51 protein-coding genes (2 of these 51 only partly in view) are annotated in these 57,671 nt (G+C 38.2%); 41 read left to right on the top strand and 10 right to left on the bottom strand.

The features are described from left to right. The 7 genes from ACXAE4_RS19940 to ACXAE4_RS19910 form a co-directional block, all read left to right on the top strand. Nucleotides 1–37, top strand: the end of a protein-coding gene (locus ACXAE4_RS19940) for a glycine C-acetyltransferase (RefSeq protein WP_289578846.1). It extends 1,154 nt beyond the left edge of the window; 37 of the gene's 1,191 nt are visible here — the last part of the coding sequence; the start codon falls outside the window, past its left edge; it ends in the stop codon at nucleotides 35–37. A gap of 37 nt (nucleotides 38–74) precedes the next feature. Next, nucleotides 75–1,034, top strand: coding sequence for an L-threonine 3-dehydrogenase (locus tag ACXAE4_RS19935; RefSeq protein ID WP_154989206.1), 960 nt, complete (start codon nucleotides 75–77; stop codon nucleotides 1,032–1,034). Nucleotides 1,035–1,241: 207 nt separating this feature from the next. Continuing rightward, nucleotides 1,242–1,706, top strand: coding sequence for a hut operon transcriptional regulator HutP (gene hutP, locus ACXAE4_RS19930; protein WP_028413950.1), 465 nt, complete (start codon nucleotides 1,242–1,244; stop codon nucleotides 1,704–1,706). A 354-nt stretch (nucleotides 1,707–2,060) separates the two neighbouring features. Beyond that, nucleotides 2,061–3,281 (top strand): MFS transporter, encoded by a 1,221-nt coding sequence (locus tag ACXAE4_RS19925; protein WP_049163753.1) that lies wholly within the window; start codon nucleotides 2,061–2,063, stop codon nucleotides 3,279–3,281. 267 nt (nucleotides 3,282–3,548) lie between these two features. Further along, a complete protein-coding gene (locus ACXAE4_RS19920) occupies nucleotides 3,549–4,214 on the top strand; it encodes a type 1 glutamine amidotransferase domain-containing protein (protein ID WP_028413948.1) in 666 nt (221 codons plus the stop codon). A 199-nt stretch (nucleotides 4,215–4,413) separates the two neighbouring features. Then, nucleotides 4,414–4,704 carry a putative quinol monooxygenase gene (locus tag ACXAE4_RS19915; RefSeq protein WP_033578504.1) on the top strand — a complete coding sequence of 97 codons (291 nt, stop codon included), beginning with the start codon at nucleotides 4,414–4,416 and terminating at the stop codon, nucleotides 4,702–4,704. A gap of 471 nt (nucleotides 4,705–5,175) precedes the next feature. Then, nucleotides 5,176–6,615: an aldehyde dehydrogenase family protein gene (locus ACXAE4_RS19910; protein ID WP_154989203.1), complete on the top strand. Its 1,440-nt coding sequence runs from the start codon at nucleotides 5,176–5,178 to the stop codon at nucleotides 6,613–6,615. Nucleotides 6,616–6,757: 142 nt separating this feature from the next. On the opposite strand, the gene ACXAE4_RS19905 is transcribed toward ACXAE4_RS19910, so the two are convergent. After that, nucleotides 6,758–6,994, bottom strand: coding sequence for a hypothetical protein (locus ACXAE4_RS19905; RefSeq protein ID WP_154989201.1), 237 nt, complete (start codon nucleotides 6,992–6,994; stop codon nucleotides 6,758–6,760). Nucleotides 6,995–7,164: 170 nt separating this feature from the next. On the opposite strand from ACXAE4_RS19905, the gene ACXAE4_RS19900 reads away from it, so the two are divergent. The 3 genes from ACXAE4_RS19900 (at nucleotide 7,165) to ACXAE4_RS19890 (ending at nucleotide 9,461) form a co-directional block, all read left to right on the top strand. Beyond that, the gene (locus ACXAE4_RS19900; RefSeq protein WP_154989199.1) at nucleotides 7,165–7,788 is read left to right on the top strand and encodes a LysE family transporter; all 624 of its coding nucleotides are present in this window, start codon (nucleotides 7,165–7,167) and stop codon (nucleotides 7,786–7,788) included. A gap of 119 nt (nucleotides 7,789–7,907) precedes the next feature. Continuing rightward, nucleotides 7,908–9,251, top strand: a complete 1,344-nt coding sequence (locus ACXAE4_RS19895) for an amino acid permease (RefSeq protein WP_028413943.1) — start codon at nucleotides 7,908–7,910, stop codon at nucleotides 9,249–9,251. A gap of 69 nt (nucleotides 9,252–9,320) precedes the next feature. Further along, entirely contained in the window at nucleotides 9,321–9,461 is a 141-nt protein-coding gene (locus ACXAE4_RS19890; protein WP_013082476.1) for a hypothetical protein, read from the top strand. Between the two features lie 44 nt (nucleotides 9,462–9,505). Here the strand turns inward: ACXAE4_RS19890 and ACXAE4_RS19885 are convergent, their stop codons facing one another. Continuing rightward, nucleotides 9,506–9,658: a YpzG family protein gene (locus tag ACXAE4_RS19885; RefSeq protein ID WP_014460817.1), complete on the bottom strand. Its 153-nt coding sequence runs from the start codon at nucleotides 9,656–9,658 to the stop codon at nucleotides 9,506–9,508. 227 nt (nucleotides 9,659–9,885) lie between these two features. Beyond that, on the bottom strand, nucleotides 9,886–11,559 hold the full coding sequence (locus ACXAE4_RS19880) for a ribonuclease J (protein WP_154989197.1): 1,674 nt from the start codon (nucleotides 11,557–11,559) through the stop codon (nucleotides 9,886–9,888). A 216-nt stretch (nucleotides 11,560–11,775) separates the two neighbouring features. Here ACXAE4_RS19880 and ACXAE4_RS19875 point away from each other — a divergent pair, with 216 nt between their 5' ends. From ACXAE4_RS19875 to ACXAE4_RS19860, 4 genes are all read left to right on the top strand, one after another. Further along, nucleotides 11,776–11,919, top strand: a complete 144-nt coding sequence (locus ACXAE4_RS19875) for a hypothetical protein (protein ID WP_165635728.1) — start codon at nucleotides 11,776–11,778, stop codon at nucleotides 11,917–11,919. 68 nt (nucleotides 11,920–11,987) lie between these two features. Beyond that, nucleotides 11,988–12,134 (top strand): hypothetical protein, encoded by a 147-nt coding sequence (locus ACXAE4_RS19870; RefSeq protein ID WP_155017158.1) that lies wholly within the window; start codon nucleotides 11,988–11,990, stop codon nucleotides 12,132–12,134. 181 nt (nucleotides 12,135–12,315) lie between these two features. After that, nucleotides 12,316–13,902, top strand: a complete 1,587-nt coding sequence (locus ACXAE4_RS19865) for a type 1 glutamine amidotransferase family protein (RefSeq protein WP_154989195.1) — start codon at nucleotides 12,316–12,318, stop codon at nucleotides 13,900–13,902. A gap of 147 nt (nucleotides 13,903–14,049) precedes the next feature. Further along, nucleotides 14,050–14,274, top strand: a complete 225-nt coding sequence (locus tag ACXAE4_RS19860; protein ID WP_099000036.1) for a transcriptional regulator — start codon at nucleotides 14,050–14,052, stop codon at nucleotides 14,272–14,274. 96 nt (nucleotides 14,275–14,370) lie between these two features. Here ACXAE4_RS19860 and ACXAE4_RS19855 read toward each other — a convergent pair whose 3' ends face one another. Beyond that, nucleotides 14,371–15,102, bottom strand: a complete 732-nt coding sequence (locus ACXAE4_RS19855) for a ZIP family metal transporter (protein WP_048018558.1) — start codon at nucleotides 15,100–15,102, stop codon at nucleotides 14,371–14,373. A gap of 465 nt (nucleotides 15,103–15,567) precedes the next feature. On the opposite strand from ACXAE4_RS19855, the gene ACXAE4_RS19850 reads away from it, so the two are divergent. Together ACXAE4_RS19850 and ACXAE4_RS19845 are read left to right on the top strand one after the other, a co-directional pair. Then, complete coding sequence (locus tag ACXAE4_RS19850) at nucleotides 15,568–16,953, top strand: amino acid permease (protein ID WP_289578848.1); 1,386 nt, start codon at nucleotides 15,568–15,570, stop codon at nucleotides 16,951–16,953. A 369-nt stretch (nucleotides 16,954–17,322) separates the two neighbouring features. Further along, a complete protein-coding gene (locus ACXAE4_RS19845) occupies nucleotides 17,323–17,523 on the top strand; it encodes a hypothetical protein (protein WP_028413937.1) in 201 nt (66 codons plus the stop codon). 89 nt (nucleotides 17,524–17,612) lie between these two features. Here ACXAE4_RS19845 and ACXAE4_RS19840 read toward each other — a convergent pair whose 3' ends face one another. Both ACXAE4_RS19840 and ACXAE4_RS19835 read right to left on the bottom strand, forming a co-directional pair. Next, complete coding sequence (locus ACXAE4_RS19840) at nucleotides 17,613–17,822, bottom strand: alpha/beta-type small acid-soluble spore protein (RefSeq protein WP_013058452.1); 210 nt, start codon at nucleotides 17,820–17,822, stop codon at nucleotides 17,613–17,615. 90 nt (nucleotides 17,823–17,912) lie between these two features. Next, on the bottom strand, nucleotides 17,913–18,896 hold the full coding sequence (locus tag ACXAE4_RS19835; RefSeq protein WP_154989192.1) for a LacI family DNA-binding transcriptional regulator: 984 nt from the start codon (nucleotides 18,894–18,896) through the stop codon (nucleotides 17,913–17,915). A 326-nt stretch (nucleotides 18,897–19,222) separates the two neighbouring features. Between ACXAE4_RS19835 and ACXAE4_RS19830 the strand changes: the two genes are divergently transcribed. The 12 genes from ACXAE4_RS19830 to ACXAE4_RS19775 all read left to right on the top strand — a co-directional run bounded on the left by ACXAE4_RS19830 (nucleotide 19,223) and on the right by ACXAE4_RS19775 (nucleotide 36,893). Then, on the top strand, nucleotides 19,223–20,464 hold the full coding sequence (locus ACXAE4_RS19830) for an MFS transporter (protein ID WP_028413935.1): 1,242 nt from the start codon (nucleotides 19,223–19,225) through the stop codon (nucleotides 20,462–20,464). 21 nt (nucleotides 20,465–20,485) lie between these two features. Beyond that, nucleotides 20,486–21,943, top strand: coding sequence for a glycoside hydrolase family 32 protein (locus ACXAE4_RS19825; protein ID WP_033579492.1), 1,458 nt, complete (start codon nucleotides 20,486–20,488; stop codon nucleotides 21,941–21,943). Nucleotides 21,944–22,216: 273 nt separating this feature from the next. Further along, a complete protein-coding gene (locus ACXAE4_RS19820; protein ID WP_034266670.1) occupies nucleotides 22,217–23,677 on the top strand; it encodes a protein adenylyltransferase SelO in 1,461 nt (486 codons plus the stop codon). A gap of 590 nt (nucleotides 23,678–24,267) precedes the next feature. Further along, nucleotides 24,268–25,719: a glycoside hydrolase family 68 protein gene (locus ACXAE4_RS19815; RefSeq protein ID WP_098113417.1), complete on the top strand. Its 1,452-nt coding sequence runs from the start codon at nucleotides 24,268–24,270 to the stop codon at nucleotides 25,717–25,719. 356 nt (nucleotides 25,720–26,075) lie between these two features. Further along, on the top strand, nucleotides 26,076–28,862 hold the full coding sequence (locus ACXAE4_RS19810; RefSeq protein ID WP_098113416.1) for a sigma-54-dependent transcriptional regulator: 2,787 nt from the start codon (nucleotides 26,076–26,078) through the stop codon (nucleotides 28,860–28,862). A 254-nt stretch (nucleotides 28,863–29,116) separates the two neighbouring features. Then, a complete protein-coding gene (locus ACXAE4_RS19805) occupies nucleotides 29,117–29,557 on the top strand; it encodes a mannose/fructose/sorbose PTS transporter subunit IIA (RefSeq protein WP_028413930.1) in 441 nt (146 codons plus the stop codon). Then, complete coding sequence (locus ACXAE4_RS19800; protein ID WP_028413929.1) at nucleotides 29,554–30,048, top strand: PTS sugar transporter subunit IIB; 495 nt, start codon at nucleotides 29,554–29,556, stop codon at nucleotides 30,046–30,048. The genes ACXAE4_RS19805 and ACXAE4_RS19800 overlap by 4 nt, the downstream gene beginning before the upstream one ends. 12 nt (nucleotides 30,049–30,060) lie before the next feature. After that, complete coding sequence (locus ACXAE4_RS19795; protein ID WP_060747546.1) at nucleotides 30,061–30,864, top strand: PTS mannose/fructose/sorbose transporter subunit IIC; 804 nt, start codon at nucleotides 30,061–30,063, stop codon at nucleotides 30,862–30,864. A gap of 26 nt (nucleotides 30,865–30,890) precedes the next feature. Further along, complete coding sequence (locus ACXAE4_RS19790) at nucleotides 30,891–31,718, top strand: mannose/fructose/sorbose PTS transporter subunit IID (RefSeq protein ID WP_013056298.1); 828 nt, start codon at nucleotides 30,891–30,893, stop codon at nucleotides 31,716–31,718. A gap of 87 nt (nucleotides 31,719–31,805) precedes the next feature. Further along, a complete protein-coding gene (locus ACXAE4_RS19785; RefSeq protein ID WP_154989190.1) occupies nucleotides 31,806–35,384 on the top strand; it encodes a glycoside hydrolase family 32 protein in 3,579 nt (1,192 codons plus the stop codon). A 243-nt stretch (nucleotides 35,385–35,627) separates the two neighbouring features. Continuing rightward, on the top strand, nucleotides 35,628–36,374 hold the full coding sequence (gene map / locus ACXAE4_RS19780; RefSeq protein WP_014460782.1) for a type I methionyl aminopeptidase: 747 nt from the start codon (nucleotides 35,628–35,630) through the stop codon (nucleotides 36,372–36,374). A gap of 210 nt (nucleotides 36,375–36,584) precedes the next feature. Beyond that, nucleotides 36,585–36,893, top strand: coding sequence for a DUF5634 family protein (locus ACXAE4_RS19775; protein WP_028413927.1), 309 nt, complete (start codon nucleotides 36,585–36,587; stop codon nucleotides 36,891–36,893). A gap of 867 nt (nucleotides 36,894–37,760) precedes the next feature. On the opposite strand, the gene ACXAE4_RS19770 is transcribed toward ACXAE4_RS19775, so the two are convergent. Continuing rightward, nucleotides 37,761–38,234 carry a YbaK/EbsC family protein gene (locus ACXAE4_RS19770; protein ID WP_034267780.1) on the bottom strand — a complete coding sequence of 158 codons (474 nt, stop codon included), beginning with the start codon at nucleotides 38,232–38,234 and terminating at the stop codon, nucleotides 37,761–37,763. A 315-nt stretch (nucleotides 38,235–38,549) separates the two neighbouring features. Here ACXAE4_RS19770 and ACXAE4_RS19765 point away from each other — a divergent pair, with 315 nt between their 5' ends. From ACXAE4_RS19765 to ACXAE4_RS19730, 8 genes are all read left to right on the top strand, one after another. Continuing rightward, nucleotides 38,550–38,741, top strand: a complete 192-nt coding sequence (locus tag ACXAE4_RS19765; RefSeq protein WP_033578521.1) for a hypothetical protein — start codon at nucleotides 38,550–38,552, stop codon at nucleotides 38,739–38,741. Between the two features lie 37 nt (nucleotides 38,742–38,778). Continuing rightward, nucleotides 38,779–39,603 carry an aldo/keto reductase gene (locus ACXAE4_RS19760; protein WP_028413925.1) on the top strand — a complete coding sequence of 275 codons (825 nt, stop codon included), beginning with the start codon at nucleotides 38,779–38,781 and terminating at the stop codon, nucleotides 39,601–39,603. 354 nt (nucleotides 39,604–39,957) lie between these two features. Continuing rightward, nucleotides 39,958–41,469: a histidine ammonia-lyase gene (gene hutH / locus ACXAE4_RS19755; RefSeq protein ID WP_028413924.1), complete on the top strand. Its 1,512-nt coding sequence runs from the start codon at nucleotides 39,958–39,960 to the stop codon at nucleotides 41,467–41,469. Between the two features lie 49 nt (nucleotides 41,470–41,518). Continuing rightward, nucleotides 41,519–43,180: a urocanate hydratase gene (gene hutU / locus ACXAE4_RS19750; RefSeq protein ID WP_099330789.1), complete on the top strand. Its 1,662-nt coding sequence runs from the start codon at nucleotides 41,519–41,521 to the stop codon at nucleotides 43,178–43,180. 16 nt (nucleotides 43,181–43,196) lie between these two features. After that, a complete protein-coding gene (gene hutI, locus ACXAE4_RS19745) occupies nucleotides 43,197–44,486 on the top strand; it encodes an imidazolonepropionase (protein WP_154989188.1) in 1,290 nt (429 codons plus the stop codon). Continuing rightward, complete coding sequence (hutG, locus tag ACXAE4_RS19740; RefSeq protein WP_033578525.1) at nucleotides 44,461–45,444, top strand: formimidoylglutamase; 984 nt, start codon at nucleotides 44,461–44,463, stop codon at nucleotides 45,442–45,444. Before hutI ends, hutG begins: the two co-directional genes overlap by 26 nt. A 197-nt stretch (nucleotides 45,445–45,641) precedes the next feature. Next, entirely contained in the window at nucleotides 45,642–46,073 is a 432-nt protein-coding gene (locus ACXAE4_RS19735; protein WP_033578526.1) for a MarR family winged helix-turn-helix transcriptional regulator, read from the top strand. Between the two features lie 3 nt (nucleotides 46,074–46,076). After that, complete coding sequence (locus ACXAE4_RS19730; protein WP_167387313.1) at nucleotides 46,077–46,241, top strand: hypothetical protein; 165 nt, start codon at nucleotides 46,077–46,079, stop codon at nucleotides 46,239–46,241. 85 nt (nucleotides 46,242–46,326) lie between these two features. Here the strand turns inward: ACXAE4_RS19730 and ACXAE4_RS19725 are convergent, their stop codons facing one another. Further along, the gene (locus ACXAE4_RS19725) at nucleotides 46,327–47,265 is read right to left on the bottom strand and encodes a nucleoside hydrolase (protein ID WP_028413920.1); all 939 of its coding nucleotides are present in this window, start codon (nucleotides 47,263–47,265) and stop codon (nucleotides 46,327–46,329) included. Nucleotides 47,266–47,298: 33 nt separating this feature from the next. After that, a complete protein-coding gene (locus ACXAE4_RS19720; RefSeq protein ID WP_255219827.1) occupies nucleotides 47,299–47,433 on the bottom strand; it encodes a hypothetical protein in 135 nt (44 codons plus the stop codon). A 389-nt stretch (nucleotides 47,434–47,822) separates the two neighbouring features. On the opposite strand from ACXAE4_RS19720, the gene ACXAE4_RS19715 reads away from it, so the two are divergent. The 4 genes from ACXAE4_RS19715 (at nucleotide 47,823) to ACXAE4_RS19700 (ending at nucleotide 55,371) form a co-directional block, all read left to right on the top strand. Continuing rightward, on the top strand, nucleotides 47,823–49,244 hold the full coding sequence (locus ACXAE4_RS19715; protein ID WP_028413919.1) for a YfcC family protein: 1,422 nt from the start codon (nucleotides 47,823–47,825) through the stop codon (nucleotides 49,242–49,244). Between the two features lie 50 nt (nucleotides 49,245–49,294). Further along, nucleotides 49,295–50,467 carry a beta-aspartyl-peptidase gene (gene iadA, locus ACXAE4_RS19710; protein WP_028413918.1) on the top strand — a complete coding sequence of 391 codons (1,173 nt, stop codon included), beginning with the start codon at nucleotides 49,295–49,297 and terminating at the stop codon, nucleotides 50,465–50,467. A 93-nt stretch (nucleotides 50,468–50,560) separates the two neighbouring features. Further along, nucleotides 50,561–53,113 (top strand): cyanophycinase, encoded by a 2,553-nt coding sequence (locus ACXAE4_RS19705; RefSeq protein ID WP_154989186.1) that lies wholly within the window; start codon nucleotides 50,561–50,563, stop codon nucleotides 53,111–53,113. A gap of 212 nt (nucleotides 53,114–53,325) precedes the next feature. Further along, the gene (locus ACXAE4_RS19700; protein WP_154989184.1) at nucleotides 53,326–55,371 is read left to right on the top strand and encodes a sigma 54-interacting transcriptional regulator; all 2,046 of its coding nucleotides are present in this window, start codon (nucleotides 53,326–53,328) and stop codon (nucleotides 55,369–55,371) included. A gap of 59 nt (nucleotides 55,372–55,430) precedes the next feature. On the opposite strand, the gene ACXAE4_RS19695 is transcribed toward ACXAE4_RS19700, so the two are convergent. Then, nucleotides 55,431–56,507 carry a cyanophycinase gene (locus ACXAE4_RS19695; protein WP_028413915.1) on the bottom strand — a complete coding sequence of 359 codons (1,077 nt, stop codon included), beginning with the start codon at nucleotides 56,505–56,507 and terminating at the stop codon, nucleotides 55,431–55,433. 424 nt (nucleotides 56,508–56,931) lie between these two features. Between ACXAE4_RS19695 and ACXAE4_RS19690 the strand changes: the two genes are divergently transcribed. Beyond that, nucleotides 56,932–57,671, top strand: partial view of an MFS transporter gene (locus tag ACXAE4_RS19690; RefSeq protein ID WP_028413914.1) — the 5' portion only. It continues 529 nt past the right edge of the window; only the first 740 of its 1,269 coding nucleotides appear in the window; the start codon lies at nucleotides 56,932–56,934; the stop codon falls past the right edge of the window.

Here is a 57,671-nt window from a genome sequence, read left to right as displayed (position 1 = left end):
CTACAAAAAAGTAGGCAAGGAAATGAAATTAATCTAAACGTTGAATCTAAGCAGTACATGAGGAGGATATTGAGATGAAAAAAGTATTAATAACGGGGTCTCTAGGACAAATCGGTTCTGAATTAACAATGAAAATGAGAGAGATATATGGTTCAGAAAATATTATTGCCACTGATATTCGCAAGACGACGAGCGATGTTGTGACTTCAGGTCCATTCGAGATTTTAGACGTAACGGATCAGACTGCGTTATTTACGATCGCCGAAAAGCATAAAGTCGATACGGTCATTCACTTGGCTGCGCTGTTATCAGCGACAGCCGAGCAAAAGCCGCTTCTAGCTTGGAATCTAAATATGGGCGGATTAGTAAACGCGCTCGAAGTAGCTCGAGAGCTGAAGTGCCAATTTTTTACTCCAAGTTCAATTGGTGCATTTGGTCCAACGACTCCAAAAGACTGGACGCCGCAGGATACAATTCAACGTCCTACCACGATGTATGGTGTTAATAAAGTAGCGGGTGAATTACTTTGCGATTACTATCACCATAAATTCGGAGTAGATACACGAGGGCTACGTTTTCCAGGCTTAATTTCATACGTAACGCTTCCAGGTGGAGGGACAACGGACTACGCTGTTGAAATTTATTATGAAGCCGTTAAACATAAGCGCTATACGTCTTATATCGACAAAGGAACCTATATGGATATGATGTATATGCCTGACGCACTAAACGCTGTCATCCAACTAATGGAAGCAGACGGTTCTAAGCTGAAGCATCGAAATTCATTTAACGTTTCTGCCATGAGCTTTGATCCAGAACAAATGGCAGCTGAAATCAGAAAAACAATTCCGGAATTTGTGCTGAATTACCAAGTAGATCCTGTTCGACAAGCAATTGCTGAAAGCTGGCCCAACCATATAGATTCCAGCTGTGCGAAAGAAGAGTGGGGATTTAAAGCAGAATATAACCTAGAAAAAATGACGAGAGAGATGCTGGGAAAGTTAAAAGTTGAATCACAGCTTGTCTTAACGTAAGTAGAGAAAAATGATTTCTTCCTTGACAATAAAGTAAGCGCTTACTAAAAGGTGAGTTACTTGTTGCAAGTTCTACTTCGTAACAGTGGTGGACAGTACACATAGATTCTCTGACCCTTTAAGTGAGCGCTCGTTCGTTGAATAATCAGCACCCTTTTAGGTACCGTCTGTTAAAATAATAAGGGGATAGAAGGGAGGGAATGACAGTTGAGCAATAAATTTCAACAAGTTAATGATTTTTCAATGGGAAGATTAACATCTTTACTCGTTCTTTTACATAATACGGAACTAGCTGAAGGTATTGAAAAGGAAATCAATGAGAGAGGATATAGCTATACAGTTGGAAAAGTCGGAGCGATGGAGCTGTCTAAAGTTGTGGCCGCAATTGAAACGAGCGCCAAGACAAACAACATTATTAATGCCCAGTCGTACCGGGAAGTCCACGCTCTTTATCATGCTATACTTGAAGCTATTCAAGGAGTTAGTCGAGGAACGCTGCAGCTAGGTGATATTTTACGGACGGTAGGACTCACATTTTCAATTGTGCGCGGAAAAATTGAGTTCTCAGGATCAAGCGACGAATGGATTAGCGTTTGTGTGTATGGAACGATAGGTGCACCGAAAAAAGGCTTTGAACATGATACGTTAGGTTTTGGTTTTAACCATATTTAAAAATAATGGACAAAATAGTATGAACGTAAAAAGTGAGAGATGCACATAGCTGCTTTAAAAAAGATATTTTTCTTATTGAAAGCTTTTGTGCGGCGTGTTAACATAATGATTAATATAATAATTGCCTTTAAGACGGTCCAGAGAGGCCGAAAAGGACGGATCACTTATTTACTGCTTCTATGCCTATCTGTGCCCTTTTGCCCTCTGCGACAAAAGGGCTTTTATGCGTTGCGTACCTCTTTTAAACGAAGTCCAGAGAGGCTTCAAAAGAGAATGGACATATGTTATTTTATCCATTCCTTCAAAAAAGAAAGAGCGTTGATACAGAAAGAATACAGTGGAGGGTGGAACAACATGAATTATCGTAACAAGACAGTTGTAGCATCAGTAGCAGGTTTGACGTTAGAAGGGATGGACATTATGTTTATCTCGTTTGCTATGTCAATGATTATCGCTGAATTTCACATTGATTTAGCAACGGGTGGACTTATTTCTTCTATTACGAATATAGGAATGCTGATAGGCGGAGTCATCTTCGGAATTTTAGCAGATAAATTTGGAAGAGTGCGGGTTTTTACCTACACGGTTCTTCTATTTGCAGTCGGAACGGCATTAACAGGTTTTGCAGCAAATGTTGAACAAGTGTATGCTTCACGATTTATTGCCGGAATTGGGGCTGGAGGAGAGTACGGAATCGGTATGGCTCTTGTTGCAGAAGCGTGGCCGAAACATAAGCAAGGAAGAGCTTCATCTTATGTTAGTATTGGCGCACAATTTGGAGTTATTCTTGCGGCGCTTTTAAGTTCTCTGATCCTGCCGATTTTCGGATGGAGAGCGCTGTTTTTTGTCGGAATTATCCCCGTCATTTTTGCTTTTATCGTACGAAAAAATTTAAACGAATCTCCTGAGTGGTTAAAAGCTCAAAAAGAGAAAACAGCCGTTGTTAAAAATAATGGCAAGCTACGTCAACTATTTGCTACGCCTAAGACGGCGATGACGACTATTTCTCTGGCAGTGATGGCTACCGTTCAAATTGCAGGCTATAACGGACTCATGATATGGCTTCCGTCTATGCTTCAGCAATCACAAGGACTCTCTGTTTCAAGTTCAGCTCTTTGGACAATCAGTACAGCCGTTGGAATGATTATAGGCATGCTAACATTTGGTCAATTTATGGATCGTTTTGGTTCGAAGCGTACTTTTGGAATTTTTCTTCTCGCTTCAGCGTGTGCGGTATTTTTATACTCGTATGCCGAAGGAAGTGCAGGGCTGCTTATAGGAGGAGCTGTTGTCGGATTTTTCTCAAACGGAATGTTCGCAGGATACGGAGCCTTGATCAGCAGTCACTATTCGGTAGAAGTTCGCAGTACTGCAACGAACACTATTTTTAACTTCGGGAGAGCGCTCGGAGGGTTGTCACCCATTCTTGTCGGCTATCTTTTGCAAAGCTATGATATGACGGTAGCGATGACGTACTTGGCAGGGCTGTACTGTATTTCGTTTATTTTTATGATGAGTCTTAAAAAAACGGGAGAAAAGAACGTGAAACAAATGAACGCTCAATCTGCTCTTTAACATAAAAAATAGATTCTATGCTTTTCTGGAAAAAACCGCGCTTACTCAAAAGGGCGGTTTTTTTGAGTGTATAAAAAAATAAGTTCAGGTGTTAGATGATTGTTTCTTTCACAGATGCTTTATTAACAAAGACGTTCACAGTATCTATAAAAATATTTATGGATAAGCAGATATTTTCTAATTTGTATTATAGTTATTCCTCTCTTACAATATGGTGTGTAAGGCGGAAACAGAAAATACTATCTTTATTTACAGGAGGACGTTACTATGTCTAAACATATATTAATGGTCGTAACAACGGCTGACAAAATGAAAGAAAATCATCCAACAGGCCTTTGGCTTTCAGAATTTGGTGAAGCGTACGTAGAGTTTGAAAAAGCTGGATTTACGATTACTGTAGCAAGTCCTCTAGGAGGGAAAGCGCCGGTGGATGCTCGCAGCCTTGAAGGAGAGACTTCTCAAGAAATCTTAAATACAGCTAAGCATCTAGAGAATACCCTAAAACTTGATACAATTACAGACAGTGCTAAATTTGATGCTGTTTTCTTACCAGGCGGTCATGGCACAATGTTTGATCTGCCAGATAATCAAACGCTTCACGCTTTAATTCGTGAACTATACGAAGGAGACAAAGTAGTAGCCGCTGTATGCCATGGACCCGCAGGCTTAGTAGGTGTTACATTATCAGATGAAAAGCCGTTGGTGGAAGGAAAAGATGTTGCTGCGTTTACAGATGATGAAGAACGTGAAACAACATTGGACCGCTTCATGCCGTTTCTTTTGGAAACACGTCTGCGTGAACTTGGTGCAAATGTAGTAACTGCTCCAAACTGGACAGATAATGTACAAGCAGATGGCAACCTAATAACAGGTCAAAATCCTCAGTCAACAATCAGTGTAGCAAAAGCAGTCGTGAAACAATTATTAAACTAAGATGTAAAAAAGCCTGTAGGACTACAGGCTTTTTTTATTAACAGCATCAACAAAGACCGCCGTAGATAATGTGTATGTTTTGCTGTTTTGGACTAGAGAAATCCATCATCGTACAAAAAATATGATGGTCAGTGTAATGAATACAAAAAGAGGGAAGCTTTTTATGGAGACTATTTTTTAAAAGAAATGAGGAAAAACGATGTCAGAAGTTATTATTAACGCCATTTTACAAGCCAAGCCAGGAAAAGAAGAAGAGCTTCGATCAGAGTTAGTAAAAGTTATTGAACCATCAAGAGAAGAAAAAGGATGTATTCAATACACTCTCCACCAGGATACAGACAAAGCAGGCACATTTGTTTTTTACGAGAAATGGAAAAGCAAAGAAGATGTTGAAGCTCACATTGAAACACCTCACTATCAACAATACAGACAGCAAACAGAACCGTTAATTGAAAGCAGAGCAGTACATCGTTTACAAGAAGTACGTTAATAAAAAAGAAGCTGGAACAAAAGTGTTTTAGTTGAAGGAAGATCCGAACGAGTTTGATTCTTGATGAAGAATCAAACTCGTTCGGATTTTTTTGATGTAGGTTTCATTTAGTGAGACCATGCAGGAGCGTAAGCGATGAGGGGGCTCATCGATACCCTTGGAAAGCGAAGGCTTGCACGAAAATCAACAGCGGTATAACAAATAATCCACTACCTTATCCCATTTGTTCATCTTTAAATTGGCTTGATTTCGTTAGGACTCAATCTCTGTTTGTTATAAAAAACTAAAAAGCTGCAGAGGAAAAAAATTCAGCTGCAAAAAGCCGATCGGAAAAGGGATAAGGCTGTGAAAGAAACAAAAAATAATACCAGTGGTGTTTGAGAAGCAGACAGGCGGGTAGATAAAAACTAGATGACATAGTTCAATAATTAACAAACTAAAAGTAACAAACTAAAAGGAGAGATCAAATCAATGCGTACAAATTTAAAACACTTTATTAACGGAGAATGGGTTGAATCAACAGGAAACGAAACGTCAGATGTGATCAATCCTGCTACTGAAAAATCAATTGGTAAAATTAGCTTAGGTACAAAAGAAGATCTAGATAAAGCCGTGGCAGCAGCTAAAGCAGCCCTTCCCACATTTTCAAGAACAACAAAAGAAGAGCGAATTAAAATGCTTCGCAATATTGCAAAAGGATATGAAAAGCGTAAACAGGAGCTTATTGAAGTTATGACTGAAGAGCTTGGCGCTCCTTTAAAAATTTCAGAAGAAGTGCACTATGAAATGGGACTTAGCCACTTTAAAGAAGCAGCTAATGCGCTTGAAGATTACACATTCGAAAAAGATCATGGAAGCTACAAGGTCGTAAAAGAGTCTATTGGAGTAAGCGGACTTATTACACCTTGGAACTTCCCAACAAATCAAACGTCTACTAAAATTGCAGGAGCTATCGCAGCAGGAAGCCCAATGGTATTAAAACCATCAGAACTTACACCGTATGCAGCGATGATATTAGCAGAGATCATTGATGAAGCTGGCGTACCAAAAGGTGCCTTTAACCTTGTAAACGGAACGGGAAGCACAATCGGTGACGGTATTAGTTCTCACCCGGACATTGATTTTGTATCATTCACAGGATCAGGTGCCGTAGGCGAGAAAATTATGCAAAACGCGGCTAAAACAATCAAAAAAGTAGCGCTTGAGCTAGGCGGGAAATCACCGCTAGTTGTATTAGAGGATGCGGATGTAGAAGAAGCGGCTAAAATAGCAGTTTCACACATTGCAATGAATACTGGGCAAGTATGTACGGCAGCAACACGTATTATCATTCCTGCCTCTATGAAAGAAAAATTTGAAGAAGCAGTGAAAAAGGTTCTACCATCATTCCCAGTTGGTGATCCGTTAGATAAAGACAACGTAACTGGACCGCTCGTAGCGGAAAAACAGTGGGATCGCGTACAGGATTATATTAAAAAAGGAATGGATGAAGGTGCAAAGCTTCTTACTGGCGGAACGGGCAAACCGGACGGCTTAGAGACAGGATACTTTGTTAAACCGACAGTCTTTACTGACGTTTCAAATGATATGGTTATTGCACAAGAAGAAATCTTTGGACCTGTAACAACTATTATTACGTATGATGACTTAGAACAAGCTCTTGAAATCGCAAATGATACAGTTTATGGACTTGCAGGCTATGCGGTCGGAAAAGACCAAGAAACACTTGACTATGTTGCTAAAAATATTAGAGCTGGTCAAATCATCGTCAATGATGCTGAGCAAGACAGAGCTGCACCATTCGGCGGATTCAAACAATCTGGTATTGGACGCGAGTGGGGAGCATTTGGTATTGAAGAATATCTAGAGCCAAAAGCGATCATGGGCGTTAAAGTTCCGGCAAAAGTATAATTAATGTAAAAAAAGAAGGGAGTTTTTCTCCTTTCTTTTTTTAGGATAAAGGATTAAAAGCTCTAAGAACGCAGTGTGTTCTTAGAGCTTTTTCAGATTTGTTTATCTGGAAGTGAGAAAACAGTTATGTTTATTACTCTTATTAAGAATTTTGCCGAATAGCTTGCTGTGCTTCGCGTAAATGTCTTAAGTGTTCTTGCATTCGTCTTAATTCTTTATCACCAGACGTCACTTCTTTTTGTTCATTAATTTGCTGCTGAACGATATTCAAATGCATTTGAGCTTTCTGAAAATTGGCTGCATCCAAATTCATCTGCCCTTGATAAACAGCCTGTTCAGCTAATTGTAATGCTTCTTTAATATGAGTGTATGAATTCATGCTTCTCACCCTTCTGTATAGTATTTACAGTTAACATGCGCTGGTTTTTCGTAGCTATACAAAAGGATTTAGAAATAAAATAAAAATTACGTAGTACAAGCTAAGCAGGTTGCATAGATTTATCATAGTTCAATTTATAAAATCTTAGAAGTGATAGAGGGTGGATGTATGTGGGGGCTTTTTTCAGCTATGTATTATTAGGGCTATCATTAGCTGCGCCAATCGGTCCAATCAATGCAGCTCAGCTTGATAAAGGAATTAAAAATGGTTTTTTGCATGCTTGGTTCTTAGGTATAGGAGCAACATCGGTTGACGCTCTTTATATGCTTGTAGTTTATTTTGGATCCGTTCATTTTTTAAGTAGCGATTTTATGAAAACGTTTCTTTTTTCGTTTGGGTGCTTTGTATTAATTTATACAGGTGTTGAGGGGCTAATGGGTGCAGGGAGGATTACACAGCATAGAAAAACAAACGGTGATTCTGTGTTAAAGTGTTTTTTCTCAGGTTTTTTGCTGTCATTAACGAATCCGCTTACAATTCTCTTTTGGCTTGGTATTTATGGCTCTGTTTTAGCAAAAACGGCTAATACATATGAAACTGAACAGCTTATCTTATATAGCTGCGCTATTTTTACGGGAATTCTGGCCTGGGATATTGTGATGGCAGCTTTAGCAAGCACGTTTCGACGATACTTAGCTGCGACGTTTTTAACTGCCGTGTCCGTTGTATCGGGGTTATCTTTAATAGGGTTTGGCCTATATTTCGGCTGGCAAGCCGCACAGCAATTAGGCTAAAAGAAGTGCTGAATCTAAAGTGTTTTCAGTACGTTGAAAAATAATAGAAAAGATGCTTCTTTTTACGCATAAATTTTTCAAACTATCACACACTACATCGAAGTGTGAGGAGTGATAGAGTGAAAAAGAAAATAGGCTGCGGAAGTCAAGTTGAAGGGAAATTAAAATGGTGGCAGCTGTCTTTAATCGGAGTAGGATGCATAATCGGCACAGGCTATTTTTTAGGATCAAGTATTGCCATAAAAGCAGCCGGGCCCTCTGTTTTAATTGCTTTTTTACTGGCAGGAGTATGCACATTTATTGTATTTGAGGCGCTTGCTAAAATGAGTGCTCAAGATCCTCAAAAAGGTTCGTTTCGCTCCTATGCTAAAAAAGCTTATGGAAGATGGGCAGGATTTAGCAGCGGATGGGTGTACTGGAGTTCAGAGATGCTGATCATGGGGAGTCAGCTCACGGCTTTATCTCTTTTTACACGTTTTTGGTTTGAAGATATTCCACTGTGGGTCTTTGCCTCTATTTATGCTGTTTTAGGCATTAGTGTTGTATTAATCGGGACAAAAGGCTTTGAACGAATGGAAAATGTATTTGCTGTCACAAAAGTGGCTGCTATTTTAATGTTTATTGTATTAGCTAGTCTCGCTTTATTTGGATTTCTTGACGAAGGTGCCAAACAAGGAGTGCCGCGAACGATAAGTGAAGTATTCCCTCATGGATTTTTAGGTTTATGGGGCGCTTTGCTTTATGCCTTTTATGCTTTCGGCGGCATCGAAGTCATGGGAATCATGACGGTTCGTTTAGAAAAAAAAGAAGACGCACCGAAAGCGGGAAGAAGTATGCTTATTCTTCTTGGAATTATTTATATTGTTTCACTGAGTTTAGCTATTTTAATTGTGCCATTTCATGATTTTCATGGAAATCAAAGTCCATTTATAAAGGCTTTAGAAACATATCATCTTCCATTTTTTCCTCATGTTTTTAATGGAGCAATGATTATTGCGGGTTTCTCAACGATGTCAGCGTCTTTTTTTTCCGTAACAACAATGATTGTCACTCTTTCAGAAGATGGAGATGCTCCTGCATTGTTTTCAAAACAAAAACAAAAAAAGCTGCAGTTTCCTTTACCGGCTTTACTTTTAACAACAGCGGGATTAGTTATTTCTATTGTCCTTTCCTTGCTATTGCCAGGGAAAATTTATGAGTACATTACAACAGCAGCTGGACTGATGCTGATTTATAACTGGTTTTTTATTTTAATTTCGTTTCATCGCTTAATTAAACAAACCGTTTGGGATAAAGTAAAACAAGCTGTTGGCCTCTTATTAATCCTGCTAGCAGTAAGCGGTACGCTGTTAGAATCTGCAAGCAGACCAGGTTTCTTTGCAAGCTTAGGCTTTTTAATTGTTATAAGCCTTGTTATTTTAAAACTGCGCCATAAGTGGAAAGAAGAAGAAGCCGCTAGTTAACATATATTTAATCTTTATGAGGGACACTATGCACGTTGTACAATTACAAAATAAAAGGTGGTTATGATCATGCCAAAAAACAAGCAGACTCCTTCTTCACAAGTAGATCAAAAACAAGTAGTAGATGACAAAGCAAAAGCGCTACGAGAAAATAATTATGAAGATGGTCATATTCGCAAGATAACTCAAAGCGGGGCAGACGGCCAATAACAAAAAAAGACGCGTTCGCGTCTTTTTTTTGTTGAAGTGTATCCTTACCAACGATGAGCTTTTGCATTACTTCGCAAGATGATGTTCGTTTGAGACATCTCTGTATGTCCATTTACTTGGGACTTTGAACGCTTCGGTCTCGTCCAGTTGTGGCGGAATAGTTCTGAATGCTGATCTACATGATTTTTATCATTCATCATAATCACCTCAAGGATAGGATACTTTCACAAGATATTTGCGGTGAAATATCTCTCTTATAGAATGGGGTAAAAAAGAAGAAATACACCTAACACTTTTAACCATACATATAAAAGCAGTGCCTATTCATAAACTACAGAAGGCAACTTCTAACTTTAGGTTAAGCTTCGGATTTATAAGGGAAAAACTGCCTTAGTGGGGACTAAGGCAGTTTTTGCTGGAGGGATTAAACTTCGATAATGATGGGAAGAATCATAGGTCTTCTTTTCGTTTGGTTATATAAGAACTGTCCAAGGGTGGTCTTAATTTCTTTTTTCATAATGTTCCATTGGTGAACGTGCGCTTTTTGCAATTGATTTACAATTTTAGTCACTTGTCGATTAACGTCTTTTAATAGCTGCTCTGAGTCTCTTGTATAAACAAAACCTCGCGAAATTGTATCTGGACCCGACACAATTTTTCCTTCCGTTTTATTTAAAGTAATCACAATAACCAGCATGCCATCTTCTGAAAGCTGTTTGCGGTCACGTAAAACCGCATTTCCAACATCCCCAATGCCAAACCCATCTACATATACATTGCCTGCAGAGATTTTTCTTGTTTGAACAGCTGTTCCGCCCTTGATGTCGACAATATCACCGTTATTTATAATAAAAATGTTCGCTTTTTCCACCCCTACGGATTCTGCTAATAAGCTGTGGTGATGAAGCATTCGAAACTCACCGTGAATGGGGATAAAATACTTTGGCTTCATCAATGTAGCCATTAATTTTAGCTCTTCTTGATAGCCATGTCCTGATACGTGCATGCCTGTTGCGCTTCCTGAACCGTAAATCACATGAGCCCCGAGTGTGAAAAGACTGTCGACAATACGAGAGATATTACGTTCATTGCCAGGAATAGGCCCTGCTGATAAAATGACCGTGTCTTCAGGAAGAATCTCTACTTGTCGATGATTTCCGCTGGCTAATCTAGATAGAGCGGCCATCGGCTCGCCTTGGCTTCCAGTGCAGAGAATAGCGACTTGTTCAGGCGCAAGTGAATGTACTTCATAAGGTTCAATCAGCATCCCTTCAGGAATAGTTAAATATCCTTTCTCTAAGGCAACTGATACAACGTTAACCATGCTTCTTCCTAGCAGCGCAAGCTTTCTGTTCGTTTTAATCGCTGCATCGACAATTTGCTGTACGCGGTTAACATTCGAGGCGAAAGTAGAAATAATCACTTTTCGCTTTGCTTTACGAAAAGCTTCTTCTATATGTTTGCCAACTAGCTTTTCTGAAGGTGTAAATCCGGGGCGTTCAGCATTTGTACTTTCTGATATTAAAGCCAGTACACCTTCACTGCCGATTTTCGCCATTTTATGAAGATCTGGATATTGGTCGTTAACAGGAGTTAAATCAAACTTAAAATCTCCCGTATGTACAACAGCTCCTTCAGGCGTATGAAAGACAATTCCAAGACAATCTGGAATGCTGTGATTCGTTTTAAAAAAAGAAAGCGGAATATTGCCTAATGTAATTTCTGACTCTTCGTTGATTTCAATAAGCTCCGTCTCAGCAGATAATTGATGTTCCTGCAGTTTAATATCGATTAATCCGAGTGTAAGGCTTGTTGCGTAAATGGGGAGATTTAACTGTTTTAAGAGATAAGGAATACCTCCAATATGATCTTCATGACCATGCGTAACAACCAGTGCTCGAACTTTTTCTCGGTTCTCTTGCAAGTATGTAATATCAGGTATGATCAAATCAATTCCTAATAAACTTTCGTCAGGGAATTTAGAGCCGCAGTCAATTACAATGATGTCATCATCATATTGAACGGCATACATATTTTTTCCTATTTCATTAATGCCGCCTAAAGCAAAAATGGATAGTGTGTTTCTATTTATACTCACACTTAGTTCCTCCTATATTTTCAAAATGAATATGCAGAATTTCTACTCTTAGTATGAACATTTATTTCTGGTGCATTCTGTTAAATATGGAGATTTTATTTTTATTCAATATGAGGATGCAAGCAAAAAGAAAAGAAAGTCATTTTCCTAATACTACCTCTTATTTTCTTTTTATAACTCCATAAAATATAGACGTTACACATGGAGGTGGATGAAATGAGTAAACAAAATAAAAGCACAAACCAAGGAGTCAGCAGCAGTGCAGCAGCTCCTGTTGATAATGTGAATAAAAATATTTTATCAAACGATATTCATACAGATGAGCTTCAAAAAGCAAAAGCAAGTCGTCATAACAAATAAAAGAGTGACAGACAAAAGAGCAGCTTTGAGCTGCTCTGGATAAAATAGAGATAGGGAAGTGAAAAAACGTGTCAGAACACAAAAATTCTCAGTATAAAGAAGAAAATAAGTCAACGCCTAGTCGTCCTCTTGAATATAAAGAACGCGCAAACGAATCAAAGAGTACACGTCAAATGCTGCGCAGTATTCTCGAATATTCAAGTCGTTATCGTTAACAAATTTTACATATAATCATGGGCATATTTAAAAGGGAATGTCTCGACAAATATAAGGTATAAAGAACCTTTTTTGAAAAAATATATATTATTTACAATAAATTTAAAAAAATCATAAATGAACCTGCTATAATCCTCTTGAAAAGACAAGCGTTGCAAAAATTTGAGGGGAGCATTTTATATGCGGAAAAAATATAGTCGCGTAGGTTATGCCGTTTTGACAATGTGTACAGCTTTATCTATCTCACTGCCTTTTACTACTCATCCAGCATCAGCAGAAAGCGCTGCTGACCCTGCACCAGAAATTAAAGCTTCTGTTGTAAATGAAAACAATGGTAAAAAAATCTTGTTTGATAATACCCATGGTCAAACGGCGGGTACAGCAGATTGGGTTATTGACGGAGGTTTTTCTGATTTTGGGAAAGGGCTGGCTGGCAGCGGGTTTGATGTAAAAGAGCTGCGGAAATCTACGCCGATTACATACAGTGACCTTAGCGGCTATAGTGTGTTTGTTGTGCCAGAAGCAAATATTCCGTATAAATCTTCTGAACAAGCTGCCCTTTTACAATATGTTCAGAACGGGGGAAGCGTCTTCTTTATTGCTGATCATTACAATGCAGACCGAAACAAAAACCGCTGGGATTCTTCAGAAGTTTTTAACGGGTACCGTCGTGGGGCATGGACAAACCCAGCAAAAGGCATGACAACGGAAGAAGCAAACTCTGAGGCAATGCAAAACGTAACAAGTTCTGACTGGTTAGCAAGTAACTTTGGTGTTCGCTTTCGCTATAATGCCATTGGTGATGTGACAGCCAATGATATTGTATCTCCTTCTCAAGCATTCGGTATTACGCTAGGTGTTTCCACCGTTGCTATGCATGCAGGTTCTACGGTTGCTATTACGGACCCAAACAAAGCAAAAGGAATTGTGTATCTTCCTAAGACAACGGCAAAATGGTCAAATGCTGTAGATCAAGGAGTGTATAACGGAGGGGGAAGAGCAGAAGGTCCTTTTGCTGCTGTTTCAAAAGTAGGGGCGGGTAAAGCTGCTTTTATAGGAGATTCTTCACCGGTTGAAGATGCTACACCAAAATATAAACGAGAAGATACAGGATCTTCTAAAACCACATATGACGGATTTAAGGAACAAGACGATTCTACACTGCTTGTAAATATGGTCAATTGGTTAGCGAAGCAAGAAAGCTATACTTCTTTGAATCAAGTATCAGGACTTCAATTGGATCAAGCTACAGCATTACTTTCATCGGAAACGCCAAGTCAGTCCACTGAGCCTCAGGCAGAACCATGGTCAGCACCTACAGCAGGGTATAAATGGTACGATACGTCAACTTTTGAATCTGGTTCATATGGTTATAAAGGTGGAACTACGCAACCACCAACTGCTAGTGCTTACACATTTGAACATCAAGCCATTTTACCAACGAGCGGCGTATTCCAAATACGCGTAAAGGTAAGCGGGCTTTCAGCTAACACTGCGTACAGCACGTTTAATCTAGGTGTATATAACGGATCGGGAACTCAAATTGCTAAAGTCCAAAACGCAGATGGAAGCTGGCCGTCATCCTATGGATACAGCAGCAATTTTTCAATTACAACGGACGCAGCTGGAAATGGAGAAAAGGTTGTAAATGTCCAACTAAATCCAAGTGCAGCGGGGAGTGCTAATCTTCGCTTACGCCAAAGCAGTACGAACGCATATACAGAAGCTGTAACGATAGGGAACGTAGCGGTTGAACCACTGCCATAATAATAGTGAAAGCAAGCACTTGTGCTTGCTTTTTTATTGTTGTATTTTTTATCTTTGAGGTTAAAGAAACGTCAGAGGAGAGGCTTATCCATAAAGGAGAAATATGATATCTTAGAAGAAAGAATGAAGTAAAAGGAGTCAGCTAATATGTCTAAATATAAAGAATTAGAGACAGTTTATCTAATGGATAAGATTAAAGAATACAAAGAATTAATTTGGAGAGTAGGGCCAGGAAGTGAAAGAACAATAGAAGCTGTTCAAGAGATTCAAGGAATGGAAAAAGAGTTAAAAGCACGGAATGCAGAATTTGAAGCTACGGATTGGAAAGCTTTTACTCAGGAAATAAGAGAGAACTACGATTTTATTTATTAAGAAGACACATTCATCATAATGTGCTTGAGATAAATATCTCCAAGTAGAAGGCTTTCTGTTTTCTACTTGGAAACGATAAAAGTAGTATGAAGACGATTAAGAGAAATGATCCAGTATCAATGAAGCAAGTAATCCAAGTGCAGCAATCAATCCTGTAATAGAACCTCCTTCTTCATAGGCCTCTGGCATCATTGTAGAACCTACCATAGCAATAATACCACCGCCGGCAAAAGCAGCAATAGCAGCCATAAGTGTCTCAGATGCATGATCTAAAAAAACAAAGCCTGTCCATGAACTAAAAGCTGAAATGAACAAAACAGCTGCCCATAGTAAAAAAATTTTCCTCTTAGAGAATCCGCTTTTTACTAGACCGGTCGTACTGGACAGTCCTTCAGGAATATTACTTATAAAAATAGCGATAACAAGAAGCCAGCTAACGGTTGCATTTTCAATTAAGCTAGCTCCAATCATAATGGACTCTGGGATTGCATCCATGACGGTTCCTATAAATATAGCAATTCCAGAACTATTCGCGGCCATTTGTTTTGTAGACCTCTTTCTTTTATTCGCTCCTTGACGTGAAATTAGATAGTCTAAAAAAGTAAAAACGACAGCCCCCGCAAGGAACCCAAGAGAAGTAGCTTTTAACCCGCCGCTATGAACCGAGTCTCCAAGCAGCTCATAGGTAGATGCTCCAATTAATACACCCGTCCCAAAAGCCATAATATAACCAATTATCTTTTTGCCGATAGGCAAAAAAACTGCTGCCAAAGCACCAAGAAGGACAGCTGATCCTGAAATTCCGCCCCACATCGCAGCTTGCCACATGAAAAATCCCTCCTCATCTCTATTTTCTATGGATACTTTCCCTAAGAAAAGAAAGAAAAAACGTAAAAGTAGAAGAAAGGAATTTATTCGATTAAGTAATGGTTTCATTTCGTTATCCTTGAGAAAGAGAGTGTTCCAGCATCCAAGCTGAGACTATATTAATTTTTAATATTCATAAAATTTTAATTATACTGAAATAAAAAACTATTTTACGAAGATGACTGATTTGACAGAGGTAAATGGTTTACTTAAGTGTTTTTCTGAAAAAAACAATTGTATTTCTGAGGAAAATTTATTATTATAAAATAAGTAATTATACAGTCGAATAGCTAAAAATAGAAAAAATAGTTTAGTTGTAAAGGTACTAGGTAAAAATGGAATGATTTAAAAACGACAGCTGTTCCATCAGAAACAGAAAGTATCTTTCCTAACAGAGCTATAACAAGTTTAGGAGGAGGAAATGGAATGGCAGACAAAGAGTTAAAAAGAGGCTTAGAATCTCGTCACATTCAAATGATCGCGCTTGGTGGAACAATTGGCGTTGGATTATTTATGGGATCAGCAAGCACGATTCAATGGACAGGTCCATCGGTATTGCTTGCTTACGCAATTTGCGGAATGTTTATTTTCTTTATTATGCGTGCTATGGGCGAAATGCTGTACATGGAACCAAGCACAGGTTCATTCGCTACATTTGGCCACAAATATATTCATCCATTAGCAGGTTATATGGCTGCTTGGAGTAACTGGTTTCAATTTGTAATCGTAGGGATGTCCGAAATTATAGCGGTAGGAGCATATATGCATTACTGGTTCCCTCATTTACCAGCTTGGGTGCCTGGTATTATCGCCATGTTGATTTTAGGCACAGCAAACTTAGTTTCAGTGAAATCATTTGGAGAGTTTGAATTTTGGTTTGCGATGATTAAAATTGTAACGATTATTTTAATGATTATCGCAGGACTTGGATTAATTTTCTTTGGATTTGGAAATGGTGGAGACGCAATCGGGTTATCAAATCTCTGGGCACACGGAGGCTTCTTTGCAGGCGGATGGTCAGGCTTTTTCTTCGCGCTATCTCTTGTTATTGCAGCTTATCAAGGAGTCGAGCTAATTGGGATTACAGCTGGTGAAGCAAAGGATCCTAAAAAAACGTTAACAAGCGCGATTCAAAGTATCATTTGGCGTATTTTAATTTTTTATATTGGAGCTATTTTCGTTATCGTGACGGTATATCCTTGGAATGAGTTAGATTCTTTAGGAAGTCCATTTGTATCTACATTTGCTAAAGTTGGTGTTACGGCAGCTGCAGGTATCATTAACTTTGTAGTCATTACGGCAGCGATGTCAGGCTGTAATAGCGGAATCTTTAGTGCAGGACGCATGCTTTATACGCTCGGTGTAAACGGTCAAGCACCTAAATTCTTTACAAAAATTTCTCGCAACGGCGTTCCAATTTACAGTACGCTCGCTGTTATGATTGGATTAGTAATTGGTGTTATTTTAAACTACATCGCTCCACCTAATGTATTTGTTTATGTATACAGTGCTAGCGTGCTTCCTGGAATGATTCCTTGGTTCATTATTCTTATCAGCCAAATTCGTTTCCATAAAGCTAAAGGTGCTGAAATGGATAGTCATCCTTTCAAAATGCCTTTTGCGCCTGTAACGAACTATGTAACCATTGCTTTTCTACTAATGGTGCTTGTAGGCATGTGGTTTAATGATGAAACGCGTATTTCACTTATTGTAGGGGTTATTTTCCTCGCTCTCGTTGTCATTAGTTTTTACGCATTCGGAATAAATAAACGTATGATACCTGATACAGAGAACGGTCAAATAAAGAAATAAATATGCTTTTTCATAATCGAAAAGCAAAACAAAAAAACGGCTGATAAAAGCCGTTTTTTTGTTTTGCTTAAATAAAAGACATAAGAAAAAATGTCATTAAATGCACAAAACGAAATACTCGTTCAAATGCAGGAGGAGAACGAGGAAGCAGGAGATGTTATTGATGTATTTATGAAAGAGTATAAAACAGAAGAAATTATTGAATAGCACGTAATTGAGAAGAATATTGAGTGGTTTTGTTGAATAAATAAAAAGAAAACACCTTTATTTTTTATTGAAAAAGAAACGGACGTAAGAAAACTTCTTGTTTATCAAGAAGTTTCTTTTGTATCTGAACATTAGTTTGTATACGCAGGTAGGGGAGAGGTGATGAAGGTGAAAAAAATTGGTGAAGGTCACGTCTTTTTTATTATTCTCGGAGGCCTGTTTATTTTAATAGGTACACTCTTTGCAAATACTTCTGTTTATTTTCTCATCTCCGGATGGATAGCAGCTGTCTGTTGTTTAGGAATCAGTGCTGTACTAAAGAAAGGAAAAACAAAATCAGTCAGTAAAGAAGATGAGCAATAATAATTTTTATATAAAGATGGAAATTAAATATATGAAAAGGAAGAATGGATATCCATTCTTCCTTAAGTCATGGTGTGTATGAAATTGTCTTAGAAACGTCCGCCGCCAAGTTGTTGCTCAGCTAATTGTACAAGACGTTTTGTGATTTCGCCGCCTACTGATCCGTTTGCACGTGCAGTAGTGTCAGCTCCTAAATTTACTCCGAACTCGCTAGCGATTTCATATTTCATTTGATCGATTGCTTGTTCAGCTCCGTATACTAATAATTCATTATTATTGCTGCTTTTATTGTTTGCCATTGTATTCAACTCCTTTCTGTAACGTTAAGGTGTGAATAAAGGAAGAAGAATATGCAACAAACTGATATTTATTTTATAAAAAACATATTTTTACGTCGTTTGCCCTTCTAGAAGCTTAACAGGAAGACAGATTTCACGGGGGACATTACTAAATTCTCCTTCAATTTCTTTTAGTAAAATATCAATGGCTGTTTGAGCAATCGATTCGATTGGCTGTTGAATTGTAGTTAGGCCAGGTAACAAAGTCTGACTGGCTTCTGTTCCATCATAGCCCACGATTTTTAAATCTTTTGGGATGCATTTTCCTCTTTTTTGTGCTTCAGCAACTACTAAAGCTGCAAGTAAGTCATCGCTTGCAAAAATACCGTCTACTTCCGGATGTTCTTCAAAAACCTTAGAAATAGTTTCTCGCTGAATGTTGCGGTCAAAGGTATTTGAAATCTCATACGTGATAGGCTGTTTTCCGTACTGTTTCATCACGTTTTCATATGCTTTCCTTCTTAAGTTAGCTGGAGTTTCAAGTTTAAGGGGACCGTTAATATGAATAATATGCTTACAATCTTTTGAAATAAGCAATTCCGTGGCTTGTTCTCCTCCAGAATAGTTATCAGAAGATACGGTAGGAATATCTTTTGATAAATAATGATCGACTGCTACTACAGGAAGGCTTTGACTTTCGGAATCAAAAATACCTCTATTATAAGTAACGGCAATAACACCGTCTACCTGATTTCTGATAAGCATTTCTACATATTTTTTTTCTTTATCAATGCGATTCAGACTGTTACAAAGAAGTACTTTGTAGTCAAGGGAAGCACATATACTTTCAATATGAAAGGCTAACTCTCCGAAAAAAGGGTTGCTCGTTTGCGGGACAATCATCCCGATTAAATTTGTTCGCTTATTAAATAATGAACGCGCAATATCATTTGGGAAATAATTAATTTCTTTCATTGCTTTATAGACATTTTCTCGCGTTTTTTTGCTTATGTAACCACGGTTATTTAATACACGAGAAACTGTAGTCGGTGAAACACCTGCAATTTTTGCTACATCACTAATTTTGGCTTTCATCTAGTTTCCTCCTAATTTCTCCAAAACCTTGCTTTTATAGTATATATCTGCTGTGGAAAAGCCTTAAAATAAATGCAATCAAGCGAGCAGCTTTCCAGTCGCTACGTTTTATTTTGATACATAAAAATCTATGTAAGGATTGTAAACGGTTTATTGAACAACTTAAACATACCACAAAGCCCACTTTTACGCCTAATACAAGCTTTTTGCAATATAAAATGTGAAACCGGTTGACATATGAAACCGGTTGACATAAAATCAAGTTGAAAGTGCTTTCATTTTGTTAGATAAAAGATTTTATATCTTAAGCTAAAGGGGTAACTAAAATGAAAAGTTCAAAAAGTTTATATTGGAAGCTGAGTGCATATTTTTTCTTCTTCTTTTTTACGTGGTCGTCGAGCTACTCTTTATTTTCTATCTGGTTAGGGCAAGAGATTAAGTTGAACGGATCAGCTACAGGCTTAATCTTTTCTGTAAACGCTATCTTTGCATTGTGTATGCAGCCTTTGTACGGATATATATCTGACAGGATAGGTTTAAAGAAACACATTTTATTTTTTATTAGCTGTCTTTTAGTGTTTGTAGGACCATTTTATATTTTTGTTTATGGGCCGTTACTTCAATACAATGTGTTGATAGGAGCTATTATTGGAGGCTTATATTTAGGAGTAGCGTTTTTGGCGGGCATCGGAGCGATTGAAACATACATAGAGAAAGTCAGCCGAAAATATAAATTTGAGTACGGGAAATCTAGAATGTGGGGGTCATTAGGATGGGCTGCAGCTACATTCTTTGCAGGACAACTATTTAACATTAATCCTCATATTAATTTTTGGGTGGCATCCGTTTCAGCGGTTATCCTAGTGGCTATTATTTTTTCTGTGAAGGTAGAAATGAGCAGCTATGAAATGGAAAAAGCTGAATCCGTCACGCTGAGAGATGTAGGTAATTTATTCTTATTGAAGGAATTTTGGTTTTTTATGATTTATGTTGTTGGCGTTACGTGCGTGTATGGGGTATACGATCAGCAATTTCCTATCTATTACGCATCTTTGTTTCCTACTGAATCGATAGGTAATCAAGTATTTGGCTACTTAAATTCGTTTCAAGTATTTTTAGAAGCCGGAATGATGTTCGCAGCACCGTTTATTGTAAATAAGATCGGTGCAAAAAATAGTTTGATTTTAGCAGGGTTTCTAATGGGATTTCGTATTATTGGGTCAGGACTTGTGGTTGGTCCAATTGGAATATCTTCGATGAAGCTTATTCATGCATTAGAACTTCCTATTATGCTCATTGCCATCTTTAAATATTTGGCAGCTAACTTTGACACGCGCCTATCTTCTATCCTTTATTTGGTTGGATTCCAATTCGCTTCACAAATAGGTGCTTCAGTTCTTTCACCGATAGCGGGAGGATTATATGATAGCGTAGGTTTTTCCCGTACCTATTTAATTATGGGAGGTATGGTTTTGGTATTTAACGTTATTTCCATGTTTACACTACTAAACTCTAAAAAACATAAGTTTATAAGAAAAGATGTACAAGAAAACACGCAGATTATATAGGGGGATATGATGATGTTAACGATAAATAAAATCGAGCAAGCTCAACGTTCATTAAATGAAGCAGAGAAAAAGGTAAATCATCAATATCGGTTAGGGTATCATATTATGGCGCCAGCGAACTGGATTAATGATCCGAATGGGTTGGTTCAGTATAAAGGAGAATATCATGTTTTTTATCAACATCATCCTTATGACGAGAATTGGGGACCGATGCATTGGGGACATGTCAAAAGCAAAGATCTTGTTCATTGGCAGCATTTACCGATTGCTTTAGCTCCTGGAGATACATTTGATAAAGATGGATGTTTTTCTGGAAGTGCCGTGGATAACGAAGGAGAGCTTACGCTAATTTATACAGGACATAATTATATAGACAAAGAGCTGGATACTTTTTTTCAAAACCAAAATATAGCTGTTAGTAAAGACGGCATTACCTTTGAAAAAGCAGAGGTCAACCCAGTTATTGCGGAGCCGCCGGCAGATAGCTCTCATCATTTTCGAGACCCTAAAGTATGGAAGCACGAGGATTTCTGGTATATGATTCTAGGAAACTCAACAAAGAAACAAGAGGGACGCGTTATTTTATACCGGTCTTCAAATTTACGAAAATGGGAATATGTTGGCGTCCTTGCTAAAAGCGATGGAGATCTAGGATATATGTGGGAGTGTCCGGACTTCTTTGAGTTAGACGGAAAGCATGTGTTAATGATTTCTCCTCAAGGGATAGAAGCAAAAGGTGATTCCTATCACAACCTTTTCCAAACGGGATATTTAGTTGGAGAATATAGTTATGAAACCAATACCTTTCATCATGGGTCATTTACTGAATTAGATCACGGCCACGATTTTTATGCTGTTCAAACGCTTTTAGATGATAAAGGAAGACGAATTGCAATCGGGTGGATGGACATGTGGGAAGCTAATATGCCAACGAAAGAGGATGGATGGTGTGGTGCGCTAACGCTTCCGAGAGAACTAACTTTAAGAGAGGATAAAGTGTTAATGAACCCCGTCCAAGAGCTGACATCACTTCGGAAAACTCAATATAATATGCTAACCAATAAAGCTCTTTCTGAAAGCTATGTAGTAGAAGTGAATGAAGATTTGCTAGAGATACAAGCTGTATTTGATTTAGCGGACTGCCAAGCTTCATCAGTAGGAATAAAAATTTGTGGAATAAACAATGAAGAAACGCTTATGTGTTATAACCTTAATGAGCAAAAGCTAGTGCTTGACTGTACTCACTCGGGAAAAGAAGATGGAGTGAGGAAAGTAGCGTTGCAAGCAGGTGAGACACTAGCTTTACGAATATTTGTGGATCGTTCTTCCATCGAAGTATTTGCAAACGAAGGACAAGCTACCATGACAAGCCGCATTTATCCAAAAGAAAGCAGGCTTGGAATTGAGTTATTTACTGAAGGAGGAGACGTAATCGTAAAAGAGTTAACGTATTGGAATTTAAAAGATATTTGGGGGTAAAACACAGAGGAAGAAGTATATTAATACTTCTTCTTTTTTGAGCATTTAATAGCTCGTCAACAAAGTGGCGGTATATAAATGGATAAGGCACTTTAGATTAAAAGTACGAGCAAATACGATATAATAGTAAAAGAGATAATGAATGAAAGAGAAACTGTCCTGCTCTAAGATGCCCAAAAGAAAGCAGGATAGAGCAGGGCTGCTGCACTTATAAAACCACGATCAGTAAAGAAAAGAGTTATGTTTTAAGACACAAGAAGAAAAGGAGATACGATGACTAATCAAAAAGAAACAGGATGGAATTTACGTAATAGCTATGCGGAGTTACCAAACATTTTTTTTACGCCTCTTGATCCTAATCCAGTGAGTTCACCTAAAATAGTCAAATTTAACGACTCTTTAGCCGCATCTCTAGGGTTACAAAAAGAACAGCTGCAAAGCCAAGAAGGAGTTAGCATTTTGGCTGGAAACAGTGTTCCAAAAGGTGCTTTCCCACTTGCACAGGCTTATGCAGGACATCAATTTGGCCACTTTAACATGCTAGGAGACGGACGGGCTATGCTGATAGGGGAGCAAGTTACGCCTTCGGGTGAACGAGTGGATCTTCAGCTTAAAGGCTCAGGCCGAACTCCGTATTCCCGGGGTGGAGACGGTCGTGCAGCTCTGGGACCTATGCTGCGTGAGTATATGATTAGTGAGGCGATGCAGGCCCTTGGTATTCCGACTACTCGGAGCCTGGCAGTCGTAACAACAGGCGAATCCATTGTTCGCGAAAAAGAACTGCCGGGGGCAATTTTGACGCGTGTAGCTTCCAGTCACCTTCGTTTTGGCACATTTCAATTTGCTGCAAAATGGGGAACAGTCGAAAACCTTCAAGCTTTAGCTGACTATGCATTAGAACGTCACTTTTCCCACATAGAAAAGAATGAAAAAAAATATTTATCATTGCTTCAAGAAGTGATTAAGCGTCACGCTACCCTAGTTGCTAAATGGCAGCTTATTGGTTTTATTCATGGCGTCATGAATACGGATAATATGACAATTAGCGGAGAAACAATTGATTATGGGCCATGTGCATTTATGGATACCTATGATCCAGAAACTGTATTTAGTTCAATTGATGTACAAGGGCGCTATGCATATCAAAATCAACCAGGCATTACAGGGTGGAATCTTGCGAGGTTTGCTGAAGCTTTATTACCTCTGTTGGATCAAGATATAGAAAAAGCAGTTGAAATAGCACAAAACGCCGTGACGGAATTTCCAAAATTCTATCGAGAAAACTGGCTGGCGGGTATGCAGGCTAAACTTGGACTTTTTAACGAAGAAAAAGAAGATGAAGCATTATTCCAAGAGCTTCTTACCATGATGAAAACCTATAAAGCTGACTATACAAATACATTTCGTGCATTAACTTTCAATAAGCTAGGAAAGAGTGACCTGTTTGAAAGCGAAGAATTTGCACAGTGGCAGGAGTTATGGCAGAAAAGACTAGGCAGACAAAAACAATCTAAAGCAGAGTCGGAAGAGCTTATGAAACATAACAATCCCGCTGTCATTCCTCGAAATCACCGAGTAGAAGCAGCGCTAGATGCAGCACAAAAAGGAGACTACAGCGTTATGGAAGATCTTCTAGAAGTGCTTTCTAGCCCATATGAATCGCCGGATCAGTCAGAGTATTGTACACCGTCTGCTCCGTCTAATCAGCCTTATCAAACGTACTGCGGCACTTGATTTATTTAGATAAGAACAGCTATTTAAAGACAGCATAAATGAAATCAAAAAGAGCTCTTTATAAAGAGCTCTTTTTGATTTCCTGAAAAATGTATGATTGATTAATTGAAATGATAGCGATTCCTTGGGAAGAGCTGCATAAAATTTAACAGTATAAAAGAATCAAAATAAAAAGAGATTACCTAATTCTTTTGTCTCTTATTATTACCAGTAGAAACTATTATATAATAAATTATTCCACTATTTCACAAAAAATACATTAACGATATTTTCTTGAAGTTTGGGTACTTTAACAGCTGTAGAAAAGCTTATAAAAGAATAGTAGGTTAAATATGATGATGAATTTGCCGATTTAATTAAAAAGTTAAAGATTTAAGACTTTATAACTAAATTAAAAAAACAAAGGGATAAAAAAGGGTATGATCACTCCATTTTACCTATTTGACTTTTCAATATTATGCAAGTAATCTTGGAAAGGTAATGGAACCGGTTCTGTTATTTCACCAGATGGATATGACTTCTCGATACATAGAAAATGGATCACTTGTGAGTAACACAAGAAAAAGTATGATACAAAAGGGAGAAAACAGATGAACATTAAGAAAATCGCAAAGCGAACAACAGCATTATCTTTTGCTGCAGCTATGTTAGTAGGTGCTGGATCTCAAACATGGGCAGCTGAAAGCAATCATAAAGATACAAATAATAATTATAGAGTTTCTCATATTACACGTGATAACATGCTGAAAATTCCTCAGCAGCAAAAAAGCGAACAGTTTAAAGTTCCAGCTTTTGATAAAGCAACAATCAAAAATATTGCCTCTGCAAAAGGGTATGATAAATCGGGTAATTTAATTGACTTAGACGTATGGGACAGCTGGCCTCTGCAAAATGCTGACGGAACAGTAGCCAACTACCATGGTTACCAAGTTGTATTTGCGCTAGCAGGCAATCCTAAAGATGCGGATGATACATCTATTTATGTGTTTTATAAAAAAATAGGTGAAGAGTCGATTGACAGTTGGAAAAATGCAGGAAGAGTGTTCAAAGACAGTGATAAATTTGTACCGAATGACCCTCATTTGAAAAAACAAACACAAGAATGGTCAGGATCTGCTACTTTAACATCAGACGGAAAAGTACGCTTATTCTATACTAATTTTTCAGGTGCAAACTATGGAAAACAAACTTTAACAACAGCTCAAGTAAATGTATCTCAGCCAAGTGCAGATACGTTAAAAATTGAAGGTGTTGAAGATCATAAATCCATTTTTGATGGTGATGGTAAAAAATATCAAAATATTCAGCAGTTTATCGACGAAGGCGCATATGGTTCAGAAGATAATCATACGTTGAGAGATCCTCACTATGTAGAAGATAAAGGGCATAAATACCTTGTGTTTGAAGCAAACACAGGAACTGAAGATGGTTATCAAGGGGAGGATTCTCTTTACAATCGAGCTTACTACGGTGGAAACAATCCATTTTTCCAATCAGAAAAAGAGAAATTACTGCAGAGTTCTAATAAAAAGAAAGCCTCTTTAGCAAACGGCGCATTAGGCATTGTAGAACTAAATAACGACTATACCTTAAAAAAAGTAATGGATCCACTGATTACCTCAAACACGGTAACAGATGAAATTGAACGCGCAAATGTATTCAAAAAAGATGGAAAATGGTACTTATTCACAGATTCTCGCGGGTCTAAAATGACCATTGATGGTATCGGCCAAGATGACGTATATATGCTAGGATACGTATCAAATACGCTGACAGGAAAATACAAACCGCTAAATGATACAGGACTTGTTTTACATATGAACCTCGATCCTAATGACAAAACGTTCACGTATTCACATTTTGCAGTTCCGCAAGTTAAAGGAGACAATGTCGTGATTACAAGTTACATGACAAACAGAGGCTTCTATTCAGAGGAACACTCTACGTTTGCTCCTAGCTTCTTGTTAAGTATTAAAGGATCAAAAACAGCTGTTGTGAAAAATAGTGTTTTACAACAAGGACAATTAACTGCAGATAAATAATTTTTAAAAACGAAAGAGAATGGCGACAACTGCTGCTGTTTTCTTTCGTTTTATTATGTAAGCAAAAATATGCTGTAACTGCAGTGCTAAGTAAAATGAAAAAGTAGTATATACAGATTCACAGTTATTCAAAGAAAATGAAACATTCAGACAGACTATAACTTTAAGAATGAAACCGGTTGACATGCAAGGTTGACTAACTTAATATATTTACATATAATGGCTTGAAACGCTTTCATAGATTAGTATGACATGATGGTACTTATAGGTGAAATAACTTGTAGTAGTAGGGAATGTCTCATTTCTTTGAAAGAGAAACTTCCGATCGTGAACTGAAAATAAAGAAGGTGCTTCTAATGAAACGAATTGATAAGGTATACAATCAGCTGTTGAGTAATTTTCAGGAGTTTACAGAAGTGGAACTTTTACATAAACAAGGAAGCTCAGCGATTGAAATTGCTGAACAGTTAGATTTAGAGAGATCTAATGTAAGTCTTGAACTGAACAAACTTGTCCGCATGCAAAAAGTAATTAAAATTAAAATGTTCCCCGTTCGCTACGCTCCGCTAGAGATTGTCGAAACCATTTTTCGTCAAAAGTGGGATACGAATAAGATGGAAGTGGAAAAACTAGAGCAGCTATCTAATGGGGGAAAAGAAGAAGCACTTTCTGCTAATCCTTTTGAATTAATGATTGGAGCCACAGGCAGTTTGAAAAAATCGATTTCTCAAGCAAAAGCTGCTGTTCTTTACCCGCCCAATGGGTTACATATGCTGCTATTAGGTCCCACGGGATCAGGCAAATCTCTTTTTGCAAAACGAATCTATCAATTTGCTATATATTCAGAGAGGTTAAAAACAGGGGCCCCGTTCATTACCTTTAACTGCGCTGATTATTACCATAATCCTCAATTACTTCTTTCTCAGTTATTTGGTCATAAGCAAGGGAGTTTCACTGGAGCAACTGAAAGTAAAGTAGGTTTAGTAGAACAAGCAAATGAAGGCATTCTCTTTATGGATGAAATACACCGGCTTCCTCCTGAAGGTCAAGAAATGCTTTTTTACCTCATTGATCAAGGTACGTACAATCGCCTGGGGGAAACAGATCATAAGCGAACGTCTAAAGTATTAATTATTTGTGCTACAACTGAAAATCCCGGTTCAGCCTTACTGCAAACTTTCTTAAGAAGAATTCCGATGACTATCCATATTCCGTCATTAGAAGAGCGATCTCTCAAAGAAAAGATTCGTCTCACAACGTTTCTTTTAGAACAAGAAGCTAAACGAATTAATAAAAAGCTAAGTGTCCACATTGATGTATTAAATGCTTTAATCCACACTGAAAAATTCGGGAATGTAGGGCAGTTAAAGTCCAATGTACAGCTCGTGTGCGCACACGGATTTTTAAATAACCTTGATAGTAAACATATGGTGGAACTTACAGTGAGAGATTTGCCTGATGATATTAAACGAGATTGGATTTCAAATAGTAAAAATATGGAGCGCAGCAGAAAAATTTCTGAATATGTAAATCTCAAAACGATCATTTCTCCGGCTATGGAGAGCCAAGAAATAAAAATAGAGGAAGACGTATCATTTAATTTATATCAGTTAATAGAAGAAAAAGTAGATGTTTTAACAAAAGAAGGTTTATCTCAAGAAGACATCAATCAATATATTCTTACCGACATTCATTTGAATGTTCGGAGCTTTTTTAATCAAAAAAATGGCCAGAGTTCTAATTTAATGAAATTCGTAGAAGACGACGTGATTCAGCTTACAAAAGAATTAAAACATTTAGCAGAAAAAGAATTGAACTGTAAATTTGATCGCAGATTTATTCATTTTTTGAGTATGCATATGGAATCCTTTTTAAAGCGAAAAAAACAAGTAGACGTATTAAATACAAAGGAGATAGATGAAATTCGCGAAACGTATCCAAAAGAATATGCGGTAGCCCTGCTTTTTAAAAATCGAATTGAAAAGTGGTTTAACATTATCGTGCCAGAAATAGAAGTCATTTATCTCACAATGGTTATTCAATCCATTCGAACGTTAGAAGAAAATAAGCGAGTGGGGATTGTGGTTGCTGCACATGGAAACAGCACGGCAACTTCTATGGTAGAAGTGGCTACGGAGCTTTTAGGAAGTACTCCTATTATAGCTATTGATGTGCCTTTGACGGTATCTCCAGTCGAAATTGTAGATAGATTAATCCAGGGAATTAAGAAAGTAGATGAAGGAGAAGGCGTATTAATGCTTGTAGACATGGGCTCGCTTGCCATGTTAGAAAGCAAGTTAGAACAAAAAACAGGGACTAAGATTAAAACAATCAGCAACGTGACGACGTCTATGGTGTTAGACACCGTTAGAAAAGTAAATTATTTAGACTTAAATTTATATGCCATATTTGATTCGGTGCAAAAAGACTTTATGGAATTTATAGATAAGCAGCAGCATGTGTTTGGGAAAAAGAAAGCCCTTGTTTCTATTTGTACAACAGGAAGCGGTACAGCAAAACAATTAGAAAAAATCTTAACGATTATTTCACGGAAAGTATCTCAAGAGCCTATTAAAATTCTAACCGTTTCTTCTATTAAATTAGCAGCAAACATTCGGGAAATTCAAAAAGAATATGAAATTGTCGCAACAGCAGGTACCAAAAACCCTAAGATTGATGCGCCTCATGTATCACTAGAAGTCCTTATTGAAGGGCAGGGAGAGCGAATACTTCAACAGGCAATTACAAAAGAAACGATACGCTATGATGAGGAGAAGACGGAAGGGAATATTGTAGTGCGTGAACTTTGCGAAGAAAACTTACGAAAGTACCTTCTATTTATTAATCCGTATCTCATAAGTGAAATTCTGTTAGAGTGGTTAAATCACGTACAAGATGAGTTAGAAATGGAATTAAGCAACACCGTTATGATTCGAATTGTGATGCATACAGCCTTTGCTTTAGAAAGAATGATAAAAAACGAACCTCTTGCTTTTCCGGAGGATGAAGAAATCACTCCTCAGTTAGAAAATATTTATCAAAAAACGGAAAAAACATTACAAGCCGTCGAAAAAAAGCTTAAACTTACCTTAACAAGAGATGAAAAATTATTTATTGCCACCATTTTTGCGGATGAAATGTAAAAATCATATGATAATCCCAAGAAACTAGTTTAATTTATATGCCGCTAGTTTCTTTTTTTATCCCATTTTTTAAATAACAGAAAAACCTGTATTAAAACGCATGACGTTTTGATACAGGTTTATTTATTTTAAGAAACCTGTATCAACAACAAAGAAAAAGGTATTGAAAAATAAATGAAAGCGCTTAATACTCTTTGTTGGCACGATACTTGCAATAAATAAGTGTAGAACGTAAAAGAGAGGAGCAAGTGTACATGATTTCAGTCATTATTAGTGGGCATGGTGATTTCGCACCAGCATTAGAAGGGTCTTCCAAAATGATATTTGGTGAAGAGAATCACGTAGTAGCCGTACCTTTTCTAAAAGGAGAGGGTATCCAAACGCTTGAAGCAAAATATAAGCAAGCACTAGAGGAAATGCCCTTAGAAAATGAAGTGCTTTTTCTAGTCGATATTTTTGGAGGTACACCTTACAATGCGGCTACTCCCTATATCCTTAAAAACAAAACAGCGGATATGGTATCCGGAGTTAACTTGCCTATGTTATTAGAAGTGTTAGCCATGAGGGAACACGTTACATTAAAAGAGATGCTAGGGAGATTAAAGCAAGTGAATGAAGAAAGTTTTCAAGTGTGCAGTGAACATTTGGAGAAAGTCCAGCAAGCAAACCAAATCGGAGAGGATGGATTATTATGAAAATCGTTTTAGCAAGAATTGATGACCGCTTTATTCACGGGCAGGTATTAACAAGATGGATCAAAACAAATGCAGCAGATCGAATTATCATTGTTTCAGATGAGGTGGCAGCGGATGAAATGCGAAAAACGCTTATTCTTTCTGTGGCTCCTTCGAATGTAAAAGCAAGTGCTGTCTCAATTTCTAAAATGACAAAAGCATTTCACAGCCCTCGTTATCAGGATACAACAGCCATGCTGCTGTTTGAAAGTCCTGCAGATATTGTAGCTCTTGTTCAAGCTGGAGTGCCTATCGAGACAGTAAACGTAGGCGGCATGCGTTTTGCTAATGACCGAAAACAAATCACAAAATCTGTAAGCGTTACCGAAAAAGATATCGATGCTTTTGAGAAACTGCAGGAACTAGGCGTAAAGCTTGAGCTGCGCCAATTACCCTCAGATTCTAGCGAAAATTTTATTCAACTACTGAGAAATGAAACAAAAATCAAATAAGGAGATGAGTTTATGTCTTCCATACAAATTATTTTATTATTAGTCATTGCAGCGGTAACTGGCATCGCAAGCGTATTGGACGAAGGGCAATCCCATCGTCCTCTCATTGCCTGCACGTTAGTAGGCTTGGTGCTTGGAGATTTAAAAACGGGCATTATTTTAGGCGGAACGCTGGAATTAATGGCTCTTGGATGGATGAATGTTGGATTGGCGATGGCACCTGATACGGCTATTGCTTCTGTTATTTCAACTATTTTGGTTATCACAGCTGGTCAGGGGATTGGTGAAGGCATTGCGGTAGCTATAGCTTTAGCAGCTGCAGGGCAAGTACTCACCATTTTTGTTCGTACCATCACAGTATTTTTAATTCATCGAGCTGATAAGTACGCGGAAGAAGGAAACTTTAAAGGAATTGAAATTATGCATATTACTGCTATGGGTTTTCAGGCTCTCCGCGTTATGATTCCAACGTTAATTGTTACATTAATCAGCGTAAGCGCCGTGCAAACTTTCCTCGGAAATATTCCGGAAGTTATTACAAAAGGTCTGCAAATTGGGGGAGGCATTATCGTGGTCGTAGGGTATGCCATGGTTATCAATATGATGAACATTCCTCATTTAAAACCTTTTTTCTATATCGGGTTCTTATTAGCGGCATTTACAGGGTTTAACCTGGTAGGATTTGGGGCGTTAGGTCTTTGTTTAGCCCTTCTTTATCAGCAAGTAATGCAGCAGCGAAATCAAATGCAGCCGGCAGGCGTTCCAGCAGCTACAGGGAGCGAACAAGTATATGACGATGATGATTTAGATGCCTAAACGGCGAACTTAAGGGAGGGATAGAGATGGAAAATGAAAAAAGATTAACGAAAAAAGACATCTTTAGCATGTTTATTCGCTCGAATTTTTTACTCGGTTCATTTAACTTTGAGCGTGTTCAGGCAATGGGCTACTGTTATGTTATGATTCCAGCAATTAAACGTTTATACGGACCAGGGGCACAGCGAAATGCAGCATTAAAGCGACATTTAGAATGGTTCAATACACATCCATGGATTTCCGCACCTATATTCGGCGTCACGGCAGCAATGGAAGAAGAAATGGCAAATAAAAAAGATTTTGATGAAAAAGCCATCAGCGGAATGAAAATTGGATTAATGGGACCGCTTGCTGGCGTAGGAGACCCTATTTTCTGGGGAACGCTGCGACCAGTCCTCGCAGCACTAGGCGCATCTCTTGCGTTAGGCGGGAATATTGCCGGGCCACTGCTGTTTTTCATCTTAATTAATGCCATTCGATTAAGTACAAAATATTATGGATTAAAATATGGTTATTTAAAAGGAACAGAAATTTTAAAAGATTTAGTAGGCAATCGAATTCAAAAACTGACGGAAGGTGCATCCATTTTAGGACTCTTCGTAATGGGAGCATTGGTTTCGAAATGGACCACTATTAATATACCAGTGGTTGTTTCTAGGATCAAAGATGATTCTGGTAAAGTTGTCGTGAAAACCGTGCAAGACGTACTCGACAGTATTTTACCAGGACTGCTACCTTTAGCGCTAACTTTATTAGTAGCATGGATGCTTCGAAAAGGTACAAATCCGCTGCTTATTATTTTCGGTATTTTCTTAATCGGTATAGGAGGTTATTGGATCGGCTTTTTAGGCTGATAAATAAGAGGAGTCATCTATTCTTCTAGCATCCGCTGGTGAACATGTTTTGCATAGCCAGTAATGCCAATAAAGGAGGAAAGAAAGATGAAAAGAACCGTCAAAAAGTTATTGATGATTGGAGTCGCTTGTTCCATAAGCATGTTTTCTGTATACCCTGTATTAGCTGATAATACAGGGTATTATCAAGAAAAATACCGGAATCAATTTCATTTTTCTCCAGAAGCGAACTGGATGAACGATCCAAATGGAATGGTCTATTATAACGGGGAGTACCACCTTTTTTATCAGTATTATCCTTACGGTACCACCTGGGGACCTATGCACTGGGGGCATGCAGTTAGTACAGACTTAGTGAAATGGAAACACCTTCCGGTTGCTCTTTCGCCAGATGAGAACGGAGAGATCTTTTCAGGAAGTGCCGTTATCGATTGGAATAATACCGCAGGATTTGGAAAAGAAGCGATGGTAGCTATCTTTACGCACTCAGGCAGTAAAGGGCAAGTTCAAAGTCTAGCATACAGCACGGACAGCGGAAGAACATGGACCAAATATGAAGGAAATCCCGTTATGCCAAATCCCCCAGTTCCTGACTGGCGCGATCCAAAAGTCTTTTGGCACGAGCAAACCAAGCAGTGGGTGATGTCTTTAGCTGCTAAAGATAAAATCATGTTTTATACATCACCTGACTTGAAAAATTGGAAATACGCAAGTGAGTTTGGATCTGACGGAGGGATTCAAGCAAACGGTCAAAGCGGTGCCTATTCATATACTTTGTCTGAACAAAAAGGTCAATCTTTTACTCTAGAGGGAGAAATTATGCTTGTAGAAAAGAATGGACGCGAAGGTGCAGGAGGCCTTGTTTTTCGTTCTAATAAAGATGCAACAAACGCATATACCGTCAATTTAGATGCTGAAAAGAACCTCTTAACACTTAACAAAGTAGAGAAAGGAAGCGTAACGACCGTTGTTTCAAAGCCAATGAGGCTGGATACGTCACAAGCGTATCACGTGAAAGTAGAAGCAAACAGTCACCACTTTAAGATACTGCTAAATGGAAAACAGGTTTTAGAAGGCAGTGATGCATCTTTTGAAAACGGTCAGTTTGGACTAACAGCATGGAATTCCACAGCTGTCTTTCGTCATGTTAAATTTACGAATCAATCTAATTTCATAACCAATCTATCTAACTGGAAATCTATTACTGGAACGTGGAATGATACTGCTGCTGGAAAAATCGGTAAATCTAACAGCGACGGATATATTATGAGTGAAGAACAGGGAGATCAGTTCATTTACGAGTCAAATATGACATTTTTAGATGAAAATCATGGTTCAGGTGCACTACTTTTCCGAGCAGACGCGGAAGCCAAAAACGGATATATAGCTAGCGTAGATGCTTCTAAGGATACAATCAAACTAGTAAAACTTCAAAATGGCATTTCAACTGTCCTTGCTGAAACAAACGAAAAAATTGATACGAGCAAATCACATCAAGTAAAAGTAACTGCATCGGGAAATGAACTTGATTTGCATATAGACGATAACTTCACCCTTACTGCAAAAGATGAAACTTTTTCAAAAGGATTGTTTGGACTACATGTTAATCAATCTTCAGTCCGGTTTCAAGACGTTAACATGACAAAGTTTATTGATACAGATGAAAAAGAAATTAAAAATAAAAGTTTTGAAATAGGAGATCTCACCGGCTGGAAAACGATAAAGGGAAATGCATTCACAAACGATCATGTAACGGATGCAACCGCAAATTGGAGCGGTCTTTTTGAACAAAAAGGAAAGTATCATTTATGGGGTTTTTCTGATAAGCAAGATGGCGATAATGCCACTGGAGAATTACATTCGTCTTATTTTAAATTGAGCGGTTCAGGTGAAATTAATTTGTTAATGGGAGGCGGAAACGACCCCACAAACCGCTATGTAGCCTTAGTCCGGGCATCCGACGATAAAGAATTGATTCGTCAAGCGAATACAAAGTTTGCAGATGAAAAGTACCAGCGCTACGTATGGGATGCTTCTAAGTATATAGGAGAAGTACTGTACATTAAAGCCGTTGATCAAGCTGTAGGCGGATGGGGGCATATTAATCTAGATGATGTAAATGTATTTAATACAGAAAAAATGCCGGAGAAAGTAGACAGTGTAGCAAAAGAACCAGAGGAAGCTAAACAAAGAGAAGGCGGAGAGCTTTCAGATTGGAACACAGTGTCAGGAGAATGGGTGAATTCAACTCACGGAAGCAACGGAGGCATTTGGGAGTGTCCTACTTTACTTCAACTGCCGGTTGATGGAGACAGCACAAAGAAAAAATGGGTGCTGCAAGTCAGCATCAATGATGGAGCGGCAGCTGGAGGTTCAGGTATGCAGTACTTTGTTGGTGATTTTGACGGAAAAACATTTAAAAATGAAAACCCGCCAGAGGAAGTGCTTTGGACAGATTATGGTGCCGACTTTTATGCCGCTGTAGATTGGAGCGGAGTTGAAGGAGATAACGGAGAAAAGTATTGGCTAGGCTGGATGAGCAACTGGCAATATGCCAACAATACCCCAACTACTACTTGGAGAAGCTCTATGTCAATCCCAAGAAAAATAGAACTCACCAACACAGCAAAAGGGCTTCGTTTAAAACAAATACCTGTTTCAATTGATTCAATTCGCAATAAGCAAGAAAAAAAGGTGTTGAAGAATCTGATGGTTACTGAAAACAAAAATCTTCTTTCAGGCATACAGGAAAACAAATATGAAATCATTGCAGAATTCGATGTTTCAAATACAGATGCACAAGAATTTGGTTTTCAAATTCAAAAAGAAGGCAGCGAAAATACAAAAGTCAGCTATAACATAAACAAGCAGCAATTATCTGTTGATCGAACACACTCTGGAAGTTTTAATTTTGGTAAAAATGTGAAAGGCAAACACTCTGCTCCCATGCTTCCAAAAGAGGGAAAGGTTAAGCTCCATATGTTTGTAGACCATTCGTCTGTAGAAGTATTTGGCAATGACGGCACTGCAGTAATAACAGACCAGCTCTTTCCAACGCTTTCAAGTAATAAAATAAAGCTTTATAGCAAAGGAGGCGCTGTAAAATTAAATTCTCTTAAGATGTATCCGTTAAAATCTATTTGGAATAAAAGTCCTGTTGATACAAACTTATCTGGATGGAAGAATATTAGCGGACTATGGGCCGATACGATTAACGGAAAACAAGGACGAAGCAAAGAAGATTCCTTTACCTTATCATCAAAAGAAGCAAAAAATTGCACATATGAAGCAAAGATAAAGGTGTTAGACGATTCTGTTTCAAATTCTACAGGAGCAGGAGCGCTAGTATTCCGTTCGGATGAACAGGCAAACAATGCTTATGCTGCGAATGTAGATGTGCTGAATAATCAAATAAAGCTCATTGCGTTTAGAGACGGAATAGGCAAGGATCTCATTATTTACGATGATGGGGGAAAGCTGGATTTAAAACCAAATACGGATTACCATCTAAAAGTGACGGCTGAAGGAGAACACATTCAAGTTTATCTCGATGATAAGCCGGTGATCGATACGATGGACCCTACCTTTTCAGAAGGTTATGCTGGGCTGAATGTGTGGAATTCTACTAGTTTGTTTAATGAAGTGAAATTTGAAACAGTGGATTAAGGGATTGTGAAAGCTGCCGCTTACTAAGGCAGCTTTTATATAACATAAAAAAGTATGCTGCGGTGAAGTAGCATGCTTTTTTGAATTTCATAGGTTAATGAAGAGGATTTTTACATATGATAAATATCTTACTAGTCTAATTAATCGTACATTTTAGTTCTTAAAAGGTCTTTTGAAAAATCCTCATAAAAATATGATAAAATCGGATAGGATATATATTTCGAGGAAGGAAAGTGTTTTTTTATGATTATTGGTAACGAACAGGATTTAGAAAGTTTACGCAAAATTGGACGTATCGTTGCACTTGCGCGCGAAGAAATGAAAAAACAAGCAAAAGCAGGTATGACAACAAAAGAGCTTGATATGATCGGTAAAAAAATATTAGATGAACACGGTGCTATTTCTGCACCTGAAAAAGAATATAATTTCCCAGGTGTAACGTGCATTAGTGTCAACGAAGAAGTGGCTCACGGTATTCCGGGAGACCGCGTATTAAAAGATGGCGATTTAGTAAATGTGGATGTATCCGCAGTACTTGATGGCTATTATTCGGATACGGGTATTTCATTTGTTATTGGGCAAGACGAAGAAAAAGAAAAGCTGTGTCAAGCTGCAGTAGATGCATTTTGGGCAGCTATGAAAAAAGTAAAAGCTGGTTCAAAACAAAATCAAATTGGTCGTGCTGTTTCTAACTTTGCACACCAAAACGGATATGCTGTTATTGAAAACTTAACGGGTCATGGTGTTGGCCGCAGCTTGCATGACGCTCCTAACCACATTTTAAACTATTATGATCCAATGGATAAAGCCCTCTTGAAAAAAGGTCTTGTTATTGCTGTAGAGCCGTTTATCTCTATGAAGGCTGATCATATCATTGAACGCGGAGACGACGGCTGGACGTTTGTTACACCTGATAATAGTCTTGTAGCACAATGTGAACATACGATTGTTGTAACAAACGGTGAACCGATTATTTTAACTGAACTATAATCAAGTTTCTCTGTAGATTTCGGTAACAAAAAAGCTACTTCACTTAGCAATGTTTTTTCGTTGCATTATAGTGAGGTAGCTTTTTTATTACTATGTAATGAATGACTATTATATTGACTTGCTTTGTTCATACAACGTTTGAAAGATAGTGTAATTGAATATGCTCAAGGGAATGCTAAGTATAAATCGAAATGAAAAGGGGTATGAAATGTGGAATATGTAGGAAGAGAAGCGATTGTAAGTGAACTGACTCATCATATGGATGACATTTTAAACAAATATAACCTTCAAGGCGTCTCCGTATATGAAGAGGAAGGAGAAGGTAATCACTATTATCTTGGCTACACAGTAAAAAAGAATGATCATGTGTTTATGGTTAACAGACCTTATCTAAAAGATAAAGACGGAAAATTAGCAGTCGAAAAGCAAGAATGGACTCTTCAAGGTAACGAAGGAGAAACAAATGGATATACTTCACTTGAAGATGCATTTCAAAAAATTGATGAAACCATACATTAAATAATTTTTTGAATTTCAAGTTCAGATTTTTTCTTTGAATGCGTGAATCTGAACAGTAGAGCGCTAATGGCTGTCGTGCTTCTTTCACCTATACTATCTAACTTTTCTTTGCTATAAAGTCTAGAAAATTACATGTAATAAAAAATTGTTTTTTTAGGTTTTACTATATAAATACGGGGTACACATATAGTACAGCAGCTATCATGCAAATGGTTGTTGTGAAAGGTTAAATACTTAGCGTTTGAAGGGACTGATTAGTTTTGAAAGGCTTAACAGCGACTTCAGCAAATGTATTACCGCAAATTGAAAGTAGATATCCGTATCTCACGCAAGGCACTTTGGTTATGAACCGATATACGTAACGAAAGGGCCTGACTAGGCAAACAAAGGAAAGACTGAATCAACGAGAAGAAGCCTGCATCTAAACATGTAGGCTTCTTCTTTTTTACAGATGAAACTAAGACGATGAATGAGTACATAACAGGTATACATTAAGAAGATTCAGATTCAGTCCATTTTTCGTGCACGTTTTTCTTGAAAAAAGGTCATAAGTTGAAGATACTGTATATAACTATGTAAAAGAATTTTTGAATACAAAATAGTAAATCTGCTTGAGGTGAAAATGATGAGAAAAGCAAATAAAAGTGAATTTCTGTGGAATACGTTAGACGGCTGGCTTTTTATCCCTAGGAACATTCCTTTACTATTTCTTTTTGTATTTCTCTTAGGGGTTTCTTACCTAGGTTGGGTTAAGCTGTTTCATAAATTCGTTTAGGTACGCCAATGAGCTGAAACAAAAAACTGTTTCAGCTTATTGGCGTACTGATTGATTTATTTTATGTATATCTGTACCTTAATTTACCTAAGTTATTCATTCCATCCTTTGCACACATCAACCCATTTTAAGCATTTCGAAAATTCTTCTAGTTCGGGTATTGTTAATTCAATTGCACTATTTCCACTTCCACAGGCAGGGAAAACGGTAACAAAACGCTTCAGAGATTCATCTAGATACACGTGAACACCTTCATTAACGGCAAATGGGCATACTCCGCCTACGGCATGACCAATCAGCGTTTCTACTTCACTTGCTCCAAGCATTTTTGCTTTGGTTCCGAACTCTTCTTTATATTTTCGATTATCAATTTTCGCATCTCCTGCTGCCACAATTAATAGAACGGTTCCTTCTGCGTTAAAAGAAAGACTTTTTGCAATCCGTTGCGGCTCACATTTTAAAGCTTGCGCTGCCAGTTCTACAGTAGCACTGGACTCATCCATTTCAATAATTCGATTCTCCATGCCATATTGTTTAAAATATGCTTTTACTCTTTCAATCGCCATTTTTATATCCATTCCTTTCGTTAACTCTTGCAAATATGTATGATTGCCTTACAGAGGATGTACAGTTTCTCTTTGAAATAAAAAATTCTTATTATTTTGTATATACGGAAATTATACACAACTTCTCAGTTAAAAGCACATATTCGTTTTAATTAAAAAAGTTACGTAGGTAAAGTATTTTTAGCTGATTGAAGCAGGATTACGGAACCCTTTGACGAATGTAACTATGTCGGCTGCGAAAACATAGGCATTAGAACAAAAGATAAATGATGAAATTGAAAAGGCGCAAATGTTCTAGTGAAATGAGGAGAAGGAATGCCAAATTTACACACTATCGTCAGTTTCTTTAGCAGTACATGTATGGCAACGATGAGTATGATTTATTTGTTTTCCCTTGTACCGCGGGCATGGTCTTTTAAATTTCGATTTGGAGCCATGATTGTAGGAATCCCAGTCGGCATTATAATGGGCCAGGTTGCTATGCTGATCGGCTGGCACCATCATTAAAACTTTGAACTTTTTAACAAAAAAGGAGACATGTAAAATGAATATTGTCACATTAAACAACGGCTTAAAAATGCCTCAGCTTGGATTTGGCGTATGGCAAGTAGAAGATAACAAAGCAGCAGCTGCAGTGTCAAAAGCAATTGAAGTTGGATATACCTCTATCGACACAGCTATGATTTATAAAAATGAAGAAGGAGTAGGTCAAGCGATTAAAGAATCTTCTGTTCCTCGGGAAGAGCTGTTTATTACAACAAAAGTTTGGAACAGCGACCAAGGCTATGAAAATGCACTACGTGCGTTTGATGAAAGCCTAGAACGATTAGGACTTGATTATGTGGATTTATATTTGATTCACTGGCCTACTCCTCAATATGATGAGTATGTGGAGACGTATAAAGCATTAGAAAAGCTTTATCACGATGGCAAAGTAAAAGCAATTGGCGTCTGCAACTTTGAAATTGAGCATTTGGAGCGCTTGTTAAATGAATGTGACGTAACGCCTGTTTTAAACCAAATTGAGTGCCATCCGTATCTTGCTCAAAATGAATTAAAAGAGTTTTGCGCCAAACATAATATTTTCGTGGAAGCATGGAGCCCTCTTGATCAAGGAGGAGAAGTGTTACAAGACGAGGTTATTCAAAAAATTGCTGAAGTACATAGCAAAACTCCGGCTCAAGTTGTATTGCGCTGGCACTTACAGAACAACACAATTGTCATTCCTAAGTCAGTTACACCGTCTAGAATAGAAGAAAACTTTAACGTGTTTGATTTTGAACTTACTGCTGATGATATGGCAGAGATTAATGGATTAAACAGCAACCGCCGCAAAGGTCCGCACCCAAGCGACATGAACGTCCGATAACGTTTAAAAAATAAAATTGTGCAGCCGTGAATCATCGCTGCTATAAGAAATAACGATTTTATTTCAGATTATTTAAAATTTTCTTAAATAATAATTGACAAATGATTAATTCAGCGTAATACTTAGTGTAGGTACCCTAGTTGCTTTAAGTTGTACAGCTTAAAGTGTATAGTGATTTAGTCATTCAGCGATTGTATGTATAAGTGAAATACTGATTATTAATAAAAGCCCATAGTGTAAGTAGGTTAGTTTATAGGGGGCTATATCAAAAGGAGCTTGTTTCCTCTTTGATATAGCCCCTTTTTGTGTTCAAAAAGAAAAGGCAGTCTACAGTTTAACAAGGGAGCGGGTATGATGTTTATTCAAATTGATGGAAATTCACTGACGTTCGACCAAATTTACAAAGTTATTTACCAAGGATACTCCGTGAAAATTAGCGATCACGCAGTTGAACATATACAAAAAAGCAGAACGTTAGTTGAAGAGAGCATTACGAACAACAACGTAATTTACGGAGTGAATACGGGATTTGGAAAGTTTAGTGATACGGTTATTTCAAAAACAGACTTAGCTGATCTGCAGATTAACCTGATTCGCAGTCATGCCTGCGGACTAGGAGAGCCATTTTCGTTAGAAGTAAGCAGAGTCATGCTGCTTTTACGAGCGAACGCATTAGCTAAAGGGTATTCCGGAATACGACTGGAAACCTTGCAGCTTCTTATCGATTGCTTAAACCAAAACGTAGTACCGGTTATCCCGAGTCAAGGTTCGCTTGGAGCTAGCGGTGACTTAGCCCCGTTATCACATCTAGCGCTGCTGCTAGTTGGAGAAGGAGAAGCTGTATATAATGGTCAGCGAATGCAAGGAGAAGATGCTTTAAAGCTAGCAGGGCTTGAACCTATACAATTACAGGCAAAAGAAGGGCTAGCTTTGATCAACGGCACTCAGGCAATGACGGCTGTAGGAGTAGTTTCGTACCTTGAAGCTCAAAAGCTCGCTGATCTTGCTGACGGAATTGCAGCACTGACATTAGAAGGTCTGCAAGGTATTGTAGAAGCATTCATGCCTGAGTCACATGCAGTAAGACCTTACCCGGAACAACAGCAGGTAGCTGCCCGAATTCTTTCGTACTTAGAAGGCAGTCAATTAACTACTTCTCAAGGTCAAATAAGAGTGCAAGATGCTTATTCACTGCGCTGCATTCCTCAAGTTCATGGTGCTATTTATCAAGTTTTAAATTATGTAAAAGAAAAGCTGTTAATTGAGATTAATTCAGCAACTGATAACCCGCTCATCTTTGCTGACAGCGGCAAAGTAATTTCTGGAGGGAATTTTCACGGGCAGCCCATTGCGTTTGCTATGGATTTTCTAGGAATTGCAATGGCGGAGCTTGGGAATATTTCTGAACGGCGCATTGAACGAATAGTAAACCCTCAGCTTAGCGGGCTGCCCGCATTTTTAAGTGCAGATCCAGGTCTAGAGTCCGGGCTCATGATTACTCAATACGCTGCGGCTTCATTAGTTTCCGAAAATAAAGTATTAGCGCATCCATCAAGTGTTGATTCTATCCCATCTTCAGCGAATCAAGAAGACCATGTCAGCATGGGAACGACTGCTGCACGTCATGCTTATCAAATTATCCAAAATACAAGAAGAGTTCTATCAATCGAAGCAATTTGTGCGGCTCAAGCAGCCGATATTCAAGGAGTGGATAAACTTGCTTCAGAAACAAGAAAAATTTATTCAAGAATTAGAAAAACCGTACCAACCATTATGAAAGATCGAATTTTCTCACGTGATATTGAGGCGTTAGCAGCTGATTTCAAAACTTTTGTGCAAGATACGAATTATGAACTAGCACTGTAATAAAAAGTTAGTTTAACAGTTTTTCATTTTTATAGAGGAGGAAAACGAAATGGAGACAAAACAAAGTGGAATAAAAGCACCTCGTGGAACAGAACTAACGACAAAAGGCTGGGTACAAGAAGCCGCTCTTCGCATGCTTCTAAACAATTTAGATTCCGAAGTAGCAGAGCATCCGGAAAAGTTAGTCGTATACGGAGGGATCGGAAAAGCAGCCCGTAACTGGGAGGCGTTCGATCGTATTGTAGATACGTTAAAAGAATTAGAAGAAGATGAAACGCTTCTCATACAGTCCGGCAAGCCGGTTGCGGTTTTTAAAACGCACAGTGATGCGCCGCGTGTTTTATTAGCAAATTCAAATCTTGTTCCTGCTTTTGCGAATTGGGAGACGTTCCATGAGCTCGATAAAAAAGGGTTAATGATGTACGGGCAAATGACTGCAGGAAGCTGGATTTATATCGGAAGCCAAGGCATTGTTCAAGGAACGTATGAAACATTTGCTGAGTGTGCCAACCAGCATTTTAACGGAACTTTGAAAGGAACGATTACGTTAACAGCTGGATTAGGAGGAATGGGAGGTGCACAACCGTTAGCCGTTACGATGGCAGGCGGCGTTGTCATTGGAATTGATGTTGATCGCACGCGTATTGAAAAACGTATCGAAACAAAGTATTGCGATACGGTAGTCGAAAGTGTAGCTGATGCAATCACGTTAGCTGAAGATGCAAAAAGATTGGGCAAAGCGCTGTCCATTGGATTAGTTGGAAATGCAGCCGAGATTCTGCCTGAAATGATAAAGCGAGGATTTATCCCAGATATTGTGACAGATCAAACATCGGCACATGATCCGCTTAACGGATATTTGCCGATTGGAGTCAGCTTAGCAGAAGGAGAAAAATTGCGGAATACAAATCCAAATGAATATATAAAACAATCAAAAGCAAGTATGGCTATTCACGTTCAAGCCATGTTAGAGATGCAAAAAAAAGGCGCGGTTGCTTTTGACTATGGCAATAATATTCGCCAAGTGGCGCTCGATGAAGGTGTCACGAATGCATTTGATTTCCCGGGATTTGTCCCAGCGTATATCCGTCCGCAGTTCTGTGAAGGAAAAGGACCGTTCAGGTGGGTCGCTTTGTCAGGAAACCCAGAAGATATTTATAAAACAGATGAAGTCATTTTACGCGAGTTTTCGGATAATACGCATCTTTGCAACTGGATTAAAATGGCGAGAGAAAAAATTGAGTTTCAAGGATTGCCGGCTCGTATTTGCTGGCTAGGCTACGGAGAAAGAGCGCGCTTTGGAAAAATTATTAATGACATGGTAGCAAACGGAGAGCTGTCAGCGCCTATCGTTATTGGCAGAGATCATCTAGATGCCGGTTCTGTGGCTTCGCCAAATCGTGAAACTGAAGCAATGAAAGATGGCAGTGATGCAGTAGCAGACTGGCCTATTTTAAATGCATTAGTCAATACGGCAGCAGGCGCAAGCTGGGTATCCGTTCACCACGGAGGAGGAGTAGGTATGGGGTATTCTCTGCACGCTGGAATGGTTGTAGTAGCAGACGGGACGGAAGATGCCGCCAAACGTCTAGAACGTGTTTTAACAACAGACCCTGGCATGGGTGTTGTTCGTCATGTAGACGCCGGCTATGATAAGGCCATTCAAACTGCAAAAGAAAAAGGGATACAAATTCCTGCGTTACATGAATAAAAAAGGAGGGATACGTATGACTATTACGTATATCAAATGCGCTGAACAAGTCATTACGGTTAAAGGCGGAAGTCAGCCTAGACGAGAGGAAGAAATGTCAGCTCTAGGAATCATTGAAAATGGCAGCGTACTCGTGAAAAATGGAAGAATTGTATTTGTTGGACCTGACGTCAAAGCGCAGGAATACCTTGAGCATATCCATGAACCTATTAATATAATTGATGCCGAAGGAAAAATCGTAACGCCTGGGTTAATTGATCCCCACACTCACCTTGTGTTTGGAGGCAGTCGTGAAAAAGAATTAGAAATGCGCTTAAACGGGGCAAAGTATATTGATATTTTAAAAGCGGGAGGAGGAATTTTACAAACAACCGTTAGTACACGACAAGCAACAGAAGAGGAGCTAATCAAGCAATCTACAAAACGTTTAAATAAATTTCTGCAGTACGGAGTTACAACTGTCGAAGCCAAAAGCGGGTACGGTTTAAATCTTAAAGATGAAATCAAACAATTAAAAGTAGCGAAGAAACTGAATGAACAGCATCCAGTAGATGTTGTTTCAACCTTTATGGGAGCTCATGCGGTGCCGGTTGAGTACAAAGGGAATGAAGATGCGTTTGTTCAACACGTTATTGAAGAAATGATACCAATTGTTGCAAAAGAAGAGCTAGCGGAGTTTTGTGATGTATTTTGTGAAGACGGCGTGTTTACAGTTGAACAGTCAGAGCGTATTTTACAAGCTGGAAAAGCATACGGACTAAAACCTAAAATCCACGCCGATGAAATTGTGTCTTTTGGCGGGGCAGAATTAGCGGCTAAAGTGGGAGCTGTGTCTGCGGATCATTTATTAAAAGCATCGGATCAAGGAATTAAGCAAATGGCTGAAAGCGGAGTTATAGCCGTTCTATTGCCGGGTACTGCATTCTTTTTAATGGAAGAGCCGGCGCGTGCTAGAAAAATGATCGAAGCAGGGGTACCGGTTGCTTTGTCTACAGATCGAAACCCAGGGTCTTCTCCTACGGAATCGCTGCCGTTTATTATGAATTTAGCTTGTTTAACGATGAAAATGACGCCAGCAGAAGTTTTAACAGCCTGTACGATCAACGCGGCTCATGCCATTGGCAAAGGGGATCAAATCGGAAGTATTGAAGTAGGTAAAAAAGCCGATTTAGTGCTATTTGATGCGCCCAATTACCAAACGCTGCAGTATAACTATGCCGTAAATCTTGTAGACACGGTATTAAAAGATGGGAAAGTTGTGGTTGAAGGCGGTGTTTTACATGAACTATCCGTACCCACAGCTTGATCGACCCCCTTTTTGCTGGCAGCGTCAAAGTACTTCTGACCCAAAAGTAAGTGATTGGATTCAGACAGTTGAAGATGGGTGCAAAGTCGACTTTACATCGATAGATATTACGGTTTTGGGCGTGCCTCTTTCAAGATCCTCCATTAGCGCTTCTGGAGCCAGTGAGACGCCAATGGCCATGAGGAAACTCTGGAAATCCTTTAATCCGTATCATATTGAGTATGATACGGATTTGACTTCCTTGTCAGTGTTGGATTTAGGTGACGTCAAACAGCACGTAACAGATATAGAGAAGTCTCATCAGTATATAAAAGAAGCGATGATGTCTATGCGGAAATGTCATCCGCATGCGCTGCCTGTTATGCTCGGAGGAGACCACTCCATTACAGCTATGTTAGTAAAAGGATGGAAAGAGTCACATCCCGAACAGAAAATAGGAATTTTACAGTTTGATACGCACTTTGACTTACGAAGCTTAGAAGACAATGGCCCTTCTAACGGAACACCCATACGAAATTTAATTGAAAGCAACACAATTGATGCAACTCATGTATGGAATATTGGGCTTCACGGGTTTTACAACTCAAAATCGTTAAAGGAATATGCGGATAGCAAAGGCGTTCATTATGTAACGCTACTGCAAGCAAGAAAAGCGGGAGTAACTCATACGGTGAAAGAAGTACTAAAACAGCTGAGCAAAGAAGTAGACATGATCTATTTAACCGTTGATATGGACGTGTTAGATATTGCTTACGCACCTGGAGTTCCAGCAGGAACCACAGGGGGAATGAGAACGGAGGAATTGTTTGAAGCGGTATACACGGCTGGGAGTCATCCGCTTGTTCAAGCAATGGATATCGTTTGTCTAGATCCGCTGCGTGATGTAAGAGAAATAACTGTAAAAGCAGGCGTACATGTATTTTTGAATTTTTTAACGGGAGTTGTAAACAGAAAGTAAGGGAGTATACTTCCTTGCTTTTTTTATCGTTAAATAGCTGCTTACATAGGATTAATAAACTTTTTTTTAGAGCGAGATAACATAACTTTAGAAGTGTGTATGGATTTTAGTAAATATATTTTTACTAAAATAAACTATTTATATTGTTTTTATTTAAAATTAGTAATAATATATTTACTAAAGAAGGTGAGTATCTTATGGAGGAAAAACTGGCTAAGGAATATATCGCTTTAATACCGGTTTTATTTGAAAACTTCAAGAACTTAAACAAGAATGAAGTGAAATTAACACATTTACAAAATCACGTAGTTGAATTCATGTATATGAAAAAAAGAGATTTGAATATTAAGGAAATTAGTAATGGATTAAATATTGCCAAACAACAGTTAACGAATGTTATCAGTGAATTAGAAAATGAAGGATATTTAATCAAAATGCCTGATCCGCGAGATAAGCGTGCAGTTTTAGTCTCATTAACGTCTAAAGGAAAAAATATTCAAGAAGAAAAATGGAGAGGGATTTATAGTAATTTCAATACAAATATCTCCAAATTAAATGAAGAAGAGCAAATAGACCTGCAGTTTGCTCTTCATAAATTAAATATTTTGTTAAAAAAGATGGAGGGATAAATTATGAACCAAAGAGAACGGATTTTACTCATTAGTGTAGGTGTTATAGGCGGGACAGTAATGGGAGTAATTTATAAAGATATATCCAACTGCTTGATTACAGGTGTGATTGTTGCTTCAATCATTACTTTAATGCTCAATCAAAAAGCGAAAAAAACAGCTAGATAGTATGAATAAACGTAAGACAGCACCAGCAAGTTGTGAACTCGACGTTCTGGTGCTGCCTCTATAAAATTTATCTTCTAGATGAACATTACGAAGCTGAATATGTTTTAAGAGCCTCAATCATTAAATTCCAAAATCCGTCTACATCAAGAGTTAAACCGAATTTAGCATTGGGTTTCCTCCCTGTGACTCCAAGCAAATCAACTGAAGTTGTTCCAGCCGTGTATTCTCCGCGTGTTTCTACTACAATATTAACTTCTTTTAGCGTAAATAGTTCTGGAGCTACACAGTAAGCAACGGTCAATACATCGTGAACAGGAGGGCCATTAAATCCAAAGGTTTCTTTATAGGCAGATTTAAAAAATGCTAATAATTCCCCGACCTTTTTTGCTACGTTATTATCGATGTTCATGACTTGGTTAATAACGTCATCTGTTGCAACGGCTTGATGCGTAATATCTAACCCCATTACTACGAGTGGGATGCCGCTATCGAACACTTTTTTAGCCGCTTCTGGATCTGCCCAAATATTAAACTCAGCCGTTGGTGTCCAGTTCCCGAAGGTTCCACCGCCCATAAGGATAATCTCTTCAATGTCTTCTTTCATTTCTGGAGCTTTCATTAAAGCTAAGGCAATGTTTGTTAAAGGGCCTGTAGGTAAAAGTGTAACGGGATCTTCTGACTCTTTTACCATTCGTATAATAGTATCTACTCCGTGTTCTTCACTCCAGCTGCGAGACAGAGGAGGGAACTCAGGGCCGTCTAACCCTGAATCACCATGTATGCTAGGAGCGTTTTCACGCGTGCGAATCAATGGTTCACTTGCTCCTTTTGAGACAACCACGTTATGTAAAAATACTAAATCACACACTTTCAAAGCGTTCACTGTCGTTTTTTCAATTTCTGCGTTTCCCGAAACAGTTGTGATCGCTAAAATATCTAATTCCGGTCGTGCGGCAGCTAAAATAATAGCAATAGCATCATCATGACCTGGATCACAGTCCATAATAATCTTTCTTTTTTTCATTATGATCACCTCTATAGAATGGATAAATTGCTGTTAATTTTGCGTGGATTTTATTTTCTCTAAAATAGCTTCTGTAAACTCCAATGTAGAGGCATGTCCGCCTAAATCTTTCGTTTTCACTTCATCTTGAAGCGTTTGATAAAGTGCGTGTTCTACTGTAGCAGCCACTTTTGTAAGTTTGTAATCCGCATGTTTTTCAGCTAGCCATTTGAGTGTAGTATTTTTTTATGTCTATAGATTAAATTCTTTTATCTTTCGTTTTGCTGCTTTTTAAAAAAAGAACTAGCTAATGGTTTCATGCTCCAGATTTTCTATCAACTAGCTTCTTAATTGGCGTTATTAAATTTTAAAAAACACCCAATTAACACCTAAAACACATTTTAATTATATCATAATTCAGAAAATTAAACGGTTATACGTTGGCACGAAAATTGCTTGTACTATATGTGAAGAACACAAGAGAAAGGAGCAATGTGTAGCTGCAGATAAGGAAGCTGCTTTTAAAGAACGAGATGTCTGTTTAAAGTTACTATTTCACAATGAAGGGGAGAAGAAGAATGAGTGAACCGCAAAAGGAAATGAGTTCATTAAATAAGGTACGGAAAAAAGAGAGAAAAATAAACGTTTTTGCTTTATTGTTAGGCTTTCTTGTGATTGCTACTATTTTAACGTATATCTTGCCAGCCGGAGAATACGCACGTGTAGAAGTAGACGGACGAACAACGGTAGATCCTCAGTCGTTTAAATGGATTGGTTCTACACCTGTTGGATTCTTTGATATGGTCAAAGCGATACATACAGGAATGGTAGAAGGAGCCGACATTATCTTTTTTGTATTAATTATCGGCGGTTTCTTTGGTGTACTAAGCGCTACGGGGACAGTAGATGTATTGATTACAACGATGGCTAAAAAGCTTGCTACTAGAGAAAAATTATTAATTCCTGTTATGATGCTATTTTTTGCGGTAGGCGGTTCTTTAATGGGGATGGCGGAAGAAACGCTAGCTTATATTCCTCTTTTAATTCCGCTGGCACTTGCTCTTGGATTCGATGCATTAACAGGGACTGCTATTGTTTTAATTGGCGCATCGGCGGGTTTTACTACGGCCGTTATGAATCCATTTACAGTAGGTGTTGCACAAGGAGTAGCAGAGCTTCCTATGTTTTCTGGAATGGGCTTTCGTCTCATCTTATTCGTAGTTGTTTATGCTGTTTCAGTATGGTTTGTCTACCGATATGCGATGAAAGTGAAAAGAAGTCCTTCTATAGGAACATACGGAAAATACAGCATAACTAATGCACATAAACTTTTAAATTCTGATGCGAAGTTAACTAGAAAGCATAAATGGATTATGGCAGCATTTCTTGTTAACTATGTAATTCTTGCTTTTGGCGTTATTAAGTATAAGTGGTACATTACTGAAATTGCCTCTCTGTTTGTGATTTTGACAGTTGTGATTGGGATTATTGGAAGACTCTCTGTTGAAAATACGGTTAAGTCGTTTACAAACGGGGCAGCAGCACTGGTTGGAGGAGCGCTTGTTATCGGAGTTTCTCGCGCAGTTCTTGTTGTTTTAAATGAAGGTCATATTGTAGACCCTATGCTTCATCAAGTATCTGGAGCGATTCAACATATTCCGGGATATTTAAGCGTCATCGGAATCTACAACTTCCAAGCGCTGATTCATCTTATTTTAGCATCTGGAACGGGTCATGCGATGCTGACGATGCCAATCATGACGCCTCTTGCAGATTTGCTTGATATTACGCGACAAACGGCAGTATTATCTTTTTCTTTTGCAGACGGCATCGGAAACATTATTTTCCCGACGGCTGGAACATTAATGGCTGGCTTAGCAATTGCGGGAATTTCATGGACAAAGTGGGCAAAATGGGTGTTGCCGTTAGTCCTTATTCAATATGTGATTGGTCTAATAGCCGTTGTGATTGCTTATTTTATCAATTACGGGCCATTTTAAGAGATAGAAAAATGTAATTTGTAAGTTGAGCTTACTAGGAGGAATAGAAGTTGTTAACCTTAATCAAAAACGCAGAAGTATATGCACCACAGCACTTAGGAAAAAAAGATATATTGCTTGCAGACAGCAAAATCATCCTTATAAAAGATTGTATTGATCATGTAAATACGTCCATTCCTATTGATGTTGTAGATGCCGCTAATCACATTATAGCTCCAGGCTTCATTGACTCACATGTTCATATTATTGGCGGAGGAGGAGAAGGTGGATATAAAACACGCACTCCTGAACTAATGTTAACCGATGCAACGACTGCCGGTGTTACAACTATTGTAGGTGTACTTGGAACAGACGGTACAACAAGAAGAATGGAAAACCTTCTGGCCAAAGCAAGAGGGTTAGAAGAAGAAGGGATCAGCTGCTTCATTCACACAGGTTCCTATCAAATACCGGTAAAAACGTTAACTAATAGCATTGAAGAAGATCTTATTTTAATTGATAAAATTATCGGAGTAGGTGAAATTGCCATTTCCGACCACCGTTCTTCTGAACCGACATTTGAAGAACTGGTGAAGGTGGCTTCCGCTGCCCGCAATGGAGGGATTTTATCAGGGAAAGCCGGAATATTAGAGATTCACGTAGGAGACGGAGAACGAAAATTATCTTTATTGAATCAAATCGCAGATAAAACAGACCTGCCAATTCGTCAGTTTCACCCTACACATATTAATAGAAATGAAGAACTGTTTAAAGAAGGAATTCAATTTGCAAAGCGAGGCGGATATGTAGATTTTACGACTAGCACGATCCCTCACTTTTTAGAAGAAGGCGAAGTTAAGTGCAGCAAAGGGTTACGCATCATGCTGGAAGAGAAAGTGGCGATTGACAGCATTACGTTTTCATCCGATGGAAACGCGAGCCTGCCGTTTTTTGATGATAACGGAGATTATAAAGGTCTTCAAGTTGGAAAAGTGTCTTCTTTATTTCAAGAAGTACGCGATGCAGTATTAGAGGAATCAGTACCGTTAGAAACAGCTCTTCAAGTCATTACTTCTAATCCTGCCAAAGTATTAAAACTGTCCAATAAAGGGCATATTCAACCCGGAAAAGATGCAGATTTAGTCCTTTTAGACAAAGAGACGCTAACAATTAAAACGGTTTTTGCTCAAGGTAAAGTAATGGTAAAAGACGGTGTCCCTGTTGTGAAAGGAACGTTTGAATAACAGGTTTTAGATATCATTTATCGAAAGTATCGCGGAAAGGATACGAGCTAATTAGAGAAGGGTATTAAAATTTGCGTGGAAAGGATCTTTCAAATGAAAAAGAAACTGGTTTCATGTCTCATCAGCTTTACATTACTTTCTTCGTTGAGTACACCCCTGCTTGCAAAAGCACAAGAAAATACTGAAGGCATTAAAGGCAGCCTTGTTATTGCCGGCGGAGGTGTAGGAACATCCAATCACGATATATATGAAAAATTTCTCTTGCTTGCTGGGGGAAAAGAAAAAGCCAAAGTAGGGATTATTCCAGCTGCTAGCACAACGCTGCAGTCTTCTGAAAAGTTTAAGGAAGACCTCGTGAAATACGGAGTAAACTCAGATTCTATTCAAATTCTTCCCGTTTCCAATCACGATTTTTCTGACACACAAAAAGATGAATCGACTTGGAAGAATCAACTGAACGACAATAAGTTATCCCGTACGATTAAAGGACTAACGGCAGTTTGGTTTGTTGGAGGAGACCAAACAAAAATTGTGGATTCCCTTCGTGAAAATAATGGAAACGATTCTGAAGCGTTAAAAGCTATCTGGGATATATATCGTAAGGGAGCAGTTATCGGAGGTACAAGTGCAGGAGCTGCAATTATGAGTGACGTCATGATTACAGGAGGAGACAGTCTAGGAGCTTTAAAAGAAAGTATAGGAAACAAGGAAAATAAACATGTAAACGAAAACCAACACAATAAGAAAGAATACGAGCCTCTATCAGTTCAAAAAGGGCTGGGATTTTTCCAACACGGCATAATTGATCAGCATATGGATGAACGAGCACGACTTGGACGACTGGCAGTAGCTGCGTATAATGCTGAACGTGACAAAGAAAAAAACTTTGCATACGGTGTAGACGAAGATACTGCTATGGTCGTTAACAATAAAGATCAAAAGGTTGAAGTCGTTGGAAGAAGCGGAGTAGCTGTATTAGATATGAGCAAAGCTAAGCTTATATCTAAGCAAAAAGTGCGTTCAGGCTTAGAGAACATAAAAGTCAGTTACTTATCTCCTGGAGATAAAATTAACTTTCATTTAAAGTCATTTGAATTTCCAAAAGATAAAGTAGAAACAAAGGGGTTTGAATATTATTCCTTTAACGCACTGCCTGCTACGGGTGTTTTTACACCGTATGGAAGATTAAAGGCTTATTTATCATATTCTTTCGTTGATAATAAATCAATGAAATCTGCTAACAGCTATGTTTATGACAGTAAAGGGTCTGGATACGAAATTGCTTTCCAAAAGGATAATGACACAAACGGCTACTGGCGGTATACTGATGGACAAAAAGATGATTATTCCATTGTAAATGTAAGAATGGACATTACACCTAAAACCGTCAAATTTCAACCGGATAAAAAAACTAGTTTAACGTATAAAAAACCTACTTTTTCTTCACCTGAAAGTCCTGTATACGACGAGATTAAAGGTAACCTCTTAATTGCAGGAGGAGCGCTTGGAAGCAGTAATTCAAGCGTGTATAGCAAGTTTATTACTCTTGCAGGAGGAAAGCAGGCCAAAATAGGGATTGTTCCTGCAGCGAGTACTAAGTTCGACTCCTCTAATCAGTTTAAAAGTGATTTAGTTAAATACGGAGTGAAGGCAGAAAATATAGAGATTTTACCTATTTCAAACCACGACTTTAAAGGAACTTCTGAAGATGAGTTGACTTGGAAAACAAATATGAACAGTGATAAACTAGCGCAAAAAGTTAAAGGGCTAACAGGCATTTGGTTTGTAGGAGGAGATCAAACCTTGATTACGGGCTCGTTGCGGAATGAAAATGGTTCGGACTCAAAAGTTTTACAAGCCATATGGCATACGTATAAAAACGGGGCAGTACTTGGCGGTACGAGTGCCGGAGCGGCGATTATGAGTAATACTATGCTCGCTGGCGGAGATAGCTACGGAGCTCTTTCGTACGGATTTACAGACACATACGATGATATGACTCAGCAAGAAGGCGGTCCTGCTTATTTGGAAAAAGGCCTTGGTTTTTTTCAATACGGTCTGGTAGATCAGCATTTTGACAACAAAGCAAGACTGGGACGTCTTATTGCAACAGCGTACGAAAAAGGAAATAAAAATCAGCTTGCGTACGGAATCGATGAAGATACAGCTATGGTGGTCAACAATTTAGGAAAACAAATAGAAGTTGTTGGAAGAGGCGGTATTACGTTAGTTGATTTAGCCAAAGTACAGGCAAATGACAAATTTCCGAGTTATTACAAAAATATTCTTATCTCTTGTATTACTCCAGGCGATAAAGTAAATATGACAACAAAAGAAATCGTCATAAACCCAGCTAAAACATCTACTAGAAAAAATGAATACTACAGTGAAAAGGTTGGGTCAAACACGGGTCTTTTCTCTCCGCACGGTGTATTAAGAAAATTTTTAGCTTACGATCTTATCGATAACGCTCAGAGCAAAGAAATAAAGAGCTATGCGTTTAACCAAGGCAAAGGTTTTGAGCTTACCTTCAGAAAAAGCCCTGAAAGCAATGGCTATTGGGCTTATACCGACGGTCAAAAAGACGATTACTCTATTGTGAAAGTAGCCTTAGATATCAAACCAATAAACGTAGACATTAAATGAGAAAAAAGTAATTCAATACATCTAGCACTTTAGCATATCGTGCCTCCACCCATTAAAGTGGAGGCGCTTTTTTCTACTTATTTTTATTTACAAAAGGGACAAACGTCCGCTAGATGAAATGCACAGCAAAGTATAAAATGATAGGTATAGTATTCCAAGACTAATCTCTGAAGGCAAGTCAAGTTAAAGGCCTGTAGAAAGGTGTCCATACGATGAAAAAGAAATTAGTTTTAATAACAGGAAGCAAGCAAACTAGAATCATTTTACACAATCAATTAAAAGAGTTGCTAGGCGATTATATTTTTATTGAATGCTTTGCGATTGATGAAGAATTACCAAGAAAAATTGATGGAGATGTTGTTCTTTATTCATCAGAGAGTATATATCATGAAATGAAGAACAGATTAGACGTTCAGCATGCACATGAAATTGTAGGAAATAGAACAATTCATCATAAGCATATAAATGAATTACTGAAAATCCCTGCCCATACAAAAGTATTAATTGTAAATGATGACGATAAAGAAACTCTTAAATTAATAGAATCTCTTTATCAAGTAGGCATTAATCATGTTCAGTTTATCCCTTTTAAAAAGCAAAAGACCTATTACGAAGGTGTTGAAATTGCTGTTTCTCCAGGTGAGGTTCACTTGTGTCCCCCATACGTAAAACATGTAATTGATATAGGCGTTAGACTTTTTGACATGGCGACCATTTTTGAACTTATAAAATCATTCGGTTTTAATCAGTCTAATCATTCAATTATTTGGGATCGCTATTTGCGAAACATCATTGTGCTGCAAAAAAAACTAATAGAAGCAGAAGGGAAAATGAAAGAACTTCACCTTCATGTAAAGAGTATTGTAAACGTAGTAGAAGATGGTATTCTTGCCGTGGATTTTAATAGAAAAATTACGTTATTCAATAAAAGGTTAGAATCACTGTTCCAGCTAGCTTCTTCCGATGCTATAGATCATGAGATTCAAAGCGTAATTTCTAACAAAGGCCTTGTGGAGTTTATTATATCGTCCGACGAGAAAAGTCAGTACTTTAACATAAATGGGTACGAAATGGTTATCTATAAGTCGATGATTGAGAAAAGCAATACTACTGTAGCAACGTTTAAAAGTGTTAATCAAGCTGTTGAAATAGAAGGAAAAGCGCAGTCAGAACTTAGAAAAAACGGATTTTCTGCTAAGTATAACTATCAAGATATTATAGGAGAACACCCAGCTTTGCTTAAAACGATTGAAATTTCCCGGAAAATGGCTGCCACTGAGTATCCTATTTTGATTCAAGGAGAAACCGGTACAGGAAAAGAGCTGTTTGCTCAGGCTATCCACAATCATTCTACACGTAAAAATGGACCGTTTCTTGCCGTAAATTGCAGTGCCATGACCGATACATTACTAGAAAGTGAGCTGTTTGGGTACGAAGAAGCCAGCTTTACAGGAGCGCAGAAAGGCGGCAAAAAAGGGCTGTTTGAGAGCTCTGATAAAGGTACAATCTTTCTAGATGAAATTGGTGATATCAGCCCGCGTTTACAAACTCAGCTTTTAAGGGTGCTTCAAGAAAAAGAAATTAGGCGGGTAGGAGGTACAAGAGTCATTCCGATTAATGTAAGAATCATAGCAGCCACTCACAACAATTTACTACATAAAATGAAAGAAGGTTTGTTTCGAGAAGATCTGTACTATCGTTTACATGTATTATCTTTAACGATTCCTCCTTTAAGATATAGAAGAACCGATATTCCTTTACTCATTCATCATTTTATCTCTAAATCGAAAACGTGGACGCACATCCATCCAGAAGCGATGAAGCTGCTTATCGAACATGAATGGTTAGGAAATATAAGAGAATTAAAAGGTGTCATTGAGTATTTACTTACCGTCTGTGATGACAACGAAGTGAAAGCAAAAGACGTAGAGTATAGGCTTAGTAGTCAAAAAGAAGATCATTCTTTGTATGAAGTTGAAAATGAATCGGTTGACTTAATCGAACTTCAAGAAAATCGTGCCCTGTTAGAAACGATAAAACAGTGTAATGATACAGGAAAAGCAGCAAGCAGAAAGTGGATCACCCAGCATTTAAAAGGCTTTACGCTTACAGAACAGCAGGTGAGAAATCGTTTGGATGTACTAGAAGAAAAAGAGTATATTATAAAGCGCAGAGGCAGAGCCGGAACGAAAATAACAGAAAAAGGACTGCATTATCTATATCATTTAAAAACAAAACAGCATTTAATCAATCCTTGATGTGCGTAAGGAAGGGAAACTTTACTGATCAAGCTTCCCTTTTCTTATTCATTTACCGTTTACGGCTGATTTCCGCCGTAAACTTTTCCTGTAGAAGAAGTAATAACACCGCTGTTTACGTTTAAAGTATAAGCTAATCCTCCAGAACCTGTCCAAGTGGAAAGATTAAAAGTGCTGCCATTAAATAATTTATAGATAGAAATATTATTAAACGTCAGCGGCTGGCCGCTTGCACAAGTGGTAGGAGCCATATTCGTTTTAGCTAGATAAACAGCTGCATTTGTAGAGCCCGGCTGTGTTACGACCTTAGCTGAACCATCTTTTTCTACCAACAGTGCTGACTGTTCATTAACAGCAATCCCTTTTGCGCTTGTTCCAGTTTCTTCTCCATCTTTAATATTACGTGCAAGAAAGGTTAAAAAGCGTCCCATTCTATCTCGTTGTTCAAAATGGGTGTCTGTTTGAATGTTGTTGTTATGAGGTGTTTGAATCAAATAATCTGTAAAGGAAATAAGAGAACTATAAGGATTGTTTAGCGCTGTTTTAGAATCTAAAGTTGTAGAGCCTGCTGAGATAGAGTCGTAAATGTGATCCCCTTGAATCATAGTACCAGCACTTGTTCCTCCAAAAGGAATGCCTTGATTAATACGATTATTTAATGCTGTAAGAGCGGGAGACCCTTCTAAAAAATCTACATAATCAGCTTGATTGCCTCCAGCAAAAAAGATGCCTTCTGCTTTGTTAATCTTATCTATTAAAGAAGAGTCTGAACCTGCTCTTATTAAATCATCGACGACAATTGTGCTAACAGAGTTAAGAGGCTTACCTATGCTTTTTGCTAGGTCGTAGATATAAGAGTTATAGGCATCAGTACCCGTCGCTCTTATAACTAAGAAATCTCCGCCGTTTGCCTTTTGAATCATCCATTTGAACGCTTCATCTACATCGATGCTTCCACCCATATAGACTTGTCCAAAGCTTGTACTAGTCGCTTTGTCTGCAGTACTTCCGACTTGATAAAGTGTATAAGGTGCAGATGCAGCAGAAGCTGAAATGGGCAGTAAAAGAGATGCTGCGAGAACAGCACCAGTAATGACCTGCTTTTTAATACTTTTCTTGCGTTTAACTTTTTTCATAAAGTTCTCCTCCTTTAGTAAGTGTTCATAGATGAACATGCAAGTTTTATACCAACTTATTAAACAGCTGAAAAGCTGTGAAAAAAGAGGTCTTTTGAAAAAAACACGGGTGATATAGGTTCTTTATGGGTTCTTATTAAATTGCTTTATAACCAAAAATGACAAGAAGAACTCTAACTTGGATGCCTAATAGTGAAAGGGAAATAGTAAAGGATATATTTTAAAAGTCCATACCTCATTGAAAAATAACCTTTAAAAACTTAAAATTATAATAGAAAGGAAAAACAAGGATAAAAAGAAGAGCTGTCCGCAATAGCGACCTATTTATCAAACAGACCTTCATTCTATCAATATCTTCATCTCTTAAACGTTTTCCACCAGCATTTCTACGCAGAAAAAATTATACATGAGAGGATCTATCAAAATGAACAAGCAGGAAAGTAGTTATAGATGGGTGGTTTTTGGAACCGCTTTATTAGCGTATTATTTGATTGTCAGTCAACGAACAGCCCCTGGACTTATTACCGAGCAGTTAATGAAAGATTTTCACGTTTCAGCATCCGTTATAGGATTGATGACGAGTATACAATTTTTAGCCTATGCAGGCCTTCAGATTCCTGTTGGTTTACTTTCTGACCGGTACGGTCCAAATCGATTTCTTATCATCGGATCGCTTTTAACCGGAATAGGAAGCCTTATCTACAGCACATCTCCCAACGAATATGTGTTAATTTTCTCTCGTTTGCTAGTCGGTACCGGAGACTCCATGATTTTTGTCAATTTAGTGTTAATTTTAAGTCAGTGGTTCAAGGGAAATGAGTTTGTAAAGCTGTTAGGTTTAATTGGGCTGGTAGGAAGTGTAGGTTCATTATCAGCTACTGTACCTTTATCTATGTGGATTTCACTTTCAGGCTGGAGAGTTCCTTTTCTTAGTATAGGTCTAGTTTTAATCGCGGTATCTTATTTGCTTTATGTCGTTTTAGTCGTAAAACCTAAACGATTATTTGTAGATGATGCTAAAGCAAATAAAGCCTCTGTTAAGACTCAAGAAAGCGTATGGGCGATCCTAAAAAGGGTAATGACGACTCGTCAAGCATGGGCAACATTTCTTTGTCATTTTGGTGTAGTAGGTACATATGTAGGTTTTATTGGCTCTTGGGGAGT

The organism is Priestia sp. ABM2_011, assembly GCF_056158845.1.
This window is presented reverse-complemented; position numbering and strand designations above follow the sequence as displayed.

Bases quoted from the DNA above. Each gene is read 5' to 3' on its own strand.
- ACXAE4_RS19920 (WP_028413948.1), top strand. From the start codon at position 3,549: ATGTCTAAACATATATTAATGGTCGTAACAACGGCTGACAAAATGAAA.
- ACXAE4_RS19760 (WP_028413925.1), top strand. From the start codon at position 38,779: ATGAATATTGTCACATTAAACAACGGCTTAAAAATGCCTCAGCTTGGA.
- ACXAE4_RS19845 (WP_028413937.1), top strand. From the start codon at position 17,323: ATGAAGGTGAAAAAAATTGGTGAAGGTCACGTCTTTTTTATTATTCTC.
- ACXAE4_RS19715 (WP_028413919.1), top strand. From the start codon at position 47,823: ATGAGTGAACCGCAAAAGGAAATGAGTTCATTAAATAAGGTACGGAAA.
- ACXAE4_RS19810 (WP_098113416.1), top strand. From the start codon at position 26,076: ATGAAACGAATTGATAAGGTATACAATCAGCTGTTGAGTAATTTTCAG.
- ACXAE4_RS19785 (WP_154989190.1), top strand. From the start codon at position 31,806: ATGAAAAGAACCGTCAAAAAGTTATTGATGATTGGAGTCGCTTGTTCC.
- ACXAE4_RS19925 (WP_049163753.1), top strand. From the start codon at position 2,061: ATGAATTATCGTAACAAGACAGTTGTAGCATCAGTAGCAGGTTTGACG.
- ACXAE4_RS19855 (WP_048018558.1), bottom strand. From the start codon at position 15,102: ATGTGGCAAGCTGCGATGTGGGGCGGAATTTCAGGATCAGCTGTCCTT.
- ACXAE4_RS19915 (WP_033578504.1), top strand. From the start codon at position 4,414: ATGTCAGAAGTTATTATTAACGCCATTTTACAAGCCAAGCCAGGAAAA.
- ACXAE4_RS19860 (WP_099000036.1), top strand. From the start codon at position 14,050: ATGTCTAAATATAAAGAATTAGAGACAGTTTATCTAATGGATAAGATT.
- ACXAE4_RS19795 (WP_060747546.1), top strand. From the start codon at position 30,061: ATGTCTTCCATACAAATTATTTTATTATTAGTCATTGCAGCGGTAACT.
- ACXAE4_RS19700 (WP_154989184.1), top strand. From the start codon at position 53,326: ATGAAAAAGAAATTAGTTTTAATAACAGGAAGCAAGCAAACTAGAATC.
- hutH (WP_028413924.1), top strand. From the start codon at position 39,958: ATGTTTATTCAAATTGATGGAAATTCACTGACGTTCGACCAAATTTAC.
- ACXAE4_RS19790 (WP_013056298.1), top strand. From the start codon at position 30,891: ATGGAAAATGAAAAAAGATTAACGAAAAAAGACATCTTTAGCATGTTT.
- ACXAE4_RS19875 (WP_165635728.1), top strand. From the start codon at position 11,776: ATGAGTAAACAAAATAAAAGCACAAACCAAGGAGTCAGCAGCAGTGCA.
- hutU (WP_099330789.1), top strand. From the start codon at position 41,519: ATGGAGACAAAACAAAGTGGAATAAAAGCACCTCGTGGAACAGAACTA.
- ACXAE4_RS19765 (WP_033578521.1), top strand. From the start codon at position 38,550: ATGCCAAATTTACACACTATCGTCAGTTTCTTTAGCAGTACATGTATG.
- hutG (WP_033578525.1), top strand. From the start codon at position 44,461: ATGAACTATCCGTACCCACAGCTTGATCGACCCCCTTTTTGCTGGCAG.
- ACXAE4_RS19770 (WP_034267780.1), bottom strand. From the start codon at position 38,234: ATGGCGATTGAAAGAGTAAAAGCATATTTTAAACAATATGGCATGGAG.
- ACXAE4_RS19935 (WP_154989206.1), top strand. From the start codon at position 75: ATGAAAAAAGTATTAATAACGGGGTCTCTAGGACAAATCGGTTCTGAA.
- ACXAE4_RS19835 (WP_154989192.1), bottom strand. From the start codon at position 18,896: ATGAAAGCCAAAATTAGTGATGTAGCAAAAATTGCAGGTGTTTCACCG.
- ACXAE4_RS19905 (WP_154989201.1), bottom strand. From the start codon at position 6,994: ATGAATTCATACACTCATATTAAAGAAGCATTACAATTAGCTGAACAG.
- ACXAE4_RS19820 (WP_034266670.1), top strand. From the start codon at position 22,217: ATGACTAATCAAAAAGAAACAGGATGGAATTTACGTAATAGCTATGCG.
- ACXAE4_RS19800 (WP_028413929.1), top strand. From the start codon at position 29,554: ATGAAAATCGTTTTAGCAAGAATTGATGACCGCTTTATTCACGGGCAG.
- ACXAE4_RS19885 (WP_014460817.1), bottom strand. From the start codon at position 9,658: ATGAATGATAAAAATCATGTAGATCAGCATTCAGAACTATTCCGCCAC.
- ACXAE4_RS19840 (WP_013058452.1), bottom strand. From the start codon at position 17,822: ATGGCAAACAATAAAAGCAGCAATAATAATGAATTATTAGTATACGGA.
- hutI (WP_154989188.1), top strand. From the start codon at position 43,197: ATGACTATTACGTATATCAAATGCGCTGAACAAGTCATTACGGTTAAA.
- ACXAE4_RS19735 (WP_033578526.1), top strand. From the start codon at position 45,642: ATGGAGGAAAAACTGGCTAAGGAATATATCGCTTTAATACCGGTTTTA.
- ACXAE4_RS19705 (WP_154989186.1), top strand. From the start codon at position 50,561: ATGAAAAAGAAACTGGTTTCATGTCTCATCAGCTTTACATTACTTTCT.
- ACXAE4_RS19730 (WP_167387313.1), top strand. From the start codon at position 46,077: ATGAACCAAAGAGAACGGATTTTACTCATTAGTGTAGGTGTTATAGGC.
- ACXAE4_RS19695 (WP_028413915.1), bottom strand. From the start codon at position 56,507: ATGAAAAAAGTTAAACGCAAGAAAAGTATTAAAAAGCAGGTCATTACT.
- ACXAE4_RS19830 (WP_028413935.1), top strand. From the start codon at position 19,223: ATGAAAAGTTCAAAAAGTTTATATTGGAAGCTGAGTGCATATTTTTTC.
- ACXAE4_RS19910 (WP_154989203.1), top strand. From the start codon at position 5,176: ATGCGTACAAATTTAAAACACTTTATTAACGGAGAATGGGTTGAATCA.
- ACXAE4_RS19805 (WP_028413930.1), top strand. From the start codon at position 29,117: ATGATTTCAGTCATTATTAGTGGGCATGGTGATTTCGCACCAGCATTA.
- ACXAE4_RS19725 (WP_028413920.1), bottom strand. From the start codon at position 47,265: ATGAAAAAAAGAAAGATTATTATGGACTGTGATCCAGGTCATGATGAT.
- ACXAE4_RS19890 (WP_013082476.1), top strand. From the start codon at position 9,321: ATGCCAAAAAACAAGCAGACTCCTTCTTCACAAGTAGATCAAAAACAA.
- ACXAE4_RS19865 (WP_154989195.1), top strand. From the start codon at position 12,316: ATGCGGAAAAAATATAGTCGCGTAGGTTATGCCGTTTTGACAATGTGT.
- ACXAE4_RS19815 (WP_098113417.1), top strand. From the start codon at position 24,268: ATGAACATTAAGAAAATCGCAAAGCGAACAACAGCATTATCTTTTGCT.
- ACXAE4_RS19850 (WP_289578848.1), top strand. From the start codon at position 15,568: ATGGCAGACAAAGAGTTAAAAAGAGGCTTAGAATCTCGTCACATTCAA.
- map (WP_014460782.1), top strand. From the start codon at position 35,628: ATGATTATTGGTAACGAACAGGATTTAGAAAGTTTACGCAAAATTGGA.